Annotated in this window: 52 protein-coding genes and 9 tRNA genes (2 of these 61 only partly in view); 42 read left to right on the top strand and 19 right to left on the bottom strand. The window is 73.0% G+C overall.

Annotated features, from left to right (window positions below):
- From argB to ACX9I7_RS10155, 4 genes are all read left to right on the top strand, one after another.
- Positions 1 to 367: the 3' portion of an acetylglutamate kinase gene (argB, locus tag ACX9I7_RS10140; RefSeq protein ID WP_387576509.1), read on the top strand. It extends 548 nt beyond the left edge of the window; only the last 367 of its 915 coding nucleotides appear in the window; its start codon lies off the left edge, out of view; its stop codon occupies positions 365 to 367.
- Positions 364 to 1572: an acetylornithine transaminase gene (locus ACX9I7_RS10145; protein WP_387576454.1), complete on the top strand. Its 1209-nt coding sequence runs from the start codon at positions 364 to 366 to the stop codon at positions 1570 to 1572. The genes argB and ACX9I7_RS10145 overlap by 4 nt, the downstream gene beginning before the upstream one ends.
- Positions 1573 to 1580: 8 nt before the next feature.
- On the top strand, positions 1581 to 2123 hold the full coding sequence (locus ACX9I7_RS10150; protein WP_358622357.1) for an arginine repressor: 543 nt from the start codon (positions 1581 to 1583) through the stop codon (positions 2121 to 2123).
- A 220-nt stretch (positions 2124 to 2343) separates the two neighbouring features.
- Positions 2344 to 4317, top strand: coding sequence for an FAD/NAD(P)-binding protein (locus tag ACX9I7_RS10155; protein ID WP_459387117.1), 1974 nt, complete (start codon positions 2344 to 2346; stop codon positions 4315 to 4317).
- Here the strand turns inward: ACX9I7_RS10155 and ACX9I7_RS10160 are convergent.
- Positions 4283 to 4356: transfer RNA gene (locus tag ACX9I7_RS10160), tRNA-Pro, on the bottom strand. The genes ACX9I7_RS10155 and ACX9I7_RS10160 overlap by 35 nt on opposite strands.
- 96 nt (positions 4357 to 4452) lie before the next feature.
- Positions 4453 to 4995, bottom strand: a complete 543-nt coding sequence (locus tag ACX9I7_RS10165; RefSeq protein WP_358240182.1) for a Uma2 family endonuclease — start codon at positions 4993 to 4995, stop codon at positions 4453 to 4455.
- 184 nt (positions 4996 to 5179) lie between these two features.
- Between ACX9I7_RS10165 and ACX9I7_RS10170 the strand changes: the two genes are divergently transcribed.
- The 5 genes from ACX9I7_RS10170 (at position 5180) to ACX9I7_RS10190 (ending at position 11128) form a co-directional block, all read left to right on the top strand.
- Positions 5180 to 6373 carry an argininosuccinate synthase gene (locus ACX9I7_RS10170; protein WP_459387118.1) on the top strand — a complete coding sequence of 398 codons (1194 nt, stop codon included), beginning with the start codon at positions 5180 to 5182 and terminating at the stop codon, positions 6371 to 6373.
- A gap of 110 nt (positions 6374 to 6483) precedes the next feature.
- Positions 6484 to 7917, top strand: coding sequence for an argininosuccinate lyase (gene argH / locus ACX9I7_RS10175; RefSeq protein WP_459387119.1), 1434 nt, complete (start codon positions 6484 to 6486; stop codon positions 7915 to 7917).
- Positions 7918 to 7980: 63 nt separating this feature from the next.
- A complete protein-coding gene (locus ACX9I7_RS10180) occupies positions 7981 to 8532 on the top strand; it encodes a TetR/AcrR family transcriptional regulator (RefSeq protein ID WP_358622367.1) in 552 nt (183 codons plus the stop codon).
- Positions 8529 to 10082, top strand: coding sequence for an MFS transporter (locus ACX9I7_RS10185; RefSeq protein WP_459387120.1), 1554 nt, complete (start codon positions 8529 to 8531; stop codon positions 10080 to 10082). The genes ACX9I7_RS10180 and ACX9I7_RS10185 overlap by 4 nt, the downstream gene beginning before the upstream one ends.
- 221 nt (positions 10083 to 10303) lie before the next feature.
- On the top strand, positions 10304 to 11128 hold the full coding sequence (locus tag ACX9I7_RS10190; RefSeq protein WP_358240186.1) for an alpha/beta fold hydrolase: 825 nt from the start codon (positions 10304 to 10306) through the stop codon (positions 11126 to 11128).
- A 25-nt stretch (positions 11129 to 11153) separates the two neighbouring features.
- Here the strand turns inward: ACX9I7_RS10190 and ACX9I7_RS10195 are convergent, their stop codons facing one another.
- Positions 11154 to 11822 carry a lysophospholipid acyltransferase family protein gene (locus ACX9I7_RS10195; RefSeq protein ID WP_387576445.1) on the bottom strand — a complete coding sequence of 223 codons (669 nt, stop codon included), beginning with the start codon at positions 11820 to 11822 and terminating at the stop codon, positions 11154 to 11156.
- Between the two features lie 222 nt (positions 11823 to 12044).
- Here ACX9I7_RS10195 and ACX9I7_RS10200 point away from each other — a divergent pair, with 222 nt between their 5' ends.
- The 3 genes from ACX9I7_RS10200 to ACX9I7_RS10210 all read left to right on the top strand — a co-directional run bounded on the left by ACX9I7_RS10200 (position 12045) and on the right by ACX9I7_RS10210 (position 14363).
- Positions 12045 to 13223, top strand: coding sequence for a glycerophosphodiester phosphodiesterase (locus tag ACX9I7_RS10200; RefSeq protein ID WP_387576443.1), 1179 nt, complete (start codon positions 12045 to 12047; stop codon positions 13221 to 13223).
- Between the two features lie 77 nt (positions 13224 to 13300).
- On the top strand, positions 13301 to 13801 hold the full coding sequence (locus tag ACX9I7_RS10205; protein WP_358622372.1) for a sigma-70 family RNA polymerase sigma factor: 501 nt from the start codon (positions 13301 to 13303) through the stop codon (positions 13799 to 13801).
- 49 nt (positions 13802 to 13850) lie between these two features.
- Entirely contained in the window at positions 13851 to 14363 is a 513-nt protein-coding gene (locus ACX9I7_RS10210; RefSeq protein WP_387576439.1) for a GNAT family N-acetyltransferase, read from the top strand.
- Positions 14364 to 14382: 19 nt separating this feature from the next.
- Here the strand turns inward: ACX9I7_RS10210 and ACX9I7_RS10215 are convergent, their stop codons facing one another.
- The gene (locus tag ACX9I7_RS10215; RefSeq protein WP_459387121.1) at positions 14383 to 14823 is read right to left on the bottom strand and encodes a hypothetical protein; all 441 of its coding nucleotides are present in this window, start codon (positions 14821 to 14823) and stop codon (positions 14383 to 14385) included.
- Position 14824: 1 nt separating this feature from the next.
- Positions 14825 to 15184, bottom strand: a complete 360-nt coding sequence (locus ACX9I7_RS10220) for a hypothetical protein (RefSeq protein WP_189453878.1) — start codon at positions 15182 to 15184, stop codon at positions 14825 to 14827.
- A gap of 469 nt (positions 15185 to 15653) precedes the next feature.
- Here ACX9I7_RS10220 and ACX9I7_RS10225 point away from each other — a divergent pair, with 469 nt between their 5' ends.
- The 8 genes from ACX9I7_RS10225 (at position 15654) to ACX9I7_RS10260 (ending at position 28188) form a co-directional block, all read left to right on the top strand.
- Positions 15654 to 16703, top strand: coding sequence for a methionine ABC transporter ATP-binding protein (locus ACX9I7_RS10225; protein WP_387576435.1), 1050 nt, complete (start codon positions 15654 to 15656; stop codon positions 16701 to 16703).
- On the top strand, positions 16700 to 17479 hold the full coding sequence (locus ACX9I7_RS10230) for a methionine ABC transporter permease (protein ID WP_387576433.1): 780 nt from the start codon (positions 16700 to 16702) through the stop codon (positions 17477 to 17479). The genes ACX9I7_RS10225 and ACX9I7_RS10230 overlap by 4 nt, the downstream gene beginning before the upstream one ends.
- Before the next feature lie 95 nt (positions 17480 to 17574).
- Positions 17575 to 18447, top strand: a complete 873-nt coding sequence (locus tag ACX9I7_RS10235; protein WP_387576431.1) for a MetQ/NlpA family ABC transporter substrate-binding protein — start codon at positions 17575 to 17577, stop codon at positions 18445 to 18447.
- Positions 18448 to 18612: 165 nt separating this feature from the next.
- A complete protein-coding gene (locus tag ACX9I7_RS10240) occupies positions 18613 to 19320 on the top strand; it encodes a GNAT family N-acetyltransferase (RefSeq protein WP_387576429.1) in 708 nt (235 codons plus the stop codon).
- Positions 19321 to 19448: 128 nt separating this feature from the next.
- A complete protein-coding gene (gene cbiE / locus ACX9I7_RS10245; RefSeq protein ID WP_387576427.1) occupies positions 19449 to 20690 on the top strand; it encodes a precorrin-6y C5,15-methyltransferase (decarboxylating) subunit CbiE in 1242 nt (413 codons plus the stop codon).
- A 248-nt stretch (positions 20691 to 20938) separates the two neighbouring features.
- Complete coding sequence (gene cobT, locus ACX9I7_RS10250; protein WP_459387122.1) at positions 20939 to 25933, top strand: nicotinate-nucleotide--dimethylbenzimidazole phosphoribosyltransferase; 4995 nt, start codon at positions 20939 to 20941, stop codon at positions 25931 to 25933.
- A gap of 103 nt (positions 25934 to 26036) precedes the next feature.
- Positions 26037 to 27269, top strand: a complete 1233-nt coding sequence (gene cobA, locus ACX9I7_RS10255; RefSeq protein WP_358622392.1) for a uroporphyrinogen-III C-methyltransferase — start codon at positions 26037 to 26039, stop codon at positions 27267 to 27269.
- A 100-nt stretch (positions 27270 to 27369) separates the two neighbouring features.
- Positions 27370 to 28188 (top strand): TrmH family RNA methyltransferase, encoded by an 819-nt coding sequence (locus ACX9I7_RS10260; protein WP_387576423.1) that lies wholly within the window; start codon positions 27370 to 27372, stop codon positions 28186 to 28188.
- Here ACX9I7_RS10260 and ACX9I7_RS10265 read toward each other — a convergent pair.
- Positions 28163 to 29434 carry a serine/threonine-protein kinase gene (locus tag ACX9I7_RS10265; protein ID WP_387576421.1) on the bottom strand — a complete coding sequence of 424 codons (1272 nt, stop codon included), beginning with the start codon at positions 29432 to 29434 and terminating at the stop codon, positions 28163 to 28165. The two genes, ACX9I7_RS10260 and ACX9I7_RS10265, sit on opposite strands and share 26 nt — an antisense overlap.
- A gap of 598 nt (positions 29435 to 30032) precedes the next feature.
- On the opposite strand from ACX9I7_RS10265, the gene ACX9I7_RS10270 reads away from it, so the two are divergent.
- Positions 30033 to 30251, top strand: coding sequence for a hypothetical protein (locus tag ACX9I7_RS10270; protein WP_387576419.1), 219 nt, complete (start codon positions 30033 to 30035; stop codon positions 30249 to 30251).
- A gap of 215 nt (positions 30252 to 30466) precedes the next feature.
- Here ACX9I7_RS10270 and ACX9I7_RS10275 read toward each other — a convergent pair.
- The 6 genes from ACX9I7_RS10275 to ACX9I7_RS10300 form a co-directional block, all read right to left on the bottom strand.
- A tRNA-Val gene (locus tag ACX9I7_RS10275) sits at positions 30467 to 30538 on the bottom strand.
- A gap of 19 nt (positions 30539 to 30557) precedes the next feature.
- Positions 30558 to 30632 (bottom strand) — tRNA-Val (locus ACX9I7_RS10280).
- Between the two features lie 21 nt (positions 30633 to 30653).
- Positions 30654 to 30725: transfer RNA gene (locus ACX9I7_RS10285), tRNA-Val, on the bottom strand.
- 19 nt (positions 30726 to 30744) lie between these two features.
- Positions 30745 to 30819 (bottom strand) — tRNA-Val (locus ACX9I7_RS10290).
- Between the two features lies 1 nt (position 30820).
- Positions 30821 to 30894 (bottom strand) — tRNA-Cys (locus ACX9I7_RS10295).
- 35 nt (positions 30895 to 30929) lie between these two features.
- Positions 30930 to 31002: transfer RNA gene (locus tag ACX9I7_RS10300), tRNA-Gly, on the bottom strand.
- Positions 31003 to 31232: 230 nt separating this feature from the next.
- On the opposite strand from ACX9I7_RS10300, the gene ACX9I7_RS10305 reads away from it, so the two are divergent.
- Genes ACX9I7_RS10305 through ACX9I7_RS10315 form a run of 3 tightly spaced genes read left to right on the top strand, consistent with a single transcriptional unit; the run spans position 31233 to position 33974 of the window.
- Positions 31233 to 32276, top strand: coding sequence for a chorismate-binding protein (locus tag ACX9I7_RS10305; RefSeq protein WP_189454249.1), 1044 nt, complete (start codon positions 31233 to 31235; stop codon positions 32274 to 32276).
- Positions 32273 to 33094 (top strand): aminotransferase class IV, encoded by an 822-nt coding sequence (locus ACX9I7_RS10310; RefSeq protein WP_459387123.1) that lies wholly within the window; start codon positions 32273 to 32275, stop codon positions 33092 to 33094. The genes ACX9I7_RS10305 and ACX9I7_RS10310 overlap by 4 nt, the downstream gene beginning before the upstream one ends.
- Positions 33095 to 33152: 58 nt before the next feature.
- A complete protein-coding gene (locus ACX9I7_RS10315) occupies positions 33153 to 33974 on the top strand; it encodes a GNAT family N-acetyltransferase (protein WP_459387124.1) in 822 nt (273 codons plus the stop codon).
- A 147-nt stretch (positions 33975 to 34121) separates the two neighbouring features.
- Here ACX9I7_RS10315 and ACX9I7_RS10320 read toward each other — a convergent pair whose 3' ends face one another.
- The gene (locus ACX9I7_RS10320) at positions 34122 to 34628 is read right to left on the bottom strand and encodes a DsbA family protein (protein ID WP_358622404.1); all 507 of its coding nucleotides are present in this window, start codon (positions 34626 to 34628) and stop codon (positions 34122 to 34124) included.
- Between the two features lie 167 nt (positions 34629 to 34795).
- Between ACX9I7_RS10320 and ACX9I7_RS10325 the strand changes: the two genes are divergently transcribed.
- Positions 34796 to 35233, top strand: coding sequence for a hypothetical protein (locus ACX9I7_RS10325; RefSeq protein WP_189453902.1), 438 nt, complete (start codon positions 34796 to 34798; stop codon positions 35231 to 35233).
- A gap of 79 nt (positions 35234 to 35312) precedes the next feature.
- Positions 35313 to 35453 (top strand): hypothetical protein, encoded by a 141-nt coding sequence (locus ACX9I7_RS10330; RefSeq protein WP_164737750.1) that lies wholly within the window; start codon positions 35313 to 35315, stop codon positions 35451 to 35453.
- Between the two features lie 21 nt (positions 35454 to 35474).
- Here ACX9I7_RS10330 and ACX9I7_RS10335 read toward each other — a convergent pair whose 3' ends face one another.
- Positions 35475 to 36008: a CGNR zinc finger domain-containing protein gene (locus ACX9I7_RS10335; protein ID WP_358622408.1), complete on the bottom strand. Its 534-nt coding sequence runs from the start codon at positions 36006 to 36008 to the stop codon at positions 35475 to 35477.
- Between the two features lie 207 nt (positions 36009 to 36215).
- The gene (locus ACX9I7_RS10340; protein WP_003959770.1) at positions 36216 to 36629 is read right to left on the bottom strand and encodes an SsgA family sporulation/cell division regulator; all 414 of its coding nucleotides are present in this window, start codon (positions 36627 to 36629) and stop codon (positions 36216 to 36218) included.
- Between the two features lie 191 nt (positions 36630 to 36820).
- On the opposite strand from ACX9I7_RS10340, the gene ACX9I7_RS10345 reads away from it, so the two are divergent.
- From ACX9I7_RS10345 to ACX9I7_RS10360, 4 genes are all read left to right on the top strand, one after another.
- The gene (locus ACX9I7_RS10345; protein WP_459387125.1) at positions 36821 to 37252 is read left to right on the top strand and encodes a TIGR02611 family protein; all 432 of its coding nucleotides are present in this window, start codon (positions 36821 to 36823) and stop codon (positions 37250 to 37252) included.
- A 74-nt stretch (positions 37253 to 37326) separates the two neighbouring features.
- Positions 37327 to 37398: transfer RNA gene (locus ACX9I7_RS10350), tRNA-Val, on the top strand.
- Positions 37399 to 37467: 69 nt separating this feature from the next.
- Positions 37468 to 37947 (top strand): SRPBCC family protein, encoded by a 480-nt coding sequence (locus tag ACX9I7_RS10355; protein ID WP_459387126.1) that lies wholly within the window; start codon positions 37468 to 37470, stop codon positions 37945 to 37947.
- 61 nt (positions 37948 to 38008) lie between these two features.
- Positions 38009 to 38080: transfer RNA gene (locus tag ACX9I7_RS10360), tRNA-Val, on the top strand.
- An 87-nt stretch (positions 38081 to 38167) separates the two neighbouring features.
- Here the strand turns inward: ACX9I7_RS10360 and ACX9I7_RS10365 are convergent.
- Positions 38168 to 38893 (bottom strand): 3'-5' exonuclease, encoded by a 726-nt coding sequence (locus ACX9I7_RS10365; RefSeq protein ID WP_358218180.1) that lies wholly within the window; start codon positions 38891 to 38893, stop codon positions 38168 to 38170.
- 175 nt (positions 38894 to 39068) lie between these two features.
- On the opposite strand from ACX9I7_RS10365, the gene ACX9I7_RS10370 reads away from it, so the two are divergent.
- From ACX9I7_RS10370 to ACX9I7_RS10395, 6 genes are all read left to right on the top strand, one after another.
- Positions 39069 to 39668, top strand: coding sequence for a DUF4365 domain-containing protein (locus ACX9I7_RS10370; RefSeq protein ID WP_459387127.1), 600 nt, complete (start codon positions 39069 to 39071; stop codon positions 39666 to 39668).
- Positions 39668 to 40834: a serine/threonine-protein kinase gene (locus tag ACX9I7_RS10375; RefSeq protein ID WP_387576404.1), complete on the top strand. Its 1167-nt coding sequence runs from the start codon at positions 39668 to 39670 to the stop codon at positions 40832 to 40834. The genes ACX9I7_RS10370 and ACX9I7_RS10375 overlap by 1 nt, the downstream gene beginning before the upstream one ends.
- Positions 40835 to 40936: 102 nt before the next feature.
- Positions 40937 to 42916 carry a threonine--tRNA ligase gene (thrS, locus tag ACX9I7_RS10380; RefSeq protein WP_459387128.1) on the top strand — a complete coding sequence of 660 codons (1980 nt, stop codon included), beginning with the start codon at positions 40937 to 40939 and terminating at the stop codon, positions 42914 to 42916.
- 58 nt (positions 42917 to 42974) lie between these two features.
- Positions 42975 to 43535, top strand: a complete 561-nt coding sequence (locus tag ACX9I7_RS10385; protein WP_387576400.1) for an HIT family protein — start codon at positions 42975 to 42977, stop codon at positions 43533 to 43535.
- 77 nt (positions 43536 to 43612) lie between these two features.
- The gene (locus ACX9I7_RS10390; RefSeq protein WP_459387129.1) at positions 43613 to 44425 is read left to right on the top strand and encodes a polysaccharide deacetylase family protein; all 813 of its coding nucleotides are present in this window, start codon (positions 43613 to 43615) and stop codon (positions 44423 to 44425) included.
- A complete protein-coding gene (locus tag ACX9I7_RS10395) occupies positions 44422 to 45711 on the top strand; it encodes a YVTN family beta-propeller repeat protein (RefSeq protein WP_459387130.1) in 1290 nt (429 codons plus the stop codon). Before ACX9I7_RS10390 ends, ACX9I7_RS10395 begins: the two co-directional genes overlap by 4 nt.
- A 51-nt stretch (positions 45712 to 45762) precedes the next feature.
- Here the strand turns inward: ACX9I7_RS10395 and ACX9I7_RS10400 are convergent, their stop codons facing one another.
- Complete coding sequence (locus ACX9I7_RS10400) at positions 45763 to 47418, bottom strand: hypothetical protein (protein ID WP_240667233.1); 1656 nt, start codon at positions 47416 to 47418, stop codon at positions 45763 to 45765.
- A gap of 183 nt (positions 47419 to 47601) precedes the next feature.
- Positions 47602 to 49809: an elongation factor G-like protein EF-G2 gene (locus ACX9I7_RS10405; RefSeq protein WP_459387131.1), complete on the bottom strand. Its 2208-nt coding sequence runs from the start codon at positions 49807 to 49809 to the stop codon at positions 47602 to 47604.
- 243 nt (positions 49810 to 50052) lie between these two features.
- Here ACX9I7_RS10405 and pgsA point away from each other — a divergent pair, with 243 nt between their 5' ends.
- The 3 genes from pgsA to ACX9I7_RS10420 are packed head-to-tail and all read left to right on the top strand — an operon-like array spanning position 50053 to position 52798.
- Positions 50053 to 50715 carry a phosphatidylinositol phosphate synthase gene (gene pgsA, locus ACX9I7_RS10410; protein WP_387576392.1) on the top strand — a complete coding sequence of 221 codons (663 nt, stop codon included), beginning with the start codon at positions 50053 to 50055 and terminating at the stop codon, positions 50713 to 50715.
- Positions 50712 to 51641 carry a phosphatidylinositol mannoside acyltransferase gene (locus ACX9I7_RS10415; protein WP_358622432.1) on the top strand — a complete coding sequence of 310 codons (930 nt, stop codon included), beginning with the start codon at positions 50712 to 50714 and terminating at the stop codon, positions 51639 to 51641. Before pgsA ends, ACX9I7_RS10415 begins: the two co-directional genes overlap by 4 nt.
- A complete protein-coding gene (locus tag ACX9I7_RS10420) occupies positions 51638 to 52798 on the top strand; it encodes a glycosyltransferase family 4 protein (protein ID WP_358622434.1) in 1161 nt (386 codons plus the stop codon). Before ACX9I7_RS10415 ends, ACX9I7_RS10420 begins: the two co-directional genes overlap by 4 nt.
- A gap of 267 nt (positions 52799 to 53065) precedes the next feature.
- On the opposite strand, the gene ACX9I7_RS10425 is transcribed toward ACX9I7_RS10420, so the two are convergent.
- On the bottom strand, positions 53066 to 53764 hold the full coding sequence (locus ACX9I7_RS10425) for a VC0807 family protein (protein ID WP_387576389.1): 699 nt from the start codon (positions 53762 to 53764) through the stop codon (positions 53066 to 53068).
- 191 nt (positions 53765 to 53955) lie between these two features.
- On the opposite strand from ACX9I7_RS10425, the gene ACX9I7_RS10430 reads away from it, so the two are divergent.
- The 3 genes from ACX9I7_RS10430 to pdxT all read left to right on the top strand — a co-directional run.
- Positions 53956 to 54498, top strand: a complete 543-nt coding sequence (locus tag ACX9I7_RS10430) for a LemA family protein (protein ID WP_387576387.1) — start codon at positions 53956 to 53958, stop codon at positions 54496 to 54498.
- An 82-nt stretch (positions 54499 to 54580) separates the two neighbouring features.
- Positions 54581 to 55492, top strand: a complete 912-nt coding sequence (gene pdxS / locus ACX9I7_RS10435; RefSeq protein WP_126913343.1) for a pyridoxal 5'-phosphate synthase lyase subunit PdxS — start codon at positions 54581 to 54583, stop codon at positions 55490 to 55492.
- A 140-nt stretch (positions 55493 to 55632) separates the two neighbouring features.
- On the top strand, positions 55633 to 56034 hold the 5' portion of the coding sequence (pdxT, locus tag ACX9I7_RS10440; protein ID WP_387576385.1) for a pyridoxal 5'-phosphate synthase glutaminase subunit PdxT. The gene runs 192 nt beyond the window's last position; the window shows 402 of its 594 coding nt (coding positions 1-402); its start codon is at positions 55633 to 55635; the stop codon falls past the right edge of the window.

Genomic DNA, 56034 nt, shown 5'->3' on the forward strand with positions numbered 1-56034 from the left:
GATCGCCCGCAGCGCCGACGACGGTCACGTCTACAACGTCAACGCCGACACCGCCGCCGCCGCGCTCGCCGTGGCGCTCGGCGCCGAGACGCTGATGGTCCTCACCGACGTCGAGGGCCTCTACGAGGACTGGCCGCACAGCGACGAGGTCATCAGCCGGCTCACCGCGAGCGAGCTGGAGCGGCTGCTGCCCGAACTGGCCAGCGGCATGGTGCCCAAGATGGAGGGCTGCCTGTACGCCGTCCGCAACGGCGTCACCACCGCGCGGGTGATAGACGGCCGCGTCCAGCACTCGATCCTGCTGGAGATCTTCACGGACGAAGGCATCGGCACCATGGTCGTGCCGGACCCGGAGGGGGAGTCATGACGACCAACGCGGACCTCACCCGGCGCTGGCAGGGCGCCCTGATGGACAACTACGGCACGCCCGCGCTCCCGCTCGTGCGCGGCGAGGGCCCGTACGTCTGGGACGCCGACGGCAAGCGCTACCTGGACTTCGTCGGCGGCATCGCCGTCAACGCCCTCGGCCACGCCCACCCGGCCGTCGTCCGGGCCGTCTCGGACCAGATCGCCACCCTCGGCCACGTCTCCAACCTGTTCACCGCCGAGCCGACCGTCCAGCTCGCCGAGCGGCTGCTCGAACTCGCCGGCCGCCCCGGACGGGTCTACTTCGCCAACTCCGGCGCGGAGGCCGTCGAGGCCGCGTTCAAGATCGGACGGCGGACGGGCCGGCCGCACATGGTGGCCGCCCGGGGCGGCTTCCACGGCCGCACCATGGGCGCCCTCGCCCTCACCGGCCAGCCCGCCAAGCAGGAACCGTTCCTTCCGCTGCCGGGCGACGTCACCCACGTTCCGTACGGGGACGTGGAGGCGCTGCGCGCGGCCGTCACCACCGACACCGCGATGGTCGTCCTGGAGCCCGTCCAGGGCGAGAGCGGCGTCGTCGTGCCCCCGGCGGGCTATCTGGCCGCCGCCCGGGAGATCACCCGCGCGGCCGGGGCCCTGCTGGTCCTGGACGAGATCCAGACAGGTATCGGTCGCACCGGACACTGGTTCGAGCACCAGGCGCAGGGCGTCGAGCCGGACGTCGTCACCCTCGCCAAGGGCCTCGGCGGCGGGTTGCCCATCGGGGCGACCCTGGCCTTCGGGCCCGCCGCCGAGCTGCTGACGCCTGGTCAGCACGGCTCCACCTTCGGCGGCAACCCCGTCGCCTGCGCCGCCGCGCTCGCCGTCCTGGAGACCCTGGAGAGCGACGGGATCCTCGGCCGGGTCAAGCGCGTGGGGGCCCTGCTGAGTGACGGGATCGCCGCGCTCGGCCACCCGCTCGTCGACCACGTCCGTGGGACCGGCCTGCTGCTGGGTATTGTCCTTGGCGAGCCCCTCGCACCGAAGGTGCGGCAGGCGGCCCAGGAAGCCGGCCTGCTGGTGAACGCGGTCGCACCCGACGTGGTGCGGCTGGCCCCTCCGCTGATCATCACCGAGGATGATGCGGAGACGTTCCTCCGGACGCTGCCCGGCGTCCTGGACGCCGTCGCCGACGGGGCCCACGGGGAACGACGATCCGGAGACTGACGAAGAAGATGACCGAGGCGCAGGAGACCGAGCCGGTTCACGGCGGACAGGCCGTGCCGCAGACCCGCACCGCACGCCACCGCCGCATCGTGGACATCCTCAGCCGGCAGGCCGTCCGTTCCCAGAGCCAGCTCGCCAAGCTGCTCGCCGACGACGGGCTCTCCGTCACCCAGGCGACGCTCTCCCGCGACCTCGACGAGCTCGGCGCCGTCAAGATCCGCAACACCGGCGGGGAGCTGATCTACGCGGTGCCCGGCGAGGGCGGCGACCGCACCCCGCGAGCCCCCCTCGGGGAGTCCGCCTCGGAGGCCCGGATGGGCCGGCTCGCCGGCGAGCTGCTGATCTCGGCCGAGGCCTCCGCCAACCTGGTCGTCCTGCGGACGCCGCCGGGCGCGGCCCAGTTCTTCGCCTCGGCGATCGACCAGGCGGGCGTCCACGAGATCATCGGCACCATCGCCGGTGACGACACCGTCCTGCTGATCAGCCGCGACCCGAGCGGCGGCCAGGCCCTGGCGGACCACCTGCTGAGGCTGGCGCAGAAGGAACGCTGACGCTCCGCTGAGGGGACGCCCTGAAGGGGCGCGGGGCAGTGTCGATATGCGGCTTCCGCCGCGTGGGCGCGACAAGCCCCCACCGGCCCGCAGAGTGATACCACGCTCAACTCCCCCCGTCGAGAGACGGACCCGAACTCCCGGGAAACCGCACGGCGGTAGACGCCGTGACGGCATCCTGCGCCGGAGGAACGTCCTCTCGACGAAGGGAGCGTGCCGAGTGACCGGCGACGACCTCACGCTGTGCATCATCGGTGCCGGACCGCGCGGCCTGTCGGTACTGGAACGGCTGTGCGCCAACGCCCGCGCGGCCGCCGCGGCCGGCGGGCCGCCGCGGGCCGTGGCCGTCCACCTCGTCGACCCCGGGCGCCCCGGCTCCGGCGGAGTCTGGCGCACCGGACAGTCGCGCCACCTGCTGATGAACACCGTGGCATCGCAGATCACCATGTTCACCGACGCCAGCGTGCGCATATCGGGGCCGCTCGAACCGGGGCCCAGCCTCTACGCCTGGGCGCGCTCCCGCCCCCACGCGGACGCGGCGGTCCGCGCCGAGGCCCGGCGGCTGGGCCCCGACTCGTACCCCACCCGGGCCTTCTACGGCCACTACCTGGAGTGGGTCTTCCGGCGCGTGGTGCGCCGCGCCCCCACGGGCGTCTCCGTCCACGTCCACCGCGCCCGCGCCGTCGCGCTGGACGACGCCGAGGACCGCGCGCGGCAGACCGTACGGCTCGACGACGGCACCGTCCTCGCCCGCCTGGACGCCGTCGTCCTCTGCCAGGGCCACTTACCCGCGCGCCCGACGGACGCCGAAGCGGCCCTCGCCGCCCACGCGGGCGCCCACGGCCTGCGCTACGTCCCGCCCGCCAACCCGGCCGACGTCGACCTCTCCACCGTCCGACCGGGGGAGAGCGTGCTGTTACGCGGCCTCGGCCTGACCTTCTTCGACCACGTCGCCCTGCTCACGGAGGGCCGGGGCGGCACCTTCCGGAGAACCGGCGGCTCCCTCGTCTACCGCCCCTCGGGCCGGGAGCCCCTCCTCCACGCGGGTTCCAGGCGCGGCGTCCCGTACCACGCCCGGGGCGAGAACGAGAAGGGCGCCCACGGCCGCCACCGCCCCCGGCTGCTCACCCCGCTCACCCTCGCCCGGCTGCGCGACCGCGTCGACGCCGGCCGGCGCCTCGACTTCCGCGCCGACCTCTGGCCCCTGATCGCCAAGGAGGCCGAGTGCGTCTACTACGAGGCGCTCCTGCGCCGCCGGGGGACGGGGGAGGGCGAGCTCGCGGAGTTCACGGACCGCTACCTCACCGCCCCGCGCGGGGTGCCGGAACGGGACGTCCTCGCCCGGTACGGCATCGGGCCCGCCGACCGCTGGGATTGGGATCGCGTCGCCCGGCCCTGCGCGGACCTGCGCTTCGCGGGCCCCGACGAGCTGCGGACCTGGCTGCTGGACCGGCTGGCCCGCGACGTGGCCGAGGCCCGCGCGGGCAATGTCAGCGGCCCCCTCAAGGCGGCCCTCGACGTCCTGCGCGACCTGCGCAACGAGATCCGGCACCTGGTCGACCACGCCGGGCTGCACGGCGACTCCCACCGCGACGACCTCGACGGCTGGTACACCCCGCTCAACGCCTTCCTGTCCATCGGCCCGCCCGCCCACCGGATCGAGCAGATGGCGGCGCTGATCGAGGCGGGGATCCTGAGTGTCGTGGGGCCGGGGGCGCGGGTGCGGACGGAAGCGGGGGCGTTCGTCCTGGAGTCGGACGTGCCGGGCGCGGGGGCGCGCGGCCGGGTCCTGATCGACGCCCGGCTGCCGGAGCCCGACCTGGCCCGCGCGGCCGACCCCCTGCTGCGGCACCTGCTCACCACGGGCGGGTGCCGGGCCCATCGCGTGCCCCGCGGCGACGGCACCGACTACGTCACGGGCGGCCTCGCCGTCACCGGCCGCCCGTACCGCCTCCTCGACGCGACGGGCGTTCCCCACCCGTGCCGCTTCGCCCTGGGGGTGCCCACGGAGTCCGTCCACTGGGTCACGGCGGCGGGCATCCGCCCGGGCGTGGACTCGGTGACGCTGGGGGACTGCGACGCGGTGGCCCGGGCGGTGCTGGATATGAAAGAAGCCTCTGATCTGCGGTTTCCCGCTGATCAGAGGCTTCTTCACACCGTCGGGACGACAGGATTTGAACCTGCGACCCCTTGACCCCCAGTCAAGTGCGCTACCAAGCTGCGCCACGTCCCGGTGTCGTGTCCCTCCGGGCTTTTCTTCCCGGTGGGGCGTGCAGGAAGAAAATATCCTGTTCCGCGCCGTGATCCAAATCCGGGGTCCGGAGGGGGGTCAGCTGCGGCGCTTGAAGGTGTCGGTGGGGATGTCGATCCGGCGTCCGTCCGGCAGGTCGAGGGTGATGGAGTCGCCGTACTTGTACACCTCGCGACGGGCGTAGTCGTCGTCTCGGGGCAGGGTGAGCAACGTGCACTCTCCCAGGAACGGGTCGATGATCAGGTAGACGGGGACACCGAAGCGGGCGTACTGACGGACCTTGATCGCGTAGTCGTTCTTGTCGTTCCTCGACGACACGACCTCGATCGCGGCCAGGAGGTCCTCGTGCGTAAACCTCTCCGTGGCCCCGTCCTCGACGATCGATAGGTCCGGGCAGCGCTTGGGCTCCCCAGGGAACTCGAACTCCACGTCGGAGAACACGCGATCCTTGCGGATGCCGGCCGCTACGGCGGCGTCGCGGACGTCGAAGATGGTCAAGCTCTGGACGCTGCTCTGCGGCGTCATGATGATGCGGTCCCCCACTGCTTCGATCTTGAAGCCGTCCAGCACCGCCGCGATGCGTTCGATGGCGTCCTGGAGGGAATCGCTCTGCGCGGTCATGGTCAAAACAGCCTCCCCTGCTCGGGTCGATCGATAGTCGCATCGTAGAACGCGTCCGAACGCGGCGAAGCCCGAACGTTCACCCCTGCGAGCTATTGACGAAACATGCGGCGCACTGCATAGTTATACCCATCAGCGCATGAATGCGCAGCGCACAGCGCACCGCACCGTAAGGAGAACCCCCGTGACCGAGCGCGTCGTACTCGCCTATTCCGGCGGCCTTGACACCTCCGTCGCCATCGGCTGGATCGCCGAGGAGACGGGCGCCGAGGTCATCGCCGTCGCCGTGGATGTCGGCCAGGGCGGCGAGGACCTGGACGTCATCCGCAAGCGCGCGCTCGCCTGCGGTGCGGTGGAGGCGGAGGTCGCCGACGCCAAGGACGAGTTCGCGGAGGAGTACTGCCTCCCCGCGATCAAGGCCAACGCCCTGTACATGGACCGGTACCCGCTGGTCTCCGCCCTCTCGCGGCCCACGATCGTCAAGCACCTGGTCGCCGCCGCCAAGAAGCACGGCGCGACCACCGTCGCCCACGGCTGCACCGGCAAGGGCAACGACCAGGTGCGGTTCGAGGCCGGCATCTCCTCCCTCGCCCCCGAGCTGAAGTGCATCGCCCCCGTCCGGGACTACGCGATGACCCGTGACAAGGCCATCGCCTTCTGCGAGGCCAAGGGCCTGCCGATCGCGACGACCAAGAAGTCGCCGTACTCCATCGACCAGAACGTCTTCGGCCGGGCCGTCGAGACCGGCTTCCTCGAGGACATCTGGAACGCCCCGATCGAGGACGTCTACGACTACACCGCCAACCCGGCCACCCCCCGGGAGGCCGACGAGGTCGTCATCACCTTCGACAAGGGCGTCCCCGTGGCCATCGACGGCAAGCCCGTCACCGTGCTGCAGGCCATCCAGCAGATGAACGAGCGGGCCGGTGCCCAGGGCGTCGGGCGGCTGGACATGGTCGAGGACCGGCTGGTCGGCATCAAGTCCCGGGAGATCTACGAGGCGCCCGGCGCGATCGCGCTGATCACCGCGCACCAGGAGCTGGAGGCCGTCACCATCGAGCGCGAGCTCGCCCGGTACAAGCGGCAGGTCGAGCAGCGGTGGGCCGAGCTGGTCTACGACGGCCTGTGGTTCTCCCCGCTCAAGCGGGCCCTGGACGGCTTCGTCGCCGAGGCCAACGAGCACGTCTCCGGCGACATCCGGATGACCCTCCACGGCGGCCGGGCCGTCGTCACGGGCCGGCGGTCCGAGAAGTCGCTCTACGACTTCAACCTCGCCACCTACGACACGGGCGACACCTTCGACCAGTCGATGTCGAAGGGCTTCATCGAGATCTTCGGCCTCTCCTCGAAGATCGCGGCCAAGCGGGACCTGGCCTGATAGACCCGCCGCCGCTGTGGGCAGTCGTGCCGCAAGGGCGGCACGGGTGGGCACAGCGGCACCCGCCCACGGCGGCCGGCCGCCCCCCACCACCCACGAGGAGCACGCAAGTGAGCAACGGCACCACCGATGACGTCCGGCTTTGGGGCGGCCGCTTCGCCGACGGCCCGGCCGAGGCGCTGGCCAAGCTGTCCGCCTCGGTCCACTTCGACTGGCGGCTCGCCCCTTACGACATCGCCGGTTCCCGCGCCCACGCCCGTGTGCTCCACAAGGCCGGCCTGCTGACGGCCGACGAGCTGGAGCGGATGCTCGACGGCCTCGACCGCCTTGAGGCCGACGTCGCCGCCGGCACCTTCACCGGTACCGTCGCCGACGAGGACGTCCACACCGCGCTGGAGCGCGGGCTCCTGGAGCGGCTCGGCCCCGAGCTCGGTGGGAAGCTGAGGGCCGGGCGGTCCCGGAACGACCAGGTCGCCACGCTCTTCCGGATGTACCTGCGCGACCACGCGCGGATCATCGGCGGGCTGATCGCCGATCTCCAGGAGGCGCTCGTCGGCCTCGCCGAGGCCCACCCGGACGTCGCCATGCCGGGCCGCACCCACCTCCAGCACGCCCAGCCGGTGCTCTTCGCCCATCATGTGCTCGCCCACGTCCAGGCGCTGTCCCGGGACGCGGAGCGGCTGCGGCAGTGGGACGAGCGCACGGCGGTCTCGCCGTACGGCTCGGGCGCGCTGGCCGGGTCCTCCCTCGGGCTGGACCCGGAGGCGGTCGCCGCCGATCTGGGCTTCGAGCGGGGCTCCGCCGGGAACTCCATCGACGGCACGGCCTCCCGGGACTTCGTCGCCGAGTTCGCCTTCATCACGGCGATGCTCGGCGTCGACCTCTCGCGGATCGCCGAGGAGGTCATCATCTGGAACACGAAGGAGTTCTCCTTCGTCACCCTCCACGACGCCTTCTCCACCGGCTCCTCGATCATGCCGCAGAAGAAGAACCCCGACATCGCCGAGCTCGCGCGCGGCAAGTCCGGGCGGCTGATCGGCAACCTCACCGGGCTGATGGCCACCCTCAAGGCCCTGCCGCTCGCCTACAACCGTGATCTCCAGGAGGACAAGGAGCCGGTCTTCGACTCCTGCGACCAGCTGGAGGTCCTCCTCCCGGCCTTCACCGGGATGATGGCGACCCTCACGGTCCACCGCGAGCGGATGGAGAAGCTGGCCCCGGCCGGTTTCTCGCTGGCGACCGACATCGCCGAATGGCTGGTCCGCCAGGGCGTGCCGTTCCGGGTGGCGCACGAGGTCGCGGGGGAGTGCGTCAAGGAGTGCGAGGCGCGCGGCATCGAGCTCGACGGGCTCACCGACGAGGACTTCGCCGCGATCTCCCCGCACCTGACGCCCGAGGTCCGCACCGTCCTGAGCGTGCCCGGCGCGCTCGCCTCCCGCAGCGGGCGGGGCGGCACGGCTCCCTCGGCCGTGGCGGTCCAGCTCCAGGAGGTCAAGGCCGATCTGGCGGTCCAGCGCACCTGGGCGGATGCGCGCCACAGGTGATCATTTTAAGACGCTGTCAGCCCGGATGAGACATTCACGTCTCATCCGGGCTATGGTCGTCTCATGAGCCTTGACCGCCGCGAGCATGTACTCAGAGCAGCCGCAGCCTTGCTCCCACGCAAGGCGACCGCCTCCATGGACGAGATCGCCAAGGCCGCGGGCATCAGCCGCGCCACCCTCCACCGTCACTTCGCCGGCCGCGACGCGCTCGTGCGGGCCCTGGAAAAGCTCGGCATCGAGCAGTTCGAGCGGGCTCTGGACGAGGCCCGGCTCGACGAGGGCGACGCGACCGGGGCCGTGCGCCGCCTGATCGAGAAGGCGGAGCCGGTCGCCGGCATCCTGTCGTTCCTCTACACCGAGAACCAGCTCTTCGAGGGCGAGGTGAACGAGGGCTGGAACCGCCTCGACGCCCGTGTCCACGCGCTCTTCCTGCGCGGCCAGGAGGAGGGTGCCATCCGGGTCGACCTCTCACCCGCCTGGCTCACCGACGCGCTGTACGGGCTGATCGCCTCCGGGGCGTGGGCCGTGCAGGATGGGCGGGTGGCGGCCAAGGACCTCACCCGCATGGTCTCCGAGCTCCTCCTCGGCGGGGTGCGGCGGAGGGCCGAGCGGTGAGCGCGCGGACCGCCGGCCCGGCGCCCGGCGCGCCCACGCCGGTGGAGACGCCGCGTCCGGGGCGCTGGCTGGCGCTGGGCGTGCTCGTCCTCGCCGTGCTGCTCGTCGCCGTCGACGCGACCGTGCTGGGCCTGGCGACGCCGTTCCTCAGCGAGGACCTCAAGCCGTCGGGCACCCAGCTGCTGTGGATCGGTGACGTCTATTCCTTCGTCATCGCCGGACTGCTGGTCTCCATGGGCAGCCTGGGCGACCGGGTGGGCCGCAAGAAGCTGCTGCTGACGGGTGCCGTGGCGTTCGGCGCGGTGTCGGTGCTCAACGCCTACGCGTCCAGCCCGGAGATGATGATCGCGGCGCGGGCGCTGCTGGGTGTGGCGGGCGCGACGCTGATGCCCTCGACGCTCGCGCTGATCCGCAACATCTTCCACGACCCCAAGGAGCGCAGCCTGGCCATCGGCATCTGGGGTGCCATGGCCTCCGCCGGCGCGGCCGTCGGGCCGGTGGTGGGCGGTTTCCTGCTGGAGAACTTCTGGTGGGGCTCGGTCTTCCTGATCAACCTGCCGGTGATGGCCGTGCTCGTCCTCGTCGGGGCGAAGCTGCTGCCGGAGTCCAAGGACCCCGCGCCGGGGCCGTGGGACCTGCCGAGCGTGCTGCTGTCGATGGCGGGCATCGTGGGCCTGGTCTACGCGATCAAGGAGGGCGCGACGAACGGCTTCGCGTGGCCGGTCGCCCTGGCGGCCTGCGTCGGCGCGGTGGCGCTGGTGTGGTTCGTCCGGCGGCAGCTCACCCTGCCCTCGCCGCTTTTGAACATGCGGCTCTTCCATCACCGGGGCTTCTCGGGGGCGGTCCTGGCCGATCTGCTGACGGTGCTGGGGCTGTCCGGGATGGTCTTCTTCCTCTCCCAGTTCCTCCAGCTGGTGCAGGACCGCAGCCCGCTGGAGGCGGGGCTGGCCGAGCTGCCCGCCGCCATCGGCGCGGTGACGGCCGGTCTGCTGGCCGGGCAGGCCGCCCGGCGCTGGTCGGTGCGCTCGGTGGTGGCCGGCGGGCTCGCGGGGATAGGGCTCGCCCTCGCGGCGCTGGTCACCCTCGACGCGGACACCTCGTACCCGGTGCTGGGCGCGGCGCTGCTCGTCGTCGGCATCGGCGCGGGCTTCTCGTTCACCGTCACCGCCGACGTGATCCTCTCCAGCGTGCCCAAGGAGCAGGCGGGCGCGGCCTCGGCGGTCTCGGAGACGGCCTACGAGCTGGGTGCCGCGCTGGGCATCGCCCTGCTCGGCACGATCGTCACCGGGATCTACCGGGGGTTCACCGTGCCGGCCGGGGTCCCGGCGGGTGCGGCGGGCGACGCGCGGGAGTCCCTGGGCGGCGCGGTCGAGGCGGCCGCCACCCTGCCCGCGGACTCGGGCGCGGCGCTGCTCGGCTCGGCGCAGGACTCCTTCGTCGAGGGGCTGCGGGTCGCCTCCGGCGTCGGTGCGCTGGTGCTGCTGGTGACGGCGGTCGTGGCCTGGTTCCTGCTGCGCGGGCAGCGGCTGGAGGAAGGGTACGGCGGCTGAGCCCCTGAAAGGGCTCGGACGGGCCGAGACGGGCTCGGATGAGCAAACACCACATGGGCCGGGGTGGCAAGCCCCGGCCCATGTGACGTTTACCGGCGAGTAACACTCTTGACGCACTCCTGACACGCCCGAGAACATCTCGTCCACCGGTCGACAATGTCGAACGAGGTTCGGACGAAGGCGTCCGCAGCAGCGACGCCATGTTCAAAGGAATCCCCCACATGCGTCTGCGTACCACCGCACGGTTCCTGGTCGCCGCCGCGGCCACGGCCGCCCTGAGCCTCATGGGGCTCACCGCGTCCCCGGCCTCCGCCTCGGTCCTGGACGTCCCGCCCAAGGGCGCCAACGACTGGTCCTGCAAGCCGGACTCGGCCCACCCGCAGCCCGTCGTGCTCGTCAACGGCACGTTCAAGCTGATGGCGGAGAACTGGGCCAAGCTCTCCCCGGCGCTCAAGGAGGCGGGCTACTGCGTCTTCGCCTTCAACTACGGGCACATGGAGACCGACCCGATCCCCCAGGCCGCCGCTGAGCTGCGCGACTTCGTCGAGGCGGTGCGCGGCGCGACGGGCGCGGCCAAGGTCGACATCGTCGGGCACAGCCAGGGCGGCATGATGCCGCGCTACTACGTGAAGTTCCTCGGCGGCGCGGACAAGGTCGACGACCTCGTGGGCATCGTCCCGTCCAACCACGGCACGCTGAACCCGCTGGCCATCCCGTTCGGCTACACCTTCTGCCCGTCCTGCCTGGACCAGCGCGTCGGCTCGGACCTGCTGAAGAAGCTCAACGAGGGCGACGAGACCCCGGCCGGCCCGGACTACACCGTCATCACCACCCGGCACGACGAGGTCGTCATCCCCTACACCAGCGCCCTGCTGACCGGCCCGGCCGAGCACCTCAGCAACGTCGTGCTGCAGGACAAGTGCCCGCTCGACCCGTTCATGCACGACCAGGCCACCAAGGACCCGGTCGTCGCCCAGTGGGTGCTGAACGCCCTCGGGCGCAAGGGCCCGGCCGACCCGGCGTTCCAGCCGCGCTGCCTGGGCTAGCCCCGCGCGGTGGGTCCGGCCGGGGTCAGGCCGCCTTGGCCTTGGTGGCGTACATGTCCACGTACTCCTGGCCGGACAGCCGCATGACCTCGCTCATCACCTCGTCGGTGACGGCGCGCAGCACATAGCGGTCGCGGTCCATCCCCTCGTAGCGGGAGAAGTCCAGCGGCTCGCCGAAGCGCACCGTCACCGGCGCGATGCGCGGCAGGCCCTTGCCGGAGGGCTGGACCTTCTCCGTGCCGATCATCGCGAACGGCACCACCGGGGCGCCCGTCATCAGCGTCAGCCGGGCGATGCCGGTGCGGCCGCGGTAGAGACGGCCGTCGGGGGAGCGGGTGCCCTCCGGGTAGATGCCGAAGACCCGGCCCTCCTCCAGCACCCGACGGCCCGTCATCAGCGCGGCCACCCCGCCGTTGCCGCCGTCGCGGTCGACCGGGATCATCCCGGAGGCGCCGAAGAACCACGCCATCAGCCGGCCCTTGAGCCCCTTGCCGGTGACGTACTCGTCCTTGCCGATGAAGAGCACCTGGCGCTTGACGACCAGGGTGAGGAACAGCGAGTCCACGAACGTGGTGTGGTTCCCCGCGAGGATCACCGGCCCGCTCTCCGCGATGTGCTCGGCTCCCTCGACCTTCGGGCGGTACAGGACGCGCATGAGCAATCCGAGGAACGCCTTGAGCAGGATGCGGGACAACGGACCCTCCGGTCGTGATGTGCGGGACGGGCGCGCGGGGCGCGGTCGATGACGATACTCGCGGGTACGCCCCTTGTGCACGCGGGGTTGACCGAGTCGAAACAGAGTGTTGACGTGACTTTCCACTCCGTTCCCCCTTCGTTCTTCAACCCGGAAGTCGGGCATGCGTACGATCGCCCGGCCATGGGCACCACACGGCAACAGCACCACAGAAGGAGAAACATGCAGCAGGAGCAGCGGCCGGGCAGGCGTACGGTGCTGGGGGCCGCGGCGGCCCTCGGCGCGGGGGCGGTCGCCCTCGGCGGCGGAGCGGTACCGGCGGTGGCGGCCACCGGGCGGGAGACGGACCTCACGGCCGGGCAGCGCCACGGCGGTTCGTTCAAGGACCTGCCCGTGCCCACCGTCATCGGCCACCGCGGCGCCTGCGGCTACCGGCCCGAACACACCTTCGGCTCCTACGAGTACGCCCTCGCCAACGGCGCGGACGTCATCGAGCAGGACGTCGTGCCGACCAAGGACGGCCACCTCGTCTGCCGCCACGAGAACGACATCACCAACACCACCGATGTCGCCTCGCACCCGGAGTTCGCCTCCCGCAAGACCACCAAGACCGTCGACGGCGAGCAGCACACCGGCTGGTTCACCGAGGACTTCACCCTCGCGGAGCTGAAGACGCTGCGCGCCAAGGAGCGGATACCGGGCACCCGCCAGCACAACACCCTCTACGACGGTCGCTGGGACGTGCCGACGTTCGAGGAGGTCCTCAAGTGGGCCGAGGAGCAGGGCCGCAAGCGCGGCCGACGGATCTGGCTCCACGTGGAGACCAAGCACCCCACGTACTTCCGCAAGATCGGCCTGGGCCTGGAGGAGCGCCTCGCCAAGCTGCTGCGCCGCTACAACCGCTCGGGCCACAACGGCTACACCTTCCTCCAGTCGTTCGAGCCGAGCAGCCTCCAGCGCCTCGGCAGGCTCGGCCTGGACTGCCCCAAGGTGCTGCTGCTGGACGACCTGCCCACCCGCCCCTGGGACTTCGTCGAGGCGAAGGACCCGCGCACCGTCGCGGACCTCATCACCCCCAAGGGCCTCAAGTGGATCTCCGGCTTCGCGCAGGGCATCGGCCCCTGGGTGAACCAGATCATCCCCCGGGACAAGAACGACCGGCTCACCAAGCCCACCACGCTGGTGCGCGACGCCCACGCCGCCGGGCTGTTCCTCCACCCGTACACCATGCGCAACGAGAACAGCTTCCTGCCCGCCGACTTCCGCCGGGGCACGGACCCGAACGCCTACGGCGACGCGTTCGGGGCGTTCAAGGCGTACTTCGCGACGGGCATCGACGGCATCTTCTCCGACAACTGCGACACGGCGGCGATGGCCCGGGACGCGTTCCGTAAGGGGTGACCCTCGCGCCTCGCCCGGAAGGGTGAATTCCGGCAGGGCCGGAAACCGGTGGGCGGGGACGCCGCGTCCCCGCCCGCGTGACCACTCAGAGTGATCTCCTGACCCGGCTCGCCCCCCTGCTCAAGGCGGAGTGCGCCGCCGAGGCGCACTCCGCCGGGCTGGACGCCGCGGATCTCGAACAGTCCGTCTGGGTGCGGCTGCTGAGCGAGCGCCGGGCCGGGGAGCCCGCCGCGCGCTTAGCGGCGGCGGTCAGGGCCGAGGTCCGGGCCGCCCTGCGCCGGCGGGAAGTGCTCTACGACCCCACCGCCGAGGCCGCGCCGGCGCCCGGCGCACGGGTGGACTCCGGAGTGGAACAGGCCGTGCTGGCCGCCGAGTCCCGCCGCGAGCTGAGGGCCGCGATCCGCCGGCTGCCCGGCCGCTGTCCCCGGCTGATTTCCGCGCTTCTTTCGGGCCACGACCCGACCTACCGTGAAATCGCAGGGAAGTTGGGAATGTCACAAGGATCTCTAGGGCCCGTACGTTCCCGTTGCCTGGGATGCCTGCGCAGAATGCTCATGGCAGAGATTGCAGCTCCTTGACCCGGGGGAAAGGAGCATCAAGCGACCCAGCAAGGGGAGGCGTGCGCACATGGGCATGAGCGTGACCATCTCGGCCGCGGCCGAGAACGATGCCGAGCAGATCCTCAAGCTCCAGTACCTCTGCTACCAGAGCGAGGCGGAGCTCCACGGCGACTACACCATCGAACCCCTGACGCAGACGCTCGACGACCTGCGCGCCGAACTGGGCCGCGGCTGTGTGCTCGTGGCCCGGCTCGGCGAGGAGGTCGTCGGCTCGGTGCGCGCCACCGTCGACGCCGAGGGGACCGCCGTCATCACCGGGCTGATCGTCCACCCCCGGCTGCGGCGGCATGGCCTGGGCGGGCGGCTGCTCGCCGGGATCGAGGAGCGGCTGGCGGCCGAGTGGGACGCCAAGCGGTTCCGGCTGGCCACGGGCCGGCGCGGTGAGGGGAACGCGCGCCTCTACCGCAAGTGGGGCTACGCGCGCACCGGCGCGGATGCGGCCGGGCGGAACCTCGCCGTGGTCACCCTGGAGAAGGAGGCCGGGCCCGCCGGGGCGCCCGCCCTGGTGACGACCGCCTGACGCCGGGCCGTGCCGGGCCTCAGCGCGGGGCCCGGCGCAGCCAGACCATCGCGGTCAGCGGCAGGACGACCGGGATGAAGAGATAGCCCATGCCGTAGTCCGACCAGACCGTGGCGTCGGGGAAGGCGGACGGCTCCAGCAGCGTCCAGGTGCCCACGGTCACCACACCCACCAGCTCGGCGGCGCAGCACACCAGCGCCGCCCTGCGGGCCCGTCCGCCGCCGCGCACCAGCGAGTACGTGATGAAGGCGTACACCACGGCGGCGGCCGCCGACAGGACGTACGCCAGCGGCGCCCGCCCGAAGTCCATGATCATCTGAACGATCGAGCGGGAGGCCGCCGCGACGGTGAAGACGCCGTAGAGCCAGACCAGCAGTCGGCCCGGCCCCTGGCCGAGGTCGAAACCGGACCGCTCGCCCACGTCGGTGTGCTCGGACATGTCAGTCGTGCGCTCGGACATGTCAGCCTCCCCAGATGTCGTAGAGCCGCACTTCCAGCACGGCCAGGATCACGGCGCCCGCCGCCACAGTGGCCGAGCCCCAGCGGGTCCGCTCGGCCAGGGACATGAAGCCCGCCGCGGGCACGGCGGCCGCCGCGCCCAGCAGATAGGCCACGAAGATCGCCGTGCCCTGCGCCGGCTTCTCGCCGCCGGACAGCCGCACCACGCCGACGACCAGCTGCACCAGCGCCAGCACCGCGACCACGGCCATGCCGATGAAGTGCCAGTCCTTGGTGGGCTCGTCCCGGGCGAAGGCGAAACCGCACCAGGCGGCCAGCGCGAGAGCGGCCAGACCGGCCGCGAGCGTCAGCGCGTCGAGCACCGGGACCCCCGGGTGACGCGGGTGGGCGAAGGGGACGAGACAGGCATGGGACGACTTTAAACGCCCGGTACGGGCCCCTCGCGCGCGCCCCCGGCGTCCAGAGGGCGAGAGATCGAGTCCGGTATTCGGACAGGCTTGGCCGATTCGCACGTGCTTCTGTTTTACTTGCCCGCATGACCACGACGAGCACCCGCATCCTTGCGACCGAGGCGATGACGACGCCCGGTGCTGCTCGTCGCATGTGTCGAATGTGTGACTGCTGAGGACCCCCGTGCCTCGCGCCCCGAAGCGAGACCCCGTAGCGCACCCCGTCCGGCCACCCGCCGACGGGAGCCGCGCCGCCCCCGCGTCACCAGAGCCCCGGCAGACCGCGTCCCACGCGCTCCCCAGGGCCCTCCGATGCCGCGTTCCGCAATGAATTCCCGTGCCGGCGCATCGCGTCGCGCACTCGACAGTGACGGAAACCCCTGTGATCACCACTAAGGGCCTGACAAAGGTCTACCGCTCACGCGGCCGCGAGGTCACCGCCCTCGACGGCGTCGACCTCCACGTCCGTGAGGGCGAGGTGTACGGCGTCATCGGCCAGAGCGGCGCCGGCAAGTCGACCCTCATCCGCTGCGTCAACCTCCTGGAGCGCCCCAGCTCCGGCACGGTCACCGTGGCCGGCCAGGACCTCACCGCCCTCGCCGGGCGGGGCCAGCGGGCCGGCGCCGAGCTGCGCAGGGCACGCAGCCGCATCGGCATGGTCTTCCAGCACTTCAACCTGCTCTCCTCGCGGACCGTGCAGGCCAACATCGAGCTGCCCCTGGAGATCCTCGGCGTCTCCGGCAAGGAGCGCGAGCGCAAGGCCCTGGAGCTGCTGGACCTCGTCGGCCTCGCCGACAAGGCCAAGTCCTACCCCGGCCAGCTCTCCGGCGGCCAGAAGCAGCGCGTGGGCATCGCCCGCGCCCTGGCCGGCGACCCCAAGGTGCTCCTCTCCGACGAGTCGACCTCCGCGCTCGACCCGGAGACCACCCGCTCCATCCTCCAGCTGCTGCGCGACCTCAACCAGCAGCTCGGCCTGACCGTCCTGCTGATCACCCACGAGATGGACGTCGTCAAGACCATCTGCGACTCCGCGGCCCTGATGAAGGGCGGCCGCGTCGTGGAGTCCGGCACCGTCTCCGAACTGCTCGCCACCCCCGGCTCCGAGCTGGCCGCCGAGCTGTTCCCGGTCGGCGGCGAGCCCTCCGGCCCGGACCGCACCGTCGTGGACGTCACCTTCCACGGCGACGCCGCGACCCAGCCCGTGATCTCCCAGCTGTCCCGTACGTACAACATCGACATCTCGATCCTGGGCGCCGCGATGGACACCGTCTGCGGCAAGCAGGTCGGCCGGATGCGCATCGAGCTGCCCGGCCGGTTCGAGGAGAACGTCGTCCCGATCGGCTTCCTGCGCGAGCAGGGCCTCCAGGTCGACGTGGCGGACGTACAGACTCCGGCGCCTGCCGCCGCTCTCCTCAAGGAAGGTGCCAAGTGACCTGGGCCGAGATGCAGCCCCTGCTGCGCGACGCGTGTCTCGACACGCTCTTCATGGTGTGGTGGTCCACCGTCTACGCCGTCCTCGGCGGCCTGCCGCTGGGCCTGCTGCTCGTCCTGACCGACCGCGGCGGCCTGCTCCAGAACGTCGCGGTCAACAAGGTCCTCGGGGCGATCCTCAACCTGGGCCGCTCGCTGCCGTTCATCATCCTCATCGTCTGGCTGATCCCCTTCAGCCGGATGGTCGTCGGCACCTCCATCGGCCCCAGCGCGGCCGTCGTGGCGCTCGCCATCGGAGCGGTCCCCTTCTTCGCCCGGCTGGTGGAGACCGCCGTCCGCGAGGTCGACCACGGGCTGGTCGAAGCCGTCCAGTCGATGGGCGGCGGCACCTGGACGCTCATCTTCAAGGTGCTCCTGCCGCAGGCCCTGCCCTCCCTGCTCGCGGGCCTGACCACCACCGTCATCACCCTCATCGGCTACTCCGCCATGGCGGGCGCGGTCGGCGGCGGCGGTCTCGGCAACCTCGCCATCACCTACGGCTACCAGCGGCGCGAGGACGCGCTGATGAACGTCACCATCCTGCTGCTGATCGCCATCGTGACCGTCGTCCAGATCGCCGGCGACCTCGCCGTACGCCGCCTCGCCTCGCGCGGCGGCCGCCAGGCGGCCCCCGTCGGCCTCCGCCGCCTCCTGCCCGCGCGGACCAAGCCCGCCGCCGGCACGGCCGCGGCCACGGTGGCCGCCGAGCCCGAGCCCGCCCTCGACAAGGCGGTCTGACCAGCACCACCCCCCAAGACTCCCCGGAGCCCGGACCCTTTGCCGGGCGTCAGCACCGGGGCACCGAGAAACACCAAGCAAGGAAGGCACTCTTCGTGCGTACCACCGTCAAGCTCACCGCCGCCGTCGCGGCCGCCGCCGCCCTCACCCTCGGCCTGAGTGCCTGCAGCGCGCCCTCCGACACCTCCACCTCCAGCGGCTCGAAGAAGGGCAAGGACGCCGACCCGGCCGCCAAGCTCGTCGTCGCCGCCAGCCCCACCCCGCACGGCGACATCCTCAACTTCGTCCGCGACAACCTCGCGGCCAAGGCCGGCCTGAAGCTGGAGGTGAAGGAGTTCAACGACTACGTCCTCCCCAACACCGCCACCCAGAACGGCGAGGTCGACGCCAACTTCTTCCAGCACAAGCCCTACCTCGACGACTTCAACAAGAAGAACAAGACGGACATCGTGCCCGTCGTCAACGTCGAGATCGAGCCGCTCGGCCTCTACTCCAAGAAGGGCAAGAAGGTCGCCGACCTCGGCTCCGGCTCCACCATCGCCGTCCCCAACGACGCCACCAACGAGGGACGGGCGCTGAAGCTGCTCGCCGACAACGGCGTCATCAAGCTGAAGGACGGCGTCGGCGCCGCCGCCAAGCTCTCCGACGTCGCGGACGACAAGGGCGTGAAGTTCACCGAGCTCGAGGCCGCCCAGATCCCCTCCCGCCTCGACGACGTCGACGCCGCGGTGATCAACGGCAACTTCGCCATCAGCGCCAAGCTCAGCCCCGCCAAGGACGCCATCGCGCTGGAGAAGGCGGAGGGCAACCCCTACGCCAACTTCCTGGCCGTCAAGAAGGGCAACGAGAAGGACCCCCGGATCGAGAAGCTCGCCAAGCTCCTCAACTCCGACGAGGTGAAGAAGTTCATCACGGAGAAGTTCAGCAACGGCGCCGTGATCCCCGCCTTCGGTCCCGTCGCGAGCTGACACCTTGTAACCTCGGCCGTCCGTACGGACACAGGCCCCGCGCACACGATCGCCCGTGCGCGGGGCCTGGCGCTTGGCGCACCCGCCCGCACATGCTGCATGCTGGTGCACCCGGGCACGCCCCCGTACCACCCGAGCCCACCCGCCGCGGCGTTGGAGCAGCGCATGACTTCCACCTTTCCGGACATCTCCATCAGTACGGACCGGCTGGTGCTGCGCCCGTTCGAGGCCGGGGACATCCCCCCGCTCGCCGAGATGATGAACGACGAGCTCGTCACCGCCTGGACCTCGGCCCCCTGCCCCTACACCACCGCCGACGCCCGCGACTGGGCGCTGCGCCGGGCCCCCTCGGAACGCCTCTCCGGGCGCGGAATCGTCTTTGCGGTCGCCGAGTTCCTCACCCAGCGCCTCGTGGGCACCCTCCACCTCCGCAACACCGACTGGCGCACCCTCACCGCCGAGGTCGCCTATGTCACCGCGCCCTGGGCCCGGGGCGAGGGCTACGCCTGCGAAGCCGTCCTCGCCGCCGCCGAGTGGCTCTTCCGCGACCAGAAGTTCGAACGCCTGGAGATGCGCACCGCCGCCGACAACACCGCCGCCCAGCAGGTCGCCCAGAAGGCCGGCTGCGTCAGCGAGGGCGTCCTGCGCAGCGCCTGGATAGCGCGCAGCCGCCCCGAGGGCGGCGGCGCCGGCTGGACCGAGTCCCGGACGGACCTCATCATCTGGAGCCTGCTCCCCGAGGACCTCGACGAGGCCGAGGAGCCCCGGGCGTTCGGCGGATACGACGCCTACTCGTCCGCCGGCGACCATTCCTCCCCCGGCGACTACACCCCCGCCGGGGGCTACGCCTCCGTCTTCCCCGACTGGCGCTGAGCCCACCGCATTCGAAGGCCCGGACCGGTACCCGGCCGGGGTACGCTCACCCTGCCCGATCGCGGGCACCCACCCCCTCGCGACCGCCCCGCGACCCGCCCCCCACAAGCCCCAGGAGACTGACGACGATGGCCGACCGGGTCACGGTGATCGGGTGGGACGGCTCACCGCTGCCGGTCGCCGCCCGCTCCGCCCTCGGGGCCGCCACCCTGGTCGCCGGCGCCGCGCACCACCTGGCCCTGCCCGAGGTGCCCGCCGACGCCGAGCGCGTCCGCCTCGGCAGCGTGGACCTCGCCGCCCGCCGCATCGCCCGGCACCGCGGCTCCGCCGTCGTCCTCGCCGACGGCGACCCCGGCTTCTTCGGCGTCGTCCGCACCCTGCGCGCCCCCGAGCACGGCCTGGAGGTCGAGGTGGTGCCCGCCGTCTCCTCCGTCGCCGCCGCCTTCGCCCGGGCCGGCATGCCCTGGGACGACGCCCAGGTCGTCGTCGCCCACAGCCGGGACCTGCGACGCGCCGTCAACGTCTGCCGCGCCCACCCGAAGGTGGCCGTCCTCACCTCGCCCGGCGCCGGCCCCGCCGAGCTCGCCCTCCTCCTCGGCCCCGTCCACCGCACCTTCGTCATCTGCGAGGAACTGGGCACCGAGCGCGAGCAGGTCACCGTCGTCACCTCCGACCGGGCCGCGGACCACAGCTGGCGCGACCCCAACGTCGTCCTCGTCATCGGCGGCTTCGGCACGCCCACCGGCCGCGGCGGCTGGATCGCCGGCCGCGACCCCGGCTACCCGCCCGCCCTGCGGGGCTGGGCGCTGCCGGCGGACGCGTACGCCATCGGCGCCGCCGCCCCGGCCCCCGAGGCCACCGGGCTGGGCGAGGGGGAGTCCACCGAGCTCCGCGCCGCCCAACTGGCACGGCTCGGCCCGCGCGTGGGCGACCTCGTCTGGGACATCGGCTGCGGCAGCGGCGCGGCGGCCGTCGAGGCCGCCCGCTTCGGCGCCGCCGTCATCGCCGTCGACCACGACCCCGCCGCCTGCCGCCGCACCACCACCGTCGCCCGGCGCTACGGCGTCCAGCTCCAGGTCGTCCAGGGCGTCGCCCCACAGGTCCTGGAGGACCTGCCGGAGCCCGACGTCGTCCGGGTCGGCGGCGGCGGAGCCCCCGTCGTGGCCGCCTGCGCGGACCGCCGCCCCGAGCGCATCGTCGCCCACGCCGCCACGCGTGACGACGCCGAGGCCATCGGGAGGGCGCTCGCGGAGGGCGGGTACGCCGTGGAGTGCACGCTGCTCCAAGCAGTGGAGTTGGACACAAGCGCCTGGACGGAGCGGGAGCGCGCCGTAGCCTTCCTTCTGAGTGGCCGTCGTACGCACCCTTGACAGCGGGGGAGCGGGCAAAGGGTAGGCTGGCGGATCGTTGTTCAGCCGTCCCGGTCGCCTCGGGTGCCTCTCGGGCGCCTCGGTGTCCGACACCACAGCCGTCAATGCTCCGAACGCACCCCCCGCTTGGCGCGTACGGGGCAGGGTGGCACCGGACGGTACACAACGTGCCGCGACGTACACGCGCTCGTTCTTCTCCATGGGCGTGAGCGGTTGGAAGGAGCACTACCGATGGGCGAGGGGTACGCATGACCGACACCGGCCGGTTCCCGGACGAGGGACAGCCGGAGAACGCAGGCGCACTGCCCGGCCATCCGCTTTCCGCGGATGGCGCGGCCCCTGCCGACACCGGGGATCCCTCCGCCTACTCCTACCTCGACCACGACGTCGCGGACGAGGACGACCTGCTGCTGATGCCGGGCGCCCAGGGCGCGTGGAGCGAGCAGCCCGCCGCGTCCGGGGGCACCCACGAGACGGGCGGCCGCGACACCGGCTCCCTCGACTACACGAGCGTGCGCGCCCCGGCGCAGGCCGCCGCGCCCACGCCGCCGCGCCGCCCGCTCCACCTGGGCCCGCCCGTGCCGGAGCCCAACAGCGGCGTTGTCCGCTCCCTCGCCGACCGGGGCCCCGCCGCCCCGCAGCAGCCCGTCGGCTCCCCGGTCCGCCCGCCGGCGCCGCCGGTCGGGGGCGTGGAGTACCTCGACGTCCCGCCGGCGGACGGCGTTCCGCACGCGGACGTTCCGCCGGTGGGCGCTCCGCCGGTTGATGCTGCGCCCGTGGATGCTCCGCCCGTGGCCTTCGTGCCGCCGCAGCACACGGCCGACGCGGTTCTGGCCGCCCACGACATAGCTGTCGGCGGCGGCCCCGCGGCTGCTCCTGACGGCGGCTCGGCCGCCGCGTCCGGCGTCCCGGTCCCGCGCGGCCCGGAGACCGCACCCGTCATGACGGTCGCCCCCGGCGCCGCCCAGGCCCTCGTCGACCGAGTGGCACCGACACCGCCGGCGGGTACGCCGCTGGGCGGACTCGCGCAGGCGGACGGTGCCGCCGGTGTGGCGGCGGAGGCGCCGGCTGAGGCCGCGTCGGCTCAGGCTGTGCCGGTTGAGGCCGTGCCGGTTGACGCCGTCGCGGGTGCGCCGGCTGCCGAGCCGTCGGCTGCGGACGTCGCGCCCGAGCAGGCGCCCGAGCAGGCGTCCGCGCCTGTTGACGTGCCGTCGGTCGTGGACGTTCCGGCTGACGCCGCCGTGCCGGGTACGAACGGTGAGTCGGCGACCGCGGATATCGCCCCGGAATTGATCCCTGCGGGTGCGCAGGTGAGCGAGAGCGTTGAGGAGGCGGCCGCGGCCGTGGCAGATGGCGCACAGTCGGCCCAGCCCGCCGAGCCGGTCGCCGGAAGCGCGCCCGCTGACGTGCCGTCGGCTGCGGCACCGCCGCAGGAGACCGCCCCGGCCGTCGAGCCTCAGGCCACCGACGGTGAGCCCGCCGTCCCGGCGCCCGCGCCCGCGCAGGGCGTGCCCGCCGGGGTGCGGGGGATGGGAGTCATGGCGTTCCTCGACGCCCCCGTCCCGCTGGCCGTGGTCAACGCCATGCCCGCCCCCGAGGCGGTCACCGGCTCCCCGGCCGCTGCCGAGAGCAGTGCGACTGGGGCCGTTCAGGCAGCGGTTGCCGCCGTGGACGAGGGTGCGGCGGCGGAGGCTGCCGCTGTCACCACGCAGGTCGTTGACGCCCCCACGATCGAGGATGCGGTGCCGCAGGCTGCCGCCGTCCTCGACGGCGGTGTGCCTGCGGCCGGTCAGGCGGCTGATGCCTCCGCCGCCGGAGCCGGGCAGCCCGTTCCGGCGCGGTCCGACGCCGCCGAGAGCAACGCGTCCCTGCCGACGGCTGACGCCTCCGCGACGGAGGGGACCGCTGCCGACGGCGACGCGGCAGCACCGGCCGCCTCCGCCACCGGCGGTGCGCAGCCGGACGCCGTTGTCGTCGCCGCACCCGCGCAGGCAGAGACCGACGTCGCCGGTGCTCCGCAGGGGCCCGTCGCGACGCTCGACCCCGCCAACGGCGGCGAGCCGTCCGAAGCCGCCGCCGCGCCGCAGACCGCTCCTGATGGGACCGCGCCCGTGCAGATCGGCACCGCCGTCGCCGATGCCCCGCAAGCGGCCGAGGCCGCAGTCGACGCCGCCGCGCAGCAGGCCGCCCCGGCCACCGACGTCGCCGCGCCCGCGCAGCCCGTGTCCGGCACCCCGCAGACGGCCGACGCCGCCGCGCCGGAGGCCGCCGCCCCCGCCGCCGAGGACGAGCAGCCCGGGGCCGTCGCCGCCGCGCCGCAGGCCGCGCCGGTTGCCGAGGGCGAGCAGCCCGCACCCGACGCCGCCGCGTCCGAGCAGGCCGCCGCCGTCGCGCCGCCGCAGACGGCCGCCGACGTCGCCGCGCCCGCACCGGCCGGGACCGCCGAGGCCGCAGCCGTCGCCGCCGCGCCGCAGACGGCCGCCGATGTCCCCGCGCCCGCGCAGGCGGGGGTCGCCGTTGCCGGCGCCCCGCAATCGGTCGAGGCCGACGCTGTCGCCGCCGGGCCGCAGGCTGCTGCCTCCGTCGCCGAGGATCAGCCGGCCGCCGATGTCGCCGCGCCCGCGCAGGCAGAGACCGGCGTCGCCGGCGCGCCGCAACCGGCTGAAGCCGCCGTCGACGTGGCCGCGCTCGCACCGGCCGGGACCGCCGTTGCCGACGCCCCGCAATCGGTCGAGGCCGCCTCCGCCGCCGGGCCGCAGGCCGCCGCTTCCGTCGCCGAGGACGAGTCGGCCGCCGATGTCGCCGCGCCCGCGCAGGCGGGGACCGCCGCCGTAGGCGCGCCGCAATCGGCTGAAGCCGTCGGCGTAGCCGCGTCCGCACCGGCCGGGACCGCTGTGGCCGCCGCGCCGCAACCGGCCGAGGCCGCCTCCGTCGCCAAGGACGAGCCGGCCGACGTGGCCACGCCCGCACAGACCGGGACCGCTGTCGCCGACGCCCCGCGATCGGCCGAGGCCGTCGCCGCCGACGCCGCGTCCGCGCAGGCCGGGTCCGTCGTGGCCACCGCGCCGCAACCGGCCGAGGCCGCCCCCGTCGCCGAGGACGAGCAGCCCGGCGCCGACGGCAGCGCGCCCGCGCAGGCCGGGGCCGCCGAGGCCGCAGCCGTCGCGCCGCATACCGCCTCTGACGGCACCGCGCCCGCGCAGGCCGGGATCGCCGAGGCCGTCGCCGCCGATGCCGCCGCGCCGCAGGCCGCTCCCGGCGCCGAGGGCGAGCAGCCCGCCCCTGACGTCGCCGCGTCCACGCAGTCCGTGTCCGGCGCTCCGCAGACGGCCGACGTCACCGCGCCGGAGGCCGCCGCGCCCGTCGCCGAGGACGAGCCGGCCGCCGACGTGGCCGCGACGGCGCAGGCCGAGGCCGCCACCCCGCAGGCGGCCGCCGCCAACGGCGAACAGCCCGCGCCCGACGGTGCCCCCGTCATCCCCCAGCCCGCCGCAGGCGCCCCCGTAGGGGACCCCGCCGACGGCTACGCCGACGCCGAGCGTGCCGCCGTGCATCGGGTGATGCGCGAGCGCCGCGACATCCGCAAGGGCTTCCGGAGGGACCCCGTCCCGCCCGAGGTGCTGCTGCGCGTCCTCGAGGCCGCGCACACCGCGCCCAGCGTGGGGCACTCCCAGCCCTGGGACTTCGTCGTCATCCGCTCCGCGGAGACCCGCAAGGCCATGCACGAGCTGGTCGCCCGGCAGCGCGAGGCGTACGCGAAGTCGCTGCCGAAGGCCCGGGCCAAGCAGTTCAAGGAACTGAAGATCGAGGCGATCCTCGACACGCCCGTCAACATCGTGGTCACCGCCGACCCCACCCGGGGCGGCCGCCACACCCTGGGCCGGCACACCCAGCCCCAGATGGCGCCGTACTCCTCCGCGCTCGCCGTCGAGAACCTCTGGCTCGCCGCCCGCGCCGAGGGCCTCGGCGTCGGCTGGGTCAGCTTCTTCGACGAGCGTGAGATGGTCCGCGCCCTCGGGCTGCCCGAGCACCTGGAGGTCGTCGCCTACCTGTGCGTCGGCTACGTCGACGAGTTCCCGGACGAGCCCGAGCTGCTGCAGGCGGGCTGGTCGAAGCGGCGGCCGCTGTCGTGGGTCGTCCACGAGGAGGAGTACGGGCGCCGGGCGCTGCCCGGCGAGGACCCGCACGACCTCCTCGCCGAGACCCTGCGCGGCATCCGCCCGCTGGACGCCAAGGCGCTCGGCGAGGCGTGGGAGCGCCAGAAGCGGATGACCAAGCCGTCCGGAGCGCTCGGCATGCTGGAGATCATCTCCGCGCAGCTGTGCGGGCTGTCCCGCAAGTGCCCGCCGCCGATCCCGGAGCCCGCGGCCGTCGCGATCTTCGCGGGCGACCACGGGGTGCACAACCAGGGCGTCACGGCCTGGCCCCAGGAGGTCACCTCCCAGATGGTGGCCAACTTCCTGGGCGGCGGCGCCGTGTGCAACGCCTTCGCCAACCAGGTCGGCGCCGAGGTCTGCGTCGTGGACGTGGGCGTCGCGAGCGAGCTGCCCAGCACCCCCGGCCTGCTGCCGCGCAAGATCCGGCCCGGTACGAACGACTTCACCACCGGCCCCGCGATGACCCGCGAGGAGGCGCTGCGCGCCCTCGAGGTGGGCATCGAGACCGCCCGCGACCTGGTCACCGCCGGGAACAAGGCGCTGCTCACCGGTGAGATGGGCATCGCCAACACCACGGTGTCGGCCGCCCTCATCGCCGTCTACACCGGCGCCGACCCGGCCGAGATCACCGGGCGGGGCACGGGCATCAACGACGAGATGCACGCCCGCAAGGTCGACGTCGTGCGCCGGGCCCTGGAGCTCCACCAGCCGGACCCCAAGGACCCGATCGGCGTCCTCGCCGCCATCGGCGGCCTGGAGCACGCCGCGATGGTCGGCCTGATCCTGGGCGGCGCCTCGCTGCGGACGCCGGTGATCCTGGACGGTGTGAGCGCGGGGGCCGCGGCCCTCGTCGCGCGCGCCATCGCCCCGGAGGCGCTCGCCGCCTGCATCGCCGGTCACCGCAGCGCGGAGCCCGGTCATGTCGCCGCGCTCACCAAGCTCGGGCTGCGGCCGCTCGTCGACCTCGACCTGCGGCTCGGCGAGGGCACGGGGGCGTTGCTGGCGTTGCCGGTGGTGCAGAGTGCTGCGCGGGCGATGCATGAGGTGGCGACGTTCGATACGGCGGGGGTCAGCGAGAAGAGCTGACCGGTTGGCCCGCACCGGGGTTGTCGCTCGGGTGCGGGCCGTCGTCCGGCATGCACCCCGTAAGGTGTCCCCACCAGCGCATTCGTACGGAGGAGACCTGCTCATGGCCCGGATCGAACAAGCCGCTTACCCCGTTGGACTGCGTCTTGCCGGTCGCCGTGTGGTCGTCCTCGGCGGCGGGCAGGTCGCCCAGCGGCGGTTGCCCGCCCTGATAGCCGCGGGGGCCGACGTCCTGCTGGTCTCCCCGTCCGCCACCGCCTCCGTCGAGGCCATGGTCGACGCCGGTGAACTGCGCTGGGAGCGCCGCCGCTACCGCGACGGCGACCTCGACGGGGCCTGGTACGCCCTGATCTCCACCGACGACCCCGCGGCCAACGAGGCGGCCTCCGCCGAGGCCGAGGCCCGCCGGGTCTGGGCCGTGCGCAGCGACGACGCGGGCGCCGCCACCGCCTGGACGCCCGCCACCGGCCGGAGCGAGGGCGTCACCGTCGCCGTGCTCACCGGGCAGGACCCGCGCCGTTCCGCCGCCGTGCGGGACGCCATCGTGGAGGGCCTGCGCGACGGTTCGCTGGCCGCGCCGCACTACCGGGCCCGCGCCGCGAGCGACGGCCGGGTCGCCCTCGTCGGCGGCGGCCCCGGCGACCCCGACCTGATCACCGTGCGCGGCCGTCGGCTGCTCGCCGAGGCCGACGTCGTCATCGCCGACCGCCTCGGCCCCCGTGACCTCCTCGCCGAACTGCCCCCGCACGTCGAGGTGATCGACGCGGCCAAGATCCCCTACGGGCGGGCCATGGCCCAGGAGGCCATCAACGCCGCCCTGGTCGAGCACGCCAAGGCCGGCAAGGCGGTCGTCCGGCTCAAGGGCGGCGACCCCTTCGTCTTCGGCCGCGGCATGGAGGAGGTCCAGGCCCTGGCGGAGCACGGCATACCCTGCACCGTCGTCCCCGGCATCTCCAGCTCCATCAGCGTGCCGGGCGTCGCCGGAATCCCCGTCACCCACCGCGCGGTCGCCCATGAATTCACCGTGGCCAGCGGCCACGTCGCCCCTGACGACCCCCGCTCGCTGGCCGACTGGTCGGCGCTGGCGCGGCTGCGCGGCACCCTCGTCCTCCTGATGGCCGTCGAGAACATCGGCGCGATCGCCGAGACGCTCGTCCGCCACGGACGCCCGGCCGGCACGCCCGTCGCGGTCGTCCAGGAGGGCACCACGGCCGCCCAGCGCCGCCTGGACGCCACCCTGGAGACCGTCGCCGAGCGGGTGCGGGCCGAGGGCATACGCCCCCCGGCCGTCATCGTGATCGGCGACGTCGTCACCGTCGGCCCGCGTACCCCCTGAGACCGACCGGCGTACCGAGGACCGGTCGGCACGGGCGACGGTTCCGGCATCCGCGCAGCACACCACCACCCGCACCACGAGCACGACAAGGCGGCGCCCCATGGCCGACATCATCACCATCGACGACCCCGACGACCCGCGCCTCACGGACTACACCGGCCTGACCGACGTCGAGCTGCGCCGCCGCCGCGAGCCCGCCGAGGGGCTCTTCATCGCGGAGGGCGAGAAGGTCATCCGGCGCGCGGGCCAGGCCGGCTACGCGATGCGGTCGATGCTGCTGACGGCCAAGTGGGTCGAGGTGATGCGCGACGTCATCGACGAGAGCCCCGCCCCCGTCTACGTCGTCACCCCCGACCTGGCCGAACGGGTGACGGGCTATCACGTCCACCGCGGCGCGCTCGCCTCGATGGAGCGCAAGGCGCTGCCGGAGGCGGCGGAGCTGCTGCGTACCGCCCGCCGCGTCGTGGTGATGGAACGGATCAACGACCACACCAATATCGGGGCCATCTTCCGCAGCGCGGCCGCCCTCGGCATGGACGCCGTGCTGCTCTCGCCGGACTGCGCCGACCCGCTCTACCGGCGTTCGGTGAAGGTGTCCATGGGCGCCGTCTTCTCCGTGCCCTACGCGCGCCTCGCGTCCTGGCCCCGCGACCTGGAGACCGTCCGCGAGGCGGGCTTCCGGATCCTGGCCCTCACCCCGGCCGAGAAGGCCACCTCGATGGACGACGCGGCCCCGCACCGCCTGGAGCGGGTCGCGCTGATGCTCGGCGCGGAGGGTGACGGCCTGTCCGACCGCGCCCTGCGGGCCTCGGACGAGTGGGTGCGCATCCCCATGGCCCACGGCGTGGACTCGCTCAACGTCGGAGCGGCCGCCGCCGTGGCCTTCTACGCGGTCACGAGCGGGCGTCCCCAGGACTGACCGCCCCGGGTGCTCCCGTCACGGCGGTCACCGGAGCCGAGGGCACCCCGCCCAGGGAGCGCGCCGGGCCCTGGCAGCCCTGGGCCGCCGCGATGCCCAGGGCGACCAGCAGCGTCACCACCACGAACACGATCAGCCGCTGCCGCAGCAGCTTGCGGTCCGGGCCCGGCCGCCGGGCGCCCGCGCCCGTCCGGGCCCCGGGCCGGGAGCGCCGGCCGACGGCGGGCCGCTGCGGGGCGGGCCGCCGCTCCGGGGCCCGTACCCCCTCGGCCGGACGCTCGGGGGTGTGCGGCCGCTGCGGGCGGGGCGTGGGCGCGCCGGCCGGACGGCGCTCGGTGCGCTGCCGCTCGTACTGCGCGGCGCTGCGCGCCGACGGGCGGTCCGGCTCACGGCGGGGGGCCGGCGGCCGGCCCTCGCTGATGCCGTGGGCCTCGCGGGCCGCGATCTCCTTGAGGCGCAGCGACAGCTGAAGGGTGCTGGGCCGCTCCTCGGGGTCCTTGGCCAGGCAGGCGTGGATCAGCGGAGCCAGCGCGTCGGGGACGCCCATGAGCTGCGGTTCCTCGTGGACCACGCGATAGAGCATCACCTCCGAACTGCCCTGCCCGAACGGAGAGTCCGCCGTGCAGGCGTAGGCGAGGGTGGCGCCCAGCGCGAAGACGTCCGTCGCGGGGGTCACGGCCGCGCCGCGCACCTGCTCCGGCGCCAGGAAGCCGGGCGAGCCCACCGCCGTGCCCACATGGGTGAGGGTGGAGGCCCCGGTCGCCCAGGCGATGCCGAAGTCGATGATGCGGGGGCCCTTGGGGGAGAGCAGGATGTTGGAGGGCTTGAGGTCGCGGTGGACCACCCCGGCGTCGTGCACCGCGAGCAGCCCCTCGGCCAACGCGGCCCCGATGGACGCGGTCTGAGCCGCCGACAGGGGCCCCTCCTCGTTCACCTTGTCGTGGAGCGAGGGCCCGGGCACGTACTGTGTGGCGAACCACGGACGGTCCGCCTCCAGATCGGCGGCCACCAGCCGCGCCGTACAGCCGCCGCGGATCCGCCGCGCGGCGGAGACCTCCCGGGCGAAGCGGGAACGGAACTCCTGGTCCTCCGCCAGATCCGGCCGGATCACCTTCAGCGCCACCCGCTGGCCGCGCCGGTCCGAGCCCAGGTAGACCACGCCCATGCCGCCCGCGCCGAGCCGCCGGTGCAGCCGGAAGGAGCCGACGACTCGCGGGTCCTCGCGCCGGAGCCGCATCATCGTCATCTTCGTCCCCTACCTCCGGTGGGGCTGCCCCACGTAGCTGCCCGGCCTCTGACGAGCCACAGCTTACGGATTGACGGACGGTCGCGCTCAGAGGCCGCGCATGCGTCGGCCAGTGGATTGCGGCCGCCGGGGCGGGGCGGCGCGGGCCGCCCCCGGGGCGCCGGGCGCCCGGCCACGGCCCCGGGACGGCCTCTCAAGATCCCGTACGGAGAAGGGGATTGACGCGGTCCACGGTGGCCCGGCGGGGCGGAGGCCGCCCGCCCGGGGCATGACCCGAACGTATGACGCGGCGGGGGAGGGGGCCGGGGGGAGGGCCGCACGGGCGACCCACCGGGACGGGCGGGAAGTGAGGGAAGTCACCCGGGGGCGCCCCCTGGGGGAAGACCCTGGGTCCGGGGCCGTTGTTCTCCACCCGTGGGAGTAGCCAGGGCCGCCCGGCGTCATCCTCCCGGAGAACGCCGAAGGGGTACGAGGGCATGACGACCGGCCCGGGCGCCGCGCCTAGATTGGATGGCGAGCGGCGGGTACGCATACTCGTCCCCCGAGGTCAGGTGCCCGCCGCTCCTTCACGAACGACGAGCGGGAGAGGAGCGGGGCGGTGGCGGACATCGCGGGGCGCACGGCCCGCCGGACGTCCGGCCGGGCACCGGCCCACCAGGTCATGGACGTCTTCGGCGACCGTCCCTCGCCCACGCGGCACCCGCTGGTCGCGGCGGCCATGGTGCTGCCGCTGGCGGTGCTCCTCGCCGTCGTCTTCGGCGGCTGGGACGCCGTCGTCACTCAGGCGTCGTCCGTGGCCGGACTGCTGGGGCACTGAAACGGCCCACAGCGCCCGGGAGAGCGGCCCGGGCCGGGCGGACCGGCCATAACCCCGTGGGGACGGGGGTGCGGCGGACGGCACGACGGCCGGGTACCTGGGGAGGTACCCGGCCGTCGCGTTTTCGCAGGTCAGAGCCAGGTCAGGGCCAGGTCGGAAGCCAGCAAAACAGCCGGGGCCGGAGCTCTTTCGAACTCCGGCCCCGGCCGGTCGTGTGCGCGATACTGGGATTGAACCAGTGACCTCTTCCGTGTCAGGGAAGCGCTCTCCCGCTGAGCTAATCGCGCGGGAAGGTCCATGGGGACCTGGTGGACGATACTGGGATTGAACCAGTGACCTCTTCCGTGTCAGGGAAGCGCTCTCCCGCTGAGCTAATCGTCCGGGATGGTGCTGTGTGCTGCGTGCGCGATACTGGGATTGAACCAGTGACCTCTTCCGTGTCAGGGAAGCGCTCTCCCGCTGAGCTAATCGCGCGGGAAGGTCCGTGCGGACCTGGTGGACGATACTGGGATTGAACCAGTGACCTCTTCCGTGTCAGGGAAGCGCTCTCCCGCTGAGCTAATCGTCCTTGGAGGTGGAGACGGGATTTGAACCCGTGTAGACGGCTTTGCAGGCCGTTGCCTCGCCTCTCGGCCACTCCACCAGGAGTGCGGGGGTTCGGGAAGATCCCCCAACTCGAGCGGACGACGAGACTCGAACTCGCGACATCCACCTTGGCAAGGTGGTGCTCTACCAACTGAGCTACGTCCGCATTTGGCCTCTCCCAGGGGTTTCACCCGGGAGCTGCTCTCCGCCGTTTCGCTTCCGCGTCCCGGCGACGTGTTGAACTTTAGCGGATTCCGGCGCCAGCTCAAATTCCGTTTGCCCAGCATGCTGCGCTGATCGTTCCCGGGGACGTCGTCCGGCCGTCGCCCGGAGGCCGCCGGAGGGCCCCGCCATAGACTCGATGACGTGCACAGCCTCCTCCCGACGCCCTCCCCGATGGCTCGCTTCGGCGGCCTCCTCGCCACCGACCTGCGCGACGTCACCACCGACCCGGCGGCCCTGGAATCCACCGGCTGGTGGGCCGTCGTCGCCGACTTCGAGGGAGCGCTGTACTGCGCCCGCTTCGGCGACGTACGCCCCGCCCCCGCGCCCGGCCCCGAGGCGGGCGCCTCCTGGCGCGGCCCCGCCCCCGACACCTGGACCAGCTCCCTGGACCGCGACGGCTACATCGCGGGCGTCCGGCGCGTCCGCGAGCACATCGCGGCCGGCGAGGTCTACCAGGCAAACCTCTGCCGCGTACTGAGCGCGCCGCTGCCCGACGCGGACCGCGCCGACGTCGACGCCCTCACCGCCCTGCTGGCCCGCGGCAACCCCGCCCCCTACGCGGGCACGGTCCGGCTGCCCGCCCACGGCATCGAGGTGGCCACCGCCTCCCCCGAGCTCTATCTGCGCCGCGAGGGCACGACGGTCACGTCCGGCCCCATCAAGGGCACCGGCCGCACCGCCGCCGACCTGCTGGAGAAGGACCACGCCGAGAACGTGATGATCGTGGACCTGGTCCGCAACGACCTCGGCCGCGTCTGCGCCACCGGATCGGTGACCGTCCCCGAGCTCTGCGCCGTCGAACCCCACCCCGGCCTCGTCCACCTCGTCTCCACCGTGCGCGGCGAGCTCGACGGGGGAGCGGGCTGGCCCGAGCTGCTCGCCGCCACCTTCCCGCCCGGCTCGGTCACCGGCGCCCCCAAGAGCAGCGCCCTGCGGATCATCGAGGCGCTGGAGACCGCGCCCCGCGGCCCCTACTGCGGGGGCATCGGCTGGGTGGACGCCGACCGGGGCACCGGCGAGCTCGCGGTGGGCATCCGCACCTTCTGGATCGACCGCACGGCCACCGGCGGCCCGGTGCTGCGCTTCGGCACGGGCGCGGGCATCACCTGGGGCTCCGATCCCGAGCGCGAGTGGGCCGAGACGGAACTCAAGGCCGCCCGCCTCCTCGCGATAGCGTCGGGCACACACCAGCCGGCAGGAGGGACGGAACGGTGATCATCTGGAGCGACGGCGCGCTTCGCGACGCGGACAGCGCGCGCGTGTCGGTGTTCGACCACGGACTCACGGTCGGCGACGGCGTCTTCGAGACCCTCAAGGCGACCGACGGCGAAGCCTTCGCCCTGACCCGCCATCTGGCCCGGCTCGCCTCCTCGGCCCGCCTCCTGGGCCTGCCCGAGCCCGACCTCGATGAGGTCCACCGGGCCTGCGCGGCGGTCCTGACGGCCAACCGCATGCCGCTGGGCAGGCTCCGCGTCACCTACACCGGCGGCATCGCCCCCCTCGGCTCCGACCGCGGCGAAGCCCGGCCCACCCTCGTCGTCGCCCTCGCCGAGCAAACGGCCCCCGCCCCCGTCACGGCCGCCGTCACCGTCCCCTGGACCCGCAACGAGCGCGGCGCCCTCGCCGGCGCCAAGTCGACCTCGTACGCGGAGAACGTCGTCGCCCTCGCCCACGCCCGCGCCCACGGCGCCACCGAGGCGCTGTTCGCCAACACCGTCGGCGCGCTCTGCGAGGGCACCGGCTCCAACGTCTTCGTCGTCCTCGACGGCGAGCTCCACACCCCGGCGCTCTCCTCCGGCTGCCTGCCCGGCATCACCCGGGCCCTCGTCGTCGAGTGGGCCGGCGCCGAGGAGACCGAGCTGCCCTTCGACGTCCTGGAGCGTGCCGAGGAGGTCTTCCTGACCTCCTCCCTCCGCGACGTCCAGGCCGTCCGCGCCCTCGACGGCCGTCAACTGCCCGGCGCCCCGGGCCCGGTGACGGCCAAGACGATGCGGATCTTCGAGGAGCGCTCGGCCGCGGACATCGATCCGTAGCCCCCTCAATCGGCGAAAGGCGGATGACGGAGCGGCCGGGGCCCGGTACAACACCACCGTGACCACCACGCTGCGCCCCACCGCGCCCGAACGACGAGACCCGGACGGCCGGAGGTCCCGCTCCTACGACATCTGCGTCAACAGCAGGCCCGTCGGCAGGATCGACCTCGCCACCGACGCCTGCTTCGGCCCGTCCTTCGGCAGGATCGCCCGGCTCGCCGTCGACGAGCGCGACCGCCACCGGGGGCGCGGCACGGTCGCCCTGCTGGCCGCCGAGGAGGTGCTGCGCGGCTGGGGCTGCGGACAGGTGGCGGTGTCCGTCCCGGCGGACGCCACGGCCGCCCTGGGCCTGGTGGGCGCGCTCGGCTACACGGAACGCTCCCGCACCATGGCCAAGCGACTGACCGACGACCCCGGCCTTCCGGCGGGCAGTGCGGCCCGGCCCATGGACGAGGACGACTTCGAGCGGTGGCAGACGGCCTCCAAGGCCGGCTACGTCCAGGACTGGGTCGACCGGGGCGTCCCCCGGGAGATGGCCGAGGCGAAGGCCGACCACGACCACGCCTCGGCGCTGCCGCTGGGGTCGGCCAGCCCCGGTGCGGTCTTCCGCGTCCTCGCCCATGACGGGGTGGACATCGGCACGCTCTGGGTGATGCTGCGCGAGACGGGGGCCTTCGTCTTCGACGTCGAGGTCGGCGAGCCCTTCCGGGGGCGGGGCCACGGGCGCGCCCTGATGCGGCTCGCCGAGCGCGAGGCCCTGGCGGCGGGGGCCCGCACGATCGGGCTCAACGTGTTCGCGGGCAACGTCGCGGCCCTGCGGCTGTACGAGTCGCTCGGCTACGAGCCGACGCACTATCACCTGTACAAGCCGCTGCTGTGAACCCCGTCAGGGGCGCGGGGAACCGCGCGACCAGCCAGGAACGGCCCGCGGTCGGCGGACGACCGTCGCCAAGCGGCGAGGAACCGGTCCGAGTCGGCTGCGGGCCGCATGTGGCTGGTCGCGCAGTTCCCCGCGCCCCTAGGGGGCTCAGCCCGCCAGGAGGCGGTCCGCGATCTCCTCGATCCGCTCGCGAAGACCCTCCTGGGTCTTGCCGCCGTCCAGCCGCTCGCCGCCGATGACGTACGTGGGCGTGCCGGTCACGCCGATCGCCTTGCCCTCGGCCTGGTCGGCGTCCACGATCAGCATGTGCCGGCCGTCGATGAGCGCGGTGTCGACCTCCTCGGCGTCCAGGCCCAGCTCCTTCGCGACCGCGACCAGCACCTGCTCGCCCCGGGCGCCGAGCTCCTCGGTCCGCGCCAGCACGGCCTCCGCGTACTCCCAGCCCTTGCCCTGCTCGGCCGCCTCCTCGGCGGCCTGCGCCGCCGCGTAGGAGTGCTTGTGCTTCTCCAGCGGGAAGTGCCGCAGCCGGATCTCCAGCCGGTCGCCGTAGCGGGCGCGCAGCGCCCGGATGTCGTCGAGGGCCTGGTGGCAGTCGGGGCACTGGAGCTCGCACCAGACGTCGAGCACGGCGGGGGAGATGTCGGAATCGCTCATGGGGCCAGTCTTTCAGCCCGCGGTGAGGGGTGCCGTCTCGGCCCCGGGGAGGAGACGGGCTCGGGGTGACCCGGAGATCTCCCGGATCCCGGGCCCGTTCGTGGCCGTTCCGGGGACGTCCGGTGCACGATGGAAGGCGAAAGGACGTCACCGGCGGGAGGACCCGGATGCTGACCTCGACCGTATGCGCCGCGGTGTCCGCCGCAGGCCTGGGCATCGCCCTGGTGACGGCGTACCGCAAGCGCTTCCGCGCCGCGATCCGCCTGGCGGCGTGGTCGCTCATCCCCGTCGGGCTGGTGATGACGGGCGTCGTCGACTGGCTCACGGGGCTGGTCCTCAAGCCGACCGTGTGGGCGGGCTTCGGCGTGCTGGCGCTGTCGGCCCTGCTCTTCCTGGCCGGGCGGGCGGCCGACCGCCGGGCCGGCGGTCGTGAGGGGCGCCGGGCCGCCGCCGGCGCCCCGGGCCGTGAGGTCGTGGCACCCGCCGCCTCCGCGCCCTCGCTCGGGCCCGCACGCCGGAGGAAGCCCGCCTCGGGTGCCTCCGGCGCGTCGGGTGACGAGGACTTCTCCGATATCGAAGCGATACTGAAGAAACACGGAATCTGACGAACTTCCGCCGAACTCCCTCGCATGAGTGAACAGTTGGTGAGTGTGGGCAGCGGCGCTGCGCCATGATCTCCCGGAGATGAACGACGAACCGGCCGAGATCACCGATGAACCGCGCGGCTGTCTGTTCGCGCTGTCCCAACCGCCGCTGATGTTCTTCCTGGCCTTTGTCGGGACGCTGATCCTGCTGACCGCCGTGCACGACCTGTATCGCTGGTGACGCGCCGCGGCCGCCGGGCGGTCAGTCCCCGGCCTCCCGGCGGCGGGCCCGGTAGGCGGCGACGTGCAGACGGTTGCCGCAGGTGCGGCCGTCGCAGTAGCGCCGTGAGCGATTGCGGGAGAGGTCGACGAAGGCGCGTCCGCAGCCCGGTGCCGCGCAGCGCCGCAGCCGCTCCAGCTCGCCCTCCACCAGCAGGAAGGCCAGCGCCATGCCGCCGTCCGCCGCGAGGTGCTCGGCGAGCGAGGCGCCGGGCGCGAAGTAGTGGACGTGCCAGGGGTGGCCGTCGTGGTCGGTCAGCCGGGGCGTCGTGCCCGCCTCGGCGACCAGGGCGTTGAGCAGCCCCGCCGCGGTCGGTGCCGCCGGGGCGTCGAACACCTGGGTGAGCCGGTCGCGTATGGAGCGCACGGCCGCCAGGTCCTGTTCCCCGAGCGCGCCGATGCCGTTGATCTCGTGCCGCTCGGCGAACCCCCGCAGCGCGGGCAGACCGTCGAGGTCGGTGTTCAGCAGATCGACGACGCTGTCGAGCGTGCGCCGGGTGTCGTGATTGATCAGCACGGGTCGTTCGCTCCCCTGGCCGGACGGACGAAGGCGGCAAGTGTTCGACCGCGGGGAGGGACTTTAGCGGCTCCGGAGCGCGACAGCGCCGTCGCCCGTGGTGGTTCCACGGTGACGGCGCGGTGTCGTGCCCCGGTGGGGACGGGACATGTGGCGCGCGGCCTCCCCGAGTGGGCCGGCGCGCTCAGGTCACTCCGGTCGGTGACGTCAGCTCTCGGCCAGGATGTGCGAGAGCTCCGTGTCCAGATCGAAGTGACGGTGTTCGGTGCCCGGTGGGACGGCGGCGTCGGTCCGCTTCAGGAACGACTCCAGGGCGCGCGCCGGGGCCTCCAGGAGGGCCTCGCCCTCCGGCGAACTCAGCGCGATGCAGACGACGCCCTGTCCGTGGCTGCGGGATGGCCACACACGGACGTCGCCGGTGCCGGTGGGCCGGTGGAGGCCCTCCGCGAGCAGGTCCCGGGCGAAGACCCACTCGACGGTCTCTTCGGCTCCGGTGTGGAAGGTGGCGTGCACGGCATACGGATCGGCCGTGTCGTACCGCAGGCCTGCGGGAACAGGCAGTGAGGATTCGCTCGACACAACGAGGCGCAGGTGCAGCTCGCAGCTGACCGTGGTGTTCATAAGCGCCAGGGCCTTTCGCTCAGTGTGCGCTCGGGGATTCGCACGTCGGCGAAATCGACATGCCACCTACGGTGCCGTTGTAAACCCCTCTGACCGTTTTGAGACTGTTCGGATACCTCGGACGGCCGAGTCGTTCCGGCGCCGGTACCGCCGAACCGGTGAGTTCCGGACTTTCCGGTACGTTGGTTCGTATGAACGCGGAGAGTGACCAGCGGACCGCCGCCGGGGCCGAGGGCTCCGGCACCGACCGGGAGCGGCTCGGCTCCCGGGCCCCGCACTTCGTCCGGCGCTCCAGGGCCCTGCATCTGAGCTGGCAGGCCGGCGTCTTCGTCGTCGGGCTGGCGGTGGTCGTCGCGGGGATCGTGATGCTGCCCCTGCCCGGCCCCGGCTGGCTGGTGATCTTCGCCGGCATGGCGATCTGGGCCACCGAGTTCGTCTGGGCCCAGCTGGTGCTCCGCTGGACCAGGCGCAAGGTCACCGAGGCGGCCCGGCGCGCGCTCGACCCCCGGGTGCGCCGCCGCAACATCGCCCTCACCGTCACCGGGCTGGTGATCGTCGCCGGGCTCGTGGCCGCGTACGTCGCCCAGTGCGGGCTCCGGATGCCGTGGCGGGCCGGCGACTGACCCGGCCGCGCCCCTGACCAGGTACGCGCGGTTCGGAGCACCGTCTGACATGCGGTAATGTTTGCGGTGCGCCCGGGCGATTAGCTCAGCGGGAGAGCGCTTCGTTCACACCGAAGAGGTCACTGGTTCGATCCCAGTATCGCCCACGTAACGGACCGAGGGTCCGCGAGGTTCACCCCTTGCGGACCCTCGGTTTTTCGTATGCCCTGGCAGGCATGCCGCGTCGTCGCACGCCCTCCGTCCACCACTACCGCTTCCGTGACGCGTGGGCCCTGCCCGCGCCGCCGGACGCCGTCTACGCCGTGCTGGCGGACGCGGAGGGCTACCCCGCCTGGTGGCCCCAGGTCCGTCGCGTCGAGGGCGCCGACGACATCAGCGGCACCGTGCGCTTCCGCTCCCTGCTGCCCTACGAGCTCGTGATCGCCGCCCGGGAGAGCCGGCGCGACCCCGCCGCCGGGATCCTGGAGATCGTGATGACCGGCGATCTCGAAGGCTGGGCCCGCTGGACGATCCGCTCCGACGGCGCCGGCGGCAGCGTCGCCCGCTTCGAGCAGGACGTCGACGTCCGCAAACCCCTGATGCGCCGCCTCGCCCTCCCCGGCCGCCCCCTCTTCCTCGTCAACCACGCCTGGATGATGCGCGCCGGCCGCCGTGGCCTGCGGGCCCTGCTGGAGCGCCGGGACCCGGGGATTTGAAGGACGGCCGCCGCGACCTGTATTGTTCAGTGCGTCGCCGGGGGAACCCGGTGCGACTCCCGGGCGATTAGCTCAGCGGGAGAGCGCTTCGTTCACACCGAAGAGGTCACTGGTTCGATCCCAGTATCGCCCACATCACCGGAAGGCCGGTCCGTCAAGTGACGGACCGGCCTTCCGCGTTGTCGCCCGGCCGTGGTCCCGCTCCCGGGGGTCCCGTGTCTCACGCCGCCGCCGTCAGCTCCGGCCGGAGCGGCCACGCGGGATCGCACTGCTCCTCGGAGCCGTTGCGCGCGAACCACGCCTGCAGCCCGCGCGCCTGCGCCGCGTGCCACACCGCCTGCCGGGTGTGGAGCTCCGGCGGGCTCAGCCGCTCCAGCCGCGAGGCGAACCGCCGCCCCACCGCCCGGACGACCTCCAGCGTGGCCGCCGCGTCCGCCGCCGCGTCATGGGCGCCCGTCAGCTCCACCCCGTACTGCCGGCACAGGTCCGAAAGGGTGCGGCGGCCCTTGCGGTAGCGGTCCAGGTGCTTGTCCAGCACCCAGGGGTCCAGCACGCACAGCGCGGCGCCCCCCAGATAGCCGGCCAGCGACGACGCCCGGTGCCGCCGCAACTCCCGGTCCAGCATCGTCAGGTCGAACGGCGCGTTCATCACCGCCAGGGGTATCCCGCGCGCCGCGTGGCCCGCCAGGGCCCGGGCCACCTCCTCCATCACCGGCGCCGGCCACCGGCCGTGCCGTTGCAGATGTTCCTCGTCCAGCCCGTGGATCGCGGTGGCCTCCTCCGGCACGGGAACCCCCGGATTCACCAGCCACCGGGTGATGACCGGCGCCGCCCCCGCCTGCGACTGCGTCACGAAGGCCGCCGAGACGATCCGGTCCTGCTCCACGTCCACCCCGGTCGTCTCGGTGTCGAAGGCCGCGAGCGGCCCCTCGAACCAGCACGGCATGGCACAACTCCTCGCCCTTGTCCGACACATGGCGTGTTTCCCCTCCCCGCCAGGTGATACCCGGGCATCCCCGTACCCGAACCGCCCCTGTTTGCCGGTGAGTTCGCGTGGAGACAACACAGATGTACGACCCTTTACGCACCCAGCACCGGCGAGCCCGGAAGGTTTTTCGGACATGGCGCTCGCTCAGCCCGACCCGGCCGCCCCCGTGACCCGCCCGCCCGCCGGGCCGCTCACGGCCCGGCGCGGCACCCTCGCCACGACCGCGTGCATGGAGACCCTCCAGATCGGCTACCTCCACGCCGTCGCGGCGGCCGCGGGCTGCTCCCTCGCCCAGCCCTTCCCCGACAACGGCATCGACTGGCACGTCAGCCACAGCGCCCCCGGCCACGAGGCCGACGACGAGGTCACCATCAAGGTGCAGCTCAAGTGCACCTACCAGCTGGCCCCCCGGCTGCCCGGCCCGCCGGGCCGGTCAGCGCCCGGGACGTTCGGCTTCACTCTCGACAACGCCCACCTGGTCAAGCTGGCCCGCACCCCCGTCTCGGTCCACAAGATCCTCGTCGTGATGATCGTGCCCCGGGCCCCGGAGGACTGGCTGCGGGCCGGCCACGACCACCTCGCGCTGCGCCACTGCTGCTACTGGACCAACCTCGCCGGCCACCCCGTGACCGGCAGGAGCCGGACCACCGTGCGGATCCCGACCTCGCGGGTCTTCGACGACCGAGCGCTCTGCGAGATCATGGCCCGGGTCGGGGCGGGAGGGAGACCCTGATGCACCGGCCGACCGAAGATGCGCCGCACCACCCCGACCCCGCCGTCCTCGGCGCCCTGCTCGCCCGCCACGGCTGGCGGCGGCGCGGGGGAGAGCCCGGCCGCTACGGCCGCTGGACGCCCCCCGACGGGCCCGGCACCAGCCTCCTCGTGCCCGAGAGTCGCGCCTATCCCGACAGCGCCGATCTCCTCGCCGAGGCCCTCACCGCGCTGGAGCGCTGCGCCGTGCCGTCCGCCCGCGACATCCTCGTCGCCCTGCGGCTGCCCAGCGACGAGATCCGCTGGTCGCGGGAGGTCGCCGAGCCCCGGGCCCCGGCCGCCGCGTGGGGCGCCCAGGAACGGCTGCGCACCGGGGCACGCGCCATGCTGCTGGCCGCCGCCCAGACCGCCGGGGGCCGGGCCGCCTTCCACGGCGCCCGGCGCCGCCGGCAGGCCGAGGCGGCCCTGGCCGCCGTGCTCGCCGGGCCCGCCGCCGGCGGCCGGGAGCTCGCCGCGTTCGTGCCCGTCGACGGGCCCCCCGAGGGCGGCCGCGCGCTGGTCGGCGCGCTGCTCAGGGCGCTCCAGGCGGCCCGGGACGCCACCGACTACCGGCGCGCCACTGGCCGGATGGACGCCTTCGACGCCGCCGTGGAGGCCGGGGTCTGCCAGGAACTCACCCAGGCCCTGGCCACCCTGGTCGGCGGCTCCGAGGGGATCCGGATCGCGGTGGAGTGGGCGCCCGCGGCGGGGACGCCGGAGGGCTTCGCCGCCCGGCCCGAGCCGGTGGAGTTCTCGCCCGGCGATCTGCCCGCCCTGCGGGAGGCCGGGGCCCGCTACGTCCGCGACGAGCCCTCGGTGCCCGTGCGCCTTACCGGGACGGTGGTGCGGATGCGGCGGGAGACGCCCGGCGGCGCGGGTGTGGTGCGGCTGAGGGTGCTGGCCGGGGCCGATGTCGCCCAGGTGCGGATCGCCCTCGACGAGGAGGACTACCGGGTCGCCGGCCACGCCCACCTGGCCGGGGTGCCCGTCACCGTCGACGGGCGGCTGGAGAGCCGGGGCGGCTTCCGGCGGCTGGCCGAGGCCCGGGGCGTCCTGCCCGTCCAGGTGGACGAGGCGGAGCGGGACCGGCTGCTGAAGCACCTCCAGGAGAACCTCGACCTCTTCGGGGAGCGGCGCGACGCCGATTAGCCCGCCTGGCGAGCGATAACCGTTTAGCGACCACCAGGCCGGGCTCGGTACGATTCAGGCGCGCAGCGTCCGCTGCGGCGCCCCAGATGTCAGGAGAGACCGGTGTCAGACGTCCGTGTGATCATCCAACGCGATTCCGAGCGGGAAGAGCGCGTGGTGACGACGGGCACCACGGCCGCCGACCTCTTCTCCGGTGAGCGCACCGTCGTCGCCGCGCGGGTCGCGGGCGAGCTGAAGGACCTGGCGTACGTCGTCGCGGACGGCGAGGAGATCGAGCCCGTCGAGGTCACCTCCCAGGACGGCCTGAACATCCTGCGCCACTCGACCGCGCACGTCATGGCCCAGGCCGTGCAGGAGCTCTTCCCCGAGGCCAAGCTGGGCATCGGCCCGCCGGTCAAGGACGGCTTCTACTACGACTTCGACGTCGAGAAGCCCTTCCACCCCGATGACCTCAAGCTCATCGAGAAGAAGATGCAGGAGATCATCAAGCGCGGGCAGAAGTTCTCCCGCCGGGTGGTCACCGACGAGGCCGCCCGCGAGGAGCTGGCCGACGAGCCGTACAAGCTGGAGCTGATCGGCCTCAAGGGCTCCGCCTCGCACGACGACGGCGCGGACGTCGAGGTGGGCGCCGGCGAGCTGACCATCTACGACAACCTGGACGCCAAGACCGGCGAGCTGTGCTGGAAGGACCTCTGCCGGGGTCCCCACCTGCCCACCACCCGATTCGTCCCGGCCTTCAAGCTGATGCGCCAGGCCGCCGCGTACTGGCGGGGCAGCGAGAAGAACCCGCAGCTCCAGCGCATCTACGGCACCGCGTGGCCGACGAAGGACGAGCTCAAGGCGTACCTGGAGTTCCTCGCCGAGGCTGAGAAGCGCGACCACCGCAAGCTCGGCACCGAGCTGGACCTGTTCTCCTTCCCGGACGAGCTGGGCCCCGGCCTCGCGGTCTTCCACCCCAAGGGCGGCGTGATCCGCAAGGTGATGGAGGACTACTCCCGCCAGCGGCACGTGGACGCGGGCTACGAGTTCGTGAACACCCCGCACCTCTCGAAGGAGCAGCTCTTCGAGACCTCCGGGCACCTCCCCCACTACGCGGAGGGCATGTTCCCGCCCATCGAGTTCGACGGGCAGAACTACCGCCTGAAGGCCATGAACTGCCCGATGCACAACTTGATCTTCAAGTCGCGCGGGCGTTCCTACCGTGAGTTGCCGCTGCGTCTCTTCGAGTTCGGCACGGTCTACCGCTACGAGAAGTCCGGCGTGGTCCACGGCCTGACCCGCTCCCGCGGCTTCACCCAGGACGACTCCCACATCTACTGCACCAAGGAGCAGATGCCGGAGGAGCTGGACACGCTCCTGACCTTCGTCCTGGACCTGCTGCGCGACTACGGCCTGAACGAGTTCGAGCTGGAGCTGTCCACCCGCGACCCCGAGTCGGACAAGTTCATCGGCTCGGACGAGGACTGGGAGGAGGCCACCGAGGCGCTCCGCCAGGCCGCCGAGAAGCAGGGCCTCCCGCTCGTCCCCGACCCGGGCGGCGCCGCCTACTACGGCCCGAAGATCTCCGTCCAGGCGAAGGACGCCATCGGCCGCTCCTGGCAGATGTCGACCCTCCAGGTGGACTTCAACCAGCCCAAGCGCTTCGGCCTGGAGTACACCGCGGCGGACGGCTCCCGCCAGCAGCCCGTCATGCTCCACCGCGCGCTGTTCGGCTCCATCGAGCGGTTCTTCGGCGTGCTGCTGGAGCACTACGCGGGCGCCTTCCCGGCGTGGCTGGCCCCCGTGCAGGCGGTCGGCATCCCGGTCGGCGACACGCACGTGGGGTACCTGCGGGAGTTCGCCGCCGACGCGGCGAAGGCGGGCCTGCGGGTCGAGGTCGACGCCTCGTCCGACCGGATGCAGAAGAAGATCCGTAACCACCAGAAGCTGAAGGTCCCCTTCATGATCATCGTCGGTGACGACGACATGAACGCGGGCACCGTCTCCTTCCGCTACCGGGACGGTTCGCAGGAGAACGGCATCCCGCGCGACGAGGCCATCGCGAAGATCGTGAAGGCCGTCGAGGACCGAGTCCAGGTCTGATCCCGGGACCGGCCGGACCGCATGGGCCCCGGAGCGTCACCGACGCTCCGGGGCCCATATGCTTCACACCATGACGAGTGAGCCGGAGCAGCAGTTCGGAGTGGGGGCGCCGGACGCCTTTCAGCGCCTGTGGACACCCCACCGGATGGCGTACATCCAGGGGGAGAACAAGCCGACCGGCCCGGGGGCCGGCGACGGCTGCCCGTTCTGCTCGATCCCGGCCAAGAGCGACGAGGACGGACTGATCGTCGCCCGGGGCGAGCTCGTCTACGCCGTGCTCAACCTGTACCCGTACAACGGCGGGCACCTCATGGTCGTCCCCTTCCGGCACGTCGCCGACTACACGGAGCTGGACGAGGCGGAGACCGCCGAGCTCGCGGCGTTCACCAAGCGCGCGATGCGCGCGCTGCGCACGGCCTCGGGCGCCCACGGCTTCAACATCGGCATGAACCAGGGCTCGACCGCCGGCGCCGGCATCGCCGCCCATCTGCACCAGCACCTCGTGCCGCGCTGGGGCGGGGACACCAACTTCATGCCGGTCGTGGGCCACACCAAGGTGCTGCCGCAACTGCTGGCCGACACCCGCAAGATGCTCGCCGACGTCTGGCCGACCGTCTGACCGGTCGCCAGGGACACGCCCCGCGACGAAAACGGGCAAATCACACCAGTTCTTATGGAAGAAGCTCTAATAGGACGGTGACCTTCCTTCACCGTCGCACCGTGCTGCGCGCGGCCGCGGGCAGCGCTCTGGCTGGGGCCGCCGGGACCGCCGCCGCGGGCTGCGGCGGGGACCGGACGGCCGCCGGGCCGCCCTCCGCCACGCCGCGGGGCACAGGCGGGGGCGCGGCGGCCCGGGCCCCCGCGCTGCCGGGGCCCCCGCTGCTGCTGCCCGCGCTGCCGGCCGGCCTGCCCGCGCAGATCGAGCACGGCTCCCGGCGGGGCCAGGCGGTCGCGCTCACCTTCCACGGCAGGGGCGACGCGAAGTCGGCGACCGCCCTGCTCGCGGAGGCCGAGCGGGCCGGCGCCCGGGTGACGGTGCTCGCCGTCGGCGACTGGCTGGACGCCGAGCCCCGGATGGCCCGCAGGGTGCTCGACGGCGGGCACGAGCTGGGCAACCACACCATGCGGCACCTGAGCGTCTGCTCGATGCCCGCGAAGGCCGCCTACGCCGAGATCACCGAGTGCGCCGACCGGCTGCGCAGACTGACCGGCGGCATCGGCCGCTGGTTCCGGCCGTCCCGCGCCCGGCGCGCCACCGACCAGGTCGTACGGCTGGCACGCCAGGCCGGATACCCCCACATCCTGTCGTACGACGTGGACTCCCTCGACTTCACCGACCCCGGCGCCGAGGCGGTCCGGCGTACCGTATTGGGCGCGGTACGGCCAGGGTCGGTCGTCAGTCTGCACTTCGGGCACGCCGGCACGGTGGCCGCGCTGCCCGCGATCCTCGACGGCCTGCACCGCCGCGGTCTGCGCGCGGTGACGACTACGGAGCTGCTGACACGATGAACCGCACCCCGCATCACCGTCCTCGACGCCTCCGGTCCGGCTCTCTCCTCCGGCGCCTCCGCCCGCCCGCCCGCTCCGCGCGATCCCGCTCGGGAAGGCCGCGCGTCTCCCGTCCGGGAAGGCCGCGCGCGGCCGTTCTGCTCACCGCCTGCTGCGCCCTGCTGGCCGCCGGCTGCGGGGGAGGCGACGACCGCGCCCCCGCCGAGCGCCCCGCGCCGGGTGCGCACCGCCAGGGCGCCGCCCGGGGCGTGCCCGAGGGGCTGCCGGGCATGCCCCCGCTGCTGGATCCCGACGACCTCTACGCGGCGGACCGGCCGAACGCCCTGTCCCCGGTGGTCAAGGACTTCCCGTCGCGGGTGTACGTACCGAACACGGAGTCCGACACGGTCAGCGTCATCGACCCCAAGACGTACAAGGTCATCGAGACCATCCCGGTGGGCAACCAGCCGCAGCACGTCGTGCCCTCCTGGGACCTCAAGACGCTCTGGGTCAACAACGACCGGGGGCACACGCTCACCCCCATCGACCCGGCCACCGGCAAGGCGGGCAAGACGGTCGACGTCCACGACCCGTACAACCTCTACTTCACGCCCGACGGGAAGTACGCCGTGGTGATGGCGTCCATGGACCGCGAGCTGGTCTTCCGGGACGCGCACACCATGAAGCGGATGAAGACGGAACACGTGGACTGTCTCGGGGTCAACCACGCGGACTTCTCCCCGGACGGCCGGTACTTCATCGTCTCCTGCGAGTTCTCGGGCGAGCTGCTGAAGGTCGACACGGCCAGGATGAAGGTGATCGACAAGCAGAAGCTGCCCTTCGACGGGGCCATGCCCCAGGACGTGAAGATCTCCTCGGACGGGAAGACCTGGTACATCGCCGACATGATCGCCGACGGTGTGTGGGTGCTGGACGGGGACAAGTTCACCGAGCCCTGGCTGATGCCCACCGGCAAGGGCGCCCACGGCCTCTATGTGAGCCGGGACTCCAAGTCCCTGTACATCTCCAACCGGGGCGAGGGCTCGATCTCGGTGCTGGACCTGCCCAGCCGCAAACTGGTCAAGAAGTGGGAGCTGCCCGACGGCGGCAGCCCGGACATGGGCGGGGTGTCGGCCGACGGCAAGGTGCTGTGGCTCTCGGGGCGCTACAACAGCGAGGTGTACGCGATCGACACCACCGACGGCCACCAGATCGCCCGGATCAAGGTGGGCGACGGGCCGCACGGCCTGGCCGTCTATCCCCAGCCCGGCCGCTACTCGCTGGGGCACACCGGGATCTTCCGCTAGTCACGTGATCACGGCCGGTGCGCCCCGGCGAGGCTCCTCGGGGGCGTCCCGTCAGGCGTTGTAGACGTCGGCCTGACGGGGCGTCGGGTCCTGGATCGCGCCGCTGAGGTTGCCCGCGCGGCTGGCGAAGCGGGTGGTGTCGACGCCGTTGTCGGCGAGGACGCGGAGCGTCGCCTCATGGACGACGCGCAGCACCGGGGTGGCCGCGCGCAGGGCGTCGTCCGCCATGAAGCGGTGCCGCCAGGGCTTGTCGGCCCAGGCGTGGCGCAGCCCGAAGGGCTCGGGCAGCACCAGCTTGCCGCCCCAGTACTCCAGCAGCGGCGGGTACCAGGTCAGCGGCGCCCGGGCGGCGAGCCGGACGACCTCCCGGGGCTCGACGACGGGGAGGGTGCGGGTGTAGGTGTCCCAGAACTTCAGGCCCTTCTTGAAGGTCTGGGTGCGGTTCTTGGGTCGGCCGTTGAAGAGGGAGTGGGTGGGGCCGAGGGCGTGGCCGGTGACCTCGATGCGCAGCGTCTTGTGGAGAACGGTGACATTGACGAGCAGGGTGATGACCAGCTGGCCGTCCCAGAGGACGAACTGGACGCCGAGGTAGTGGCGGTCGCCGCTGCCGAAGTGCTGCTTGTCGCAGATCTCCTGGAGCTGGGAGCCCCTTATCTGGAAGGACGCGTCGGTGCCGCCGGGGCGGGACACGGCGCCCGCGCCCTCGCCGATGGGGGAGACCACCCAGTGCTCGACCTGGGGCGGGGTGAGGCCGCCGGTGTTGATGGGGGTGCGCTCCAGCAGCTTGAGCTGGTCGTGCACCGCGCGGACGATGTCCCAGCTGCGGAAGGGGTTGATGTCCTTCCCCGGCTCGGCGGGGACGAGATCCTCGGCCAGCTGCCAGCTGCCCCAGCGGGTGCCCATCCCGAGGATGCCCTTGGGGCCGGCGTAGAAGGCGATGTTGCTGCGCTGCTCGGCGGAGAGCTTCGCGAGGTTCAGCCGGAGCTGCTCGGCGGCGCTCTCGCCGGGCGTCGAGGGCACGGCCTCGGGGATCTTGGCGGCGACGGTGCCGCCGTCGAGGAGACCGGTCCAGCGCTCGCGGAGGTCCTTGGCCGTGCGCTCGCAGACGATCTTCGCCCAGAAGCCGCCGACGAGGGGGGCTATGACCATCGCGCGGACATAGAGATAGAGGAAGCCGCTGAACGGCAGCTTGACCAGGAGGATCGCGACGACCACCGCGATGCCCACCAGTAGCGCGGTGCCGAGCGCCCCGACGCGCCTGTCCTGGGAGCCGGCGAGGGTGCGGCGCAGCTGGAACGCGCCGAGCCAGAGCAGCACACCGGGCAGGAACAGCAGCCCGAAGACCACCATGATGAAGGTGAGCCGGGCGTCGCGCTGCTTGCGGATGCGGGACGCGGCCAGGCAGTGCTCGACGATCACCTGCGGCTCCAGGCCGAAGGACTGGATGATGGGCTTGCGCCCGCCGCCGAGCATCCGGCCCTGCACGGCGCGCGCGAAGGCCTCGCCGAGATTGGGCTCGAACAGGGAGATCCGGGCCTTCTTCACCTCCGAGGTGGCCCAGTCGGAATTGGCCTTGAGCAGTTCGTCGACCGGGCCGTCCCGGTAGGCGGCCGAGGCCAGGGCCTGGGTCGCCGCTGTCGCCCCGGCGCCGCCGGAGACCGGGACCTGCGCTCCCGGGCTGAAGTCGTACGGATCCCCTGCTGCCACTGCCGCCCCCAATACCGTGCGCGTCCGGTGCGCCGGTGTGCTCCCGACTGCCGCCCACCGCTTGTGTCATGAGCCGCGTGCTCAGCGTAACGGGACGGGGTGCCGGCTGTCGTGGGAGATCGGAAAGCCGCCAGTGTCGGAAAGCCGCCCGTACCCGGCGAGTTGATACGGGCGGCTCGCGAACTATGCCCCGTTCTCCGCCTGTTCGCGGATCCGCTCGGCGGCCTGCGGGGGCATCGGCTCGTGCCGGGCGTAGGAGCGGCTGAACCGCCCGGTGCCGTGGGAGAGCGAGCGCAGGTCCACCGCGTACCGGCCGATCTCGATCTCCGGGACCTCGGCGCGGACGAGGGTGCGGCCCGAGCCGGACTGCTCGGTGCCGACGACGCGGCCGCGCCGCCCGGACAGATCGCTCATCACGGGGCCCACGTACTCGTCGGAGACGAGCACCTGGAGGTCCGCGACCGGCTCCAGGAGATGGATGCGAGCCTCGGCGGCGGCCTCGCGCAGGGCCAGGGCGCCGGCGGTCTGGAAGGCGGCGTCCGAGGAGTCCACCGAGTGGGCCTTGCCGTCGACGAGGGTCACCCGCACGTCGACCAGCGGATACCCGGCGGCGACCCCCTTGGCGGCCTGGGCGCGGACGCCCTTCTCCACCGAGGGGATGAACTGGCGCGGCACCGCGCCGCCCACGACCTTGTCGACGAACTCGATGCCGGAGCCGCCGGGCAGCGGCTCGACCTCGATCTCGCAGATGGCGTACTGGCCGTGGCCGCCGGACTGTTTGACGTGCCGGCCGCGGCCGGCGGCCCGGGTGCCGAAGGTCTCCCGCAGCGAGACCTTGTGGGGCACCACGTCGACCTGGACGCCGTACCGGGTGCGCAGCCGCTCCAGGGCCACGTCGCGATGGGCCTCGCCCAGACACCACAGGACGACCTGGCGGGTGTGCTGGTTGTGCTCCAGCCGCATCGTGGGGTCCTCGGCGACCAGCCGGGCCAGGCCCTGGGAGAGCTTGTCCTCGTCCGCCTTGCTGTGCGCCTGGATGGCGACGGGCAGCAGCGGGTCGGGCATCAGCCAGGGCTCCATCAGCAGCGGGTCGGCCCGGCCGGAGAGGGTGTCGCCGGTCTCGGCGCTGGCGAGCTTGGCCACGCAGGCGATGTCCCCGGCGATGGCCTGGGCGAGCTGGCGCTGCTGCTTGCCGAACGGCGAGGAGATCGCGCCGAGCCGCTCGTCCACGTCATGGGCCTCGTGCCCCCGGTCCTCCAGCCCGTGGCCCGAGACGTGCACGGTCTCGTCGGGGCGCAGGGTGCCGGAGAAGACCCGCACCAGGGAGATCCTGCCGACGTACGGGTCCGAAGCGGTCTTGATCACTTCCGCGGCGAGCGGGCCGTCGGGATCGCAGGCCAGCGCCGGACGCGCCGCGCCGCCGGGCGTGGTGACGGCGGGGACCGCCCGCTCGGTGGGCGTGGGGAAGCCGCCGGTGACCAGCTCCAGCAGCTCCACGGTGCCCAGGCCCTGGCGGGCGCCGTCGGCGGCGGGGGCCGCGGCCAGCACGGGATGGAAGCTGCCGCGCGCCACGGCCCGCTCCAGATCCTCGATCAGCGTCTTGACGTCGATCTCCTCACCGCCGAGATAGCGGTCCATGAGGGTCTCGTCCTCGCTCTCGGCGATGATCCCCTCGATGAGGCGGTTACGGGCCTCCTCGATGCCGGGCAGCGCCTCGGCGCCGGGATCGGCCTCGGTCCGGGCACCGGAGGAGTAGTCGAACACCCGCCGGGTGAGCAGCCCGGTCAGGCCCGTCACCGGGCGGTGACCGTCCCCGCCCTCCCGGCCGTAGTGCGGGAGGTAGAGGGGGAGGACGCTGTCGGAGGACTCGCCGCCGAAGGCGGCACGGCAGGCCTCCGTCATCACCTCGAAGTCCGCCCGCGCCGCCTCCAGGTGCGTCACCACGATCGCGCGCGGCATGCCCACCGCCGCGCACTCCTCCCAGAGCATCCGGGTCGGCCCGGTGATGCCCTCGACACCCTCCGCCGCCGAGACGACGAAGAGGGCCGCGTCCGCCGCGCGCAGACCGGCCCTCAGCTCGCCGACGAAATCGGCGTAACCGGGTGTGTCCAGCAGATTGACCTTGATCCCGGCCCATTCGACCGGCACCAGCGACAGCTGGACCGAGCGCTGCTGGCGGTGCTCGATCTCGTCGTAGTCGGAGACGGCGGCGCCGTCCTCGACCCGGCCCGCGCGATTGAGCGCGCCGGTGGCCAGGGCCAGCGCCTCCACCAGCGTCGTCTTGCCGGAGCCACTGTGGCCGACCAGCACCACGTTCCGGATGTTGCCGGGCCGGTCGGCCGTCACGGCCCTGCCGGCGGCCCCTGGATGCGTACTCGTCTTCTCGCCCATGTGTCTCGCCTCCCGGTCGACACCTGCGGTCCTTCGAGCTTTCCACCGTGGTCACGCTGCGTCCATACGTCGCACACGCGAACGCAACCCGCCGGCCGGCGCCGCCCCGGCCGGGGACGGGCGTGACCTGCGCCATGGGCCAGGTGTACGACGCGTGCGCGGCGGCCCCCGGCCGCCTGGCTACGATGGGCCAGCCGGTGTCCTTCCGACCATCCGGCCCGCACACGACCCTCCGGGAAGGCCATGCTGAACAAGTACGCGCGTGCGTTCTTCACGCGTGTTCTCACGCCGTTCGCCGCCCTGCTCATCCGCCTCGGCGTCAGCCCCGACGCGGTGACCCTCATCGGTACCGGTGGTGTGGTGGCGGGGGCGCTGGTCTTCTACCCCCAGGGCGAGTTCTTCTGGGGCACGGTCGTCATCACCCTGTTCGTCTTCTCCGACCTCGTCGACGGCAACATGGCCCGTCAGCTCGGCCGGTCCAGCCGCTGGGGCGCCTTCCTCGACTCGACGCTCGACCGGGTCGCCGACTCGGCCATCTTCGGCGGCCTCGCCCTCTGGTACGCGGGGCGCGGCGACGACACCCTGCTGTGCGCGGTGGCGATCTTCTGCCTCGCCAGCGGCCAGGTGGTCTCCTACACCAAGGCGCGCGGCGAGAGCATCGGCCTGCCCGTCAACGTCAACGGCCTCGTCGAACGCGCCGAACGCCTGGTGATCTCCCTGGTGGCCTGCGGCTTCTCCGGCCTCCACAAGTTCGGCGTGCCGCACATCGACATCCTGTTGCCCATCGCCCTGTGGATCGTGGCCGTCGGCAGCCTGGTCACCCTGATCCAGCGCGTGGTGACCGTACGCCGCGAGGCCGCCGAGGCGGACGCCGCCGTGGCCCCCGGCGGGGGCGAGGGCGCGTGAGGGAACGGCTGACCGACGCCCTCTACGGGCTCGGCTGGGGCACCGTCAAGAAGCTGCCCGAACCCGTCGCCGCCGAGCTGGGGCGCCGGATCGCCGACCTGGCCTGGAAGCGACGCGGCAAGGGCGTGCTGCGCCTGGAGGCCAACCTCGCCCGGGTCGTCCCCGACGCGGACCCCCGCCGGCTCGCCGAACTCTCCCGGGCGGGTATGCGCTCCTACATGCGCTACTGGATGGAGTCCTTCCGGCTGCCCTCCTGGAGCGCGGAGCGCGTCCGCACCGGCTTCGCCCCCCAGGACCGCCACAACCTGGAAGAGGCCCTGGCCTCCGGCCGGGGCGTCGTCCTGGCCCTGCCCCACATGGGCAACTACGACCTCGCCGGGGCCTGGCTCACCACCGCGATGAACCAGCCCTTCACCACCGTGGCCGAGCGCCTCAAGCCCGAGACCCTCTACGACCGCTTCGTGGCCTACCGCGAGGGGCTGGGTATGGAGGTGCTGCCCCACGCGGGCGGCAGCGCCTTCGGCACCCTCGCCCGGCGGCTGCGCGCCGGCGGGGTGGTCTGCCTGGTGGCCGACCGCGATCTGTCCTCGTCCGGCATAGAGGTCGACTTCTTCGGCGAACCGGCGAAGATGCCCGCCGGGCCCGCCGTGCTGGCCGTGCAGACGGGCGCCGTGCTGCTGCCCGCCACCCTCTGGTACGACCGCTCCCCGGTGATGCGCGGCCGGATCCACCCACCCATCGAGGTGCCCACGACGGGCACCCGGGCCGAGAAGGCCGCCGCCATGACCCAGCGACTGGCCGACGCCTTCGCCTCCGGCATCGCCGAGCACCCCCAGGACTGGCACATGCTCCAGCGGCTGTGGCTCGCCGATCTCGACCGGCGACCCCGGCCCCCCGCCGAGAGCTCCGGAACGGAGAAACCGTGAGGATCGGGATCGTCTGCCCGTACTCCTGGGACGTCCCCGGTGGCGTCCAGTTCCACATCCGGGACCTGGCCGAGCACCTCATCCGGCTGGGCCACGAGGTGTCGGTACTGGCGCCCGCCGACGACGACACCCCCCTGCCCCCGTTCGTCGTCTCCGCCGGCCGGGCCGTCCCCGTGCCCTACAACGGCTCCGTGGCCCGGCTGAACTTCGGCTTCCTCTCCGCCGCGCGGGTGCGCCGCTGGCTCCACGACGGCGACTTCGACGTCATCCACATCCACGAGCCCACCTCCCCCTCCCTGGGACTGCTGACCTGCTGGGCCGCACAGGGCCCCATCGTGGCGACCTTCCACACCTCCAACCCCCGCTCCCGCGCCATGATCGCGGCCTATCCGATCCTCCAGCCCGCCCTGGAGAAGATCAGCGCCCGGATCGCCGTGAGCGAATACGCCCGCCGCACGCTGGTCGAACACCTGGGGGGCGACGCCGTCGTCATCCCCAACGGCGTCGACGTGGACTTCTTCGCCTCCGCCGAGCCCCGGCCCGAGTGGCAGGGCGGGACCATCGGCTTCATCGGCCGCATCGACGAACCCCGCAAGGGACTGCCCGTGGTGATGCGCGCCCTGCCGAGGATCCTCGCCGAGCGCCCGGACACCCGGCTGCTGGTCGCCGGCCGCGGCGACGAGGAGGAGGCCGTCGCCACACTGCCCCCCGAGATGCGCGGCAACGTCGAATTCCTCGGCATGGTCAGCGACGAGGAAAAAGCCCGTCTGCTGCGCAGCGTCGACCTCTACGTGGCCCCCAACACCGGCGGTGAGTCCTTCGGCATCATCCTCGTCGAGGCGCTGTCCGCCGGGGCGCCCGTCCTCGCCAGCGACCTGGACGCGTTCGCGCAGGTCCTGGACCAGGGAGCGGCCGGCGAGCTCTTCGCCAACGAGGACGCGGACGCCCTCGCCGACGCGGCCCTGCGGCTGCTGGCGGACCCCGCCCGGCGGGCGGAGCTGAGCGAGCGGGGGAGCCGGCACGTCCGGCGGTTCGACTGGTCGACCGTCGGTGCCGACATTCTGGCCGTCTACGAGACGGTCGCCGCCGGCGCGGCCTCGGTCGCCGCGGACGAACGCACCAGCCTTCGCGCCCGCTTCGGGCTGGCGCGGGACTGAGTGCCCCCTCGCGCGGCCCCGGCGTGCCGGGCTCCCCGTGGGCCGGGCGGCCCTGGCGTGCCGGGCTGTCCCGGTATGCCGGGCGGTCCCGCCATGCGGTCCAGTCTGGCGCCTGCGGGCCGGTGGGGGCTGGTCGCGCAGTTCCCCGCGCCCCTACGGGGCGCTACCGAACCGCATCGGACTTCGCCAAGACCGGTTGGCCCCGCCGTGCGACCCGGTCGGACCACCACCCCCGTAGGCGGTCCGACCGGGCCCGTTCCCCCCCCGTCAGGCCCCGACCCGGCCCGGTATCTCCTCGCTGGTTGGGGACGTTGTGGGCCGGATGCCGAAGAGGCCCAGGCCGTGGCGGGCCCGGAAGCTACGGCTGTGCCGGATCGTGACGACCACGAGCACGGCGATCAGCCCTATCGACTGGAACCTGCCGAGTACCGGCACCACATCGACCGGCAGCGACAGTGCCTCCAGCGTGCTCAATGCCGCGTCGAGCAGTTCGACCCCGCCCCACAGCACCGTCAGCCCCCGCAGCGCCGCGCGGAACTCCGGCATGGCGTCCCAGACGCGCTCGGCCTCCTCCTCCGCCGCCGGATCCCTCAGCCGTCGCCCGAACTGGAAGGCGAAGGGCCGGGCCGCGAACAAGGTGCCCAGGATCCATAGGCCCAGCACCGCCGGGAGCCCCGCGTCCTTCAGCAGGAGCACCCGGGGGCTGCCGCTGATCAGCGATGTCACGGCCGATACCGCGAGCAGGGCCACGATCAGCAGGTCGAAGACCTCGGCCCGCCGCCGCACCACGGCCGTGACCAGCGCGTGCGCGGCCGGTATGGCGCTGCTCAGCAGCAGGGCCTGCCACTGGGCGATGCCCTGCGCGCGCAGCGCGTAGTACACGGCCAGGGGCAGCGCGACGCTGACGGCGAGGGGCGCGAGCAGCGCCCGCGCGGGGCGCGCACCACGCGATTCCATCCGTTCCATGAGGTGCCTCCAGCGGTTCGGCCCGGCGATCCGGCGATCTGCTTCGACGTTAGAAGCCGGGCGGGTGGAGACGGATCGGAGCCAGGGCCGGTTTCCCGATCGCCGCCTCCACCCCGCCCTCCACCCCCGGGTGGAGACCTCCGGTGGCTGCCGGGCATCCGCCCGGGAGCCGGACGGTAACGTGACCCGGCGTGACCACACTGATCTGGATCGCGGCCGCCCTGGTCGTCATCGGCGTCTACCTCAGCTGGACCGCCGGCCGGCTGGACCGGCTGCACAGCCGTATCGACGCCGCCCGCGCGGCCCTGGACGCCCAGCTGCTCCGGCGCGCCTCGGTCGCCCAGGAGCTCGCCACCGCCGGGATCCTCGATCCGGCCGCCTCGATGGTGATGTACCAGGCCGCCCACGCGGCCCGGCAGGCCGAGGAGGAGCACCGCGAGGTCGCCGAGAGCGAGCTCAGCCAGGCGCTGCGGGCCGTCTTCGCCGAGACCCCGCAGGTGGAGGCCGTCCGGCAGGCGCCCGGCGGCGAGGAGTCGCTGGCCGAGCTGACCCAGGCGATCCGCAGGGTGCCCATGGCCCGCCGGTTCCACAACGACGCCGTACGGGCGGCCCGGGCGCTGCGCCGGCACCGCAAGGTGCGCTGGTTCCGGCTGGCCGGTCACGCCCCCTTCCCGATGGCCTTCGAAATGGATGACGAGCCTCCGGCCGTCCTGGCCGACCGGGCAGGCCACTGACCCCGGATTGGCCCTTTTTCCCGCGCCTCGAACGCCGGTTTGATGACGATGCAGCAATACCGGCCCTTGATAGCGAGGTCACATCGTGTCCACCCCCAGCACGCCCCAGACTCCGGAGACCGGCACCGCGCGCGTCAAGCGCGGCATGGCCGAGCAGCTCAAGGGCGGCGTGATCATGGACGTCGTCACCCCAGAGCAGGCGAAGATCGCCGAGGACGCCGGCGCGGTCGCGGTCATGGCTCTGGAGCGGGTGCCCGCCGACATCCGCAAGGACGGCGGCGTGGCCCGGATGTCCGACCCGGACATGATCGAGGGCATCATCAACGCCGTCTCCATCCCGGTCATGGCCAAGTCCCGCATCGGCCACTTCGTCGAGGCCCAGGTCCTCCAGTCCCTCGGCGTCGACTACATCGACGAGTCCGAGGTCCTCACCCCGGCCGACGAGGTCAACCACTCCGACAAGTGGGCCTTCACCACCCCCTTCGTCTGCGGTGCCACCAACCTGGGCGAGGCCCTGCGCCGCATCGCCGAGGGCGCGGCCATGATCCGCTCCAAGGGCGAGGCCGGCACCGGCAACGTCGTGGAGGCCGTGCGCCACCTGCGCCAGATCAAGAACGAGATCGCCAAGCTGCGCGGCTTCGACAACCACGAGCTCTTCGCCGCCGCCAAGGAGCTGCGCGCCCCCTACGAGCTGGTCAAGGAGGTCGCCGAGCTCGGCAAGCTGCCGGTCGTGCTGTTCTCCGCCGGTGGTGTGGCCACCCCGGCCGACGCCGCGCTGATGCGCCAGCTGGGCGCCGAGGGCGTCTTCGTCGGCTCCGGCATCTTCAAGTCCGGCGACCCGGCCAAGCGCGCCGCCGCCATCGTGAAGGCCACCACCTTCTACGACGACCCGAAGATCATCGCGGACGCCTCCCGCAACCTGGGCGAGGCCATGGTCGGCATCAACTGCGACACCCTGCCCGAGGCCGAGCGCTACGCCAACCGCGGCTGGTAACAGCACACGTTCATCCCGGGTGGGCGGTCCGCGGCTACACGGCGGGCCGCCCACCCGGCGTACCACCGGCGGCCGGTGGGTGCGGTCCACCGGCCGTCCCGACCGCCCCGCCGCAACCGACCCGAGAGGCAGTGCCCACCGTGTCCACCCCCACCATCGGCGTCCTCGCCCTCCAGGGCGACGTCCGCGAACACCTCGTGGCCCTGGCCTCGGCCGACGCCCTCGCCCGGCCCGTGCGCCGGCCCGAGGAGCTCGCCGAGGTCGACGGCCTGGTCATACCCGGTGGCGAGTCCACCACCATGTCCAAGCTCGCGGTGATCTTCGGTCTGCTGGAGCCGCTGCGCGAGCGCGTCCGGGCCGGGATGCCCGTCTACGGCACCTGCGCCGGCATGATCATGCTCGCCGACAAGATCCTGGAGGGCCGTGAGGACCAGGAGACCCTCGGCGGCATCGACATGATCGTGCGCCGCAACGCCTTCGGCCGGCAGAACGAGTCCTTCGAGGCGAAGGTCGAGGTGGCCGGCGTCGAGGGCGGGCCCGTC

This window comes from Streptomyces sp. L500, assembly GCF_054551825.1.

Bases quoted from the DNA above. Each gene is read 5' to 3' on its own strand.
- ACX9I7_RS10145 (WP_387576454.1), top strand. From the start codon at position 364: ATGACGACCAACGCGGACCTCACCCGGCGCTGGCAGGGCGCCCTGATG.
- ACX9I7_RS10150 (WP_358622357.1), top strand. From the start codon at position 1,581: ATGACCGAGGCGCAGGAGACCGAGCCGGTTCACGGCGGACAGGCCGTG.
- ACX9I7_RS10165 (WP_358240182.1), bottom strand. From the start codon at position 4,995: ATGACCGCGCAGAGCGATTCCCTCCAGGACGCCATCGAACGCATCGCG.
- ACX9I7_RS10180 (WP_358622367.1), top strand. From the start codon at position 7,981: ATGAGCCTTGACCGCCGCGAGCATGTACTCAGAGCAGCCGCAGCCTTG.
- ACX9I7_RS10190 (WP_358240186.1), top strand. From the start codon at position 10,304: ATGCGTCTGCGTACCACCGCACGGTTCCTGGTCGCCGCCGCGGCCACG.
- ACX9I7_RS10200 (WP_387576443.1), top strand. From the start codon at position 12,045: ATGCAGCAGGAGCAGCGGCCGGGCAGGCGTACGGTGCTGGGGGCCGCG.
- ACX9I7_RS10210 (WP_387576439.1), top strand. From the start codon at position 13,851: ATGGGCATGAGCGTGACCATCTCGGCCGCGGCCGAGAACGATGCCGAG.
- ACX9I7_RS10215 (WP_459387121.1), bottom strand. From the start codon at position 14,823: ATGTCCGAGCGCACGACTGACATGTCCGAGCACACCGACGTGGGCGAG.
- ACX9I7_RS10240 (WP_387576429.1), top strand. From the start codon at position 18,613: ATGACTTCCACCTTTCCGGACATCTCCATCAGTACGGACCGGCTGGTG.
- cbiE (WP_387576427.1), top strand. From the start codon at position 19,449: ATGGCCGACCGGGTCACGGTGATCGGGTGGGACGGCTCACCGCTGCCG.
- cobT (WP_459387122.1), top strand. From the start codon at position 20,939: ATGACCGACACCGGCCGGTTCCCGGACGAGGGACAGCCGGAGAACGCA.
- cobA (WP_358622392.1), top strand. From the start codon at position 26,037: ATGGCCCGGATCGAACAAGCCGCTTACCCCGTTGGACTGCGTCTTGCC.
- ACX9I7_RS10260 (WP_387576423.1), top strand. From the start codon at position 27,370: ATGGCCGACATCATCACCATCGACGACCCCGACGACCCGCGCCTCACG.
- ACX9I7_RS10265 (WP_387576421.1), bottom strand. From the start codon at position 29,434: ATGACGATGATGCGGCTCCGGCGCGAGGACCCGCGAGTCGTCGGCTCC.
- ACX9I7_RS10305 (WP_189454249.1), top strand. From the start codon at position 31,233: ATGGCTCGCTTCGGCGGCCTCCTCGCCACCGACCTGCGCGACGTCACC.
- ACX9I7_RS10320 (WP_358622404.1), bottom strand. From the start codon at position 34,628: ATGAGCGATTCCGACATCTCCCCCGCCGTGCTCGACGTCTGGTGCGAG.
- ACX9I7_RS10325 (WP_189453902.1), top strand. From the start codon at position 34,796: ATGCTGACCTCGACCGTATGCGCCGCGGTGTCCGCCGCAGGCCTGGGC.
- ACX9I7_RS10330 (WP_164737750.1), top strand. From the start codon at position 35,313: ATGAACGACGAACCGGCCGAGATCACCGATGAACCGCGCGGCTGTCTG.
- ACX9I7_RS10340 (WP_003959770.1), bottom strand. From the start codon at position 36,629: ATGAACACCACGGTCAGCTGCGAGCTGCACCTGCGCCTCGTTGTGTCG.
- ACX9I7_RS10345 (WP_459387125.1), top strand. From the start codon at position 36,821: ATGAACGCGGAGAGTGACCAGCGGACCGCCGCCGGGGCCGAGGGCTCC.
- ACX9I7_RS10355 (WP_459387126.1), top strand. From the start codon at position 37,468: ATGCCGCGTCGTCGCACGCCCTCCGTCCACCACTACCGCTTCCGTGAC.
- ACX9I7_RS10365 (WP_358218180.1), bottom strand. From the start codon at position 38,893: ATGCCGTGCTGGTTCGAGGGGCCGCTCGCGGCCTTCGACACCGAGACG.
- ACX9I7_RS10370 (WP_459387127.1), top strand. From the start codon at position 39,069: ATGGCGCTCGCTCAGCCCGACCCGGCCGCCCCCGTGACCCGCCCGCCC.
- ACX9I7_RS10375 (WP_387576404.1), top strand. From the start codon at position 39,668: ATGCACCGGCCGACCGAAGATGCGCCGCACCACCCCGACCCCGCCGTC.
- ACX9I7_RS10385 (WP_387576400.1), top strand. From the start codon at position 42,975: ATGCTTCACACCATGACGAGTGAGCCGGAGCAGCAGTTCGGAGTGGGG.
- ACX9I7_RS10395 (WP_459387130.1), top strand. From the start codon at position 44,422: ATGAACCGCACCCCGCATCACCGTCCTCGACGCCTCCGGTCCGGCTCT.
- ACX9I7_RS10405 (WP_459387131.1), bottom strand. From the start codon at position 49,809: ATGGGCGAGAAGACGAGTACGCATCCAGGGGCCGCCGGCAGGGCCGTG.
- pgsA (WP_387576392.1), top strand. From the start codon at position 50,053: ATGCTGAACAAGTACGCGCGTGCGTTCTTCACGCGTGTTCTCACGCCG.
- ACX9I7_RS10425 (WP_387576389.1), bottom strand. From the start codon at position 53,764: ATGGAACGGATGGAATCGCGTGGTGCGCGCCCCGCGCGGGCGCTGCTC.